This window comes from Actinomadura luteofluorescens (assembly GCF_013409365.1).
In the GTDB taxonomy this organism is placed as follows: domain Bacteria; phylum Actinomycetota; class Actinomycetes; order Streptosporangiales; family Streptosporangiaceae; genus Spirillospora; species Spirillospora luteofluorescens.
Map to the genome: position 1 here is coordinate 2048045 of NZ_JACCBA010000001.1, position 55898 is coordinate 2103942.

A 55898-nucleotide genomic window follows, 5' to 3' on the forward strand; every position below is an offset into this window, starting at 1 on the left:
CTGTCGAACCTGTCGTCGCTCTACGCGCTGTTCCAGATCGAGGGCGAACTGCTCCGCCCGGTCGGGCTCCAGCCTCTGGACCTGTTCGGCAGCGACCTGCTCACCATCCAGAAGTACTCGGGCAAGACGAACGAGTACTTCACCAAGCTGCTGCTGAACGTCACCGCTATGGCGACCGACTCCCCCATGGACCTGATAACCGGGCGCCCCCGCGTGTTCGACCCCATGTGCGGGCGGGGCACGACGCTCAACCAGGCCATGATGTACGGGCTGGACGCCGCGGGGATGGACATCGACGGCAAGGACTTCGACGCCTACACGGCCTTCATCAAGACCTGGCTGAAGAACAACCGCGTCAAGCACCAGGCCGAGGTCACCAACGTGCGCCGCGAGAAGGCCGTCCTCGGACGCCGCCTGCACGTGACGCTCGGCGCGTCCAAGGAGCGCTACAAGAGCGGCGAGACGATGGAGATCACCGTCGTGAACGCCGACTCGCTCGGCGCCGGCCGGTTCTTCCGCCCCGCCTCGTTCGACCTGATCGTGACGGACGCCCCCTACGGCGTCCAGCACGGCAGCCGCCCGAAGGGGGCGCAGCCCGGCCGCAAGGGCGGCCCGCAGCTGTCGCGCAGCCCGGTGGAGCTGCTCACGGCCGCCGTCCCCGAGTGGGCGCGGCTGCTGCGTCCGGGGGGCGCCGTCGGCATCTCCTGGAACACCTTCGTCGGCCGCCGCGAGCAGCTCGCGGAGATCCTGGCCTCCAGCGGCCTGGACGTCCGGGACTCCGACGCCTACCGCGGTTTCCGCCACCGCGTCGACCAGGCCATCTCCCGCGACCTCATCGTGGCGTCCAAGCCGTCAGGCTGAGTGCCACCGCTCCACGTGCGGGAGCAGCTCGTCCAGGTCGTGGATGAGGGCGTCGGGCGGCGTGAGGCCCGGACGGTCGAAGGCGTGGGTGGTCTGGTGCCAGATCTGGACGGCCCGCAGCCCGGCGGCCTTGGCTCCGTGGATGTCGTCGAACGGACGGTCGCCGACGAAGACGCACGAGCCGGGGTCGGTGGCGCCGACGGCGTCCATGGCGGCGCGGAACGCCTCGGCGTGCGGTTTCGTCCAGGGGATCTCGCTGGAGTAGACGGCTCCGTCGAGCATGCCGAGGACGTCGTCGCGGGCGAAGACGCGCTCGTGCCAGTCGCGGGTCCAGATGGTGTTGGACAGTACGCCGATCTTGATGCCGCGCTCGCGGAGGGCGGTGAACAGGCCGGGGACGGCGGGGTCGGTGTGGGTGTGCGGGGTCCACGTCTCGAAGTGGGTGTCCAGGAGGGCCTCGCTCGGCTCCACCCCGGCCATCGCGAACGCCTCGGCGAGCGTGGCGCTCCGGTGCTCCTCGGTGCCGCGGCGCCACAGCTCGTCCTCGGCGGCGACGAGGGCGGCGACGGTCTTCTCGACGGCGTCCGGTGGGAGGTGGGCGGCGCAGACGGTGCGCCAGATGTCGGCGAGTTCGAGGTCGTGCCAGGGGGTCAGCGTGCCGCCCCAGTCGAAGATCACAGCTTGTACGCCCATGCCCCGGATCGTAACCATCGGGGCGCGCCGGACGATCAACCTTTTACGCGGTGGTCGTCCCGGAGGGCGCGACCGGGGCCACCCATGTCCGGTCAAGGGAGCCCTCCATGCGCAGACCCCTGCTCGCCGCCCTCCTGTCCGCCGTCCTGGCGGGCACGGCGGTCCCGGCGGCGGCCGACCCGATCCCCGACGGCCCCGGCAAGGGGCTCGTCCCGGCCTACGTCGGAGCGCCGGCCACCCCTTCGCCGCTCGCGGGGCGGCCCGTCCCGGCCAACCCGCACCAGGGGCCGGTGGGGACGTCGTCCATGCACGCCGACAGCTACGCGTCCGACACCTATCCGTTCATGGGCCCGCTCGGCCGCGATCCGCAGGTGCTCGGCGAAGCCAAGGGCGGCGGCCTGCCGGGGCTGTGCTCGACGGTGACGTTCGCCCGCCGGACGGGTCTGATCGTCGCGCAGTGCACCCGCGGGCAGAACCTCATGCTGCGGCTGATCGATCCGAGGACGCTGGAGGACCTCGCGACCTACGAGCTGCCGCCCAGGCCGTCCACCGTCCAGGCGGTGTTCTCGCTGAGCCTCGACACGGTCTTCACCGACACCTCCGGCGGGGCGTACTACTACCTGGATCCGCAGGACCGCGCCGTGCTCGCGGACTCGGCCTTCCACCTGCGCCGTTTCGCGCACGAGAAGGGCCCGGACGGCGCCTGGCGCTTCACGGTCACCGATGACTGGGACCTCGCCCCGTACCTCCCCCACGACTGCGCCACGTGGACGAACCCGTGGCCGAAGGGGGAATGCGACCCCGTGACCGCGGTCGGGCCCGACTGGACCGGCCTGATCTGGTGGATCACCAGGGGCGGCCGAGTAGGGACGGTGGATCCCGAGTCCGGGGACGTCCGGACGACGCGGCTGGCGGGCGAGGGCATCCAGAACTCGTTCGCGGCGGCCGAGAACGGTGTCTCGGTCGTGTCCGACCACGCGCTCTACCGGATGCGGGCCGGAGCCGACGGGACCCCGGAGGTCGTCTGGCGGCAGCCCTACGACCGGGGCAGCGGGCGCAAGCCCGGGCAGATCGACCAGGGGTCCGGGACGACCCCCACGTTCTTCGGCGACGGCTACGTGGCCGTCACCGACAACGCCGACGACCGCATGCACGTGATCGTCCGGCGCGCGGACGACGGCGGGCTCGTCTGCCAGGTCCCGGTGTTCGGGAGCGGGGCGAGCGCGACGGACAACTCGCTCATCGGCTACGGCCGGAGCCTGTTCGTCGAGAACAACTACGGCTACCGCAACTTCTTCGACCTGCCGCCGGGCGGGTCGAGCGTGGGCGGGGTGAGCCGCGTGGACGTGAGGCCGGACGGGACGGGCTGCGAGACGGTCTGGACGAGCAAGGAGCGCTCCCCGTCCACCGTCTCCAAGGTCTCCGTGCCCGCGGGGCTGCTGTACCTCTACACGAAGGAGCCGCGCAGGGACCTCATCGACGCCTGGTACCTGACCGCGGTGGACGTCCACACGGGCCGGACGGCCTACAAGGTGCTCACCGGGACGGGCAAATGGTTCGACAACAGCTGGGCGCCCGTCACCCTCGGCCCGGACGGGACCGCGTACTTGGGCGTCGTCGGCGGGCTCGTCGCCGTCCGCGACCGGGAGTAGGGCGCCGGTCATCGGGGATACCGGACCGATCAGCGAACCCGATCCGGACCGGGAGGAGTCATGAGGGCACGCGAGCCCGGTGAGTCCCGCGACTTCCGCGAGGACATCGATGACATGGGAGACAACACCCAGGACGAGCAGATCGCCCTGACCGAGGAATATGTGAACGACCCGCCCGAGGAGCTGAGGATCGAGGAGCCCGAGGAGAGCCGCGACGGCGTCGGCATCACCGAGTACGAGCGGCAGACCGCGCGGGAGGGCGACGAGGAGCGCCCCACGCCGATCAGGCCGGCCGAGGAGGACGCGGTCAACCCCACCCGCAGGCCGTGACCGTGACGGCGGCGCCCGCACCGGCACCCGGTGCGGGCGCCGCCGTCGTCCCGGGGCCGGGCGCGCGCGAGGCGGCGCCCGGCCTTCACCCGATCCGGATGGCGTCCTTTCCGCGAGAACGGGCAGAAATCAGGACAGAACAGAAACGCCGGACATCAAACGATCATCCGGCGAGGCACTGCGACAGGTCTTCGATCCGCCCGCCGGCCGCGTCCTCGCGACGGACGTGGCGCAAGTCACTTTGCGGTTTGTTTTCACTCCCGGGGGAATGTCCTACCCGGACCGTAGGTTGCGCATGGCGGGCGAGCTTGCGAGGTGACCGGGACATGAACGACACAGTCACGGCACCGGTCCGTCCCCCGGCCGAAGCCGACCCGCCGTTCCCCCTCCTGAACGAGCCTGACGAGCAGGCCCCGGCGCGCCCGTGGTGGCGGCGCAGAGCCGGTCTGATCGTCCAGTGGGCGCTGGTCCTCGGCGCCCTGGCCGCCCTCCCCCTCTACCGCGACGAACTCCCCGACCTCGGTGCCATCTGGAGGGCCGCCTCGCACGCCGACCCGGGCTGGCTGACCATGGTCGTGCTGGCCGTGGCGGGCTCGATGGGCGCGTTCGCCCGGCTCCAGCGCCGGCTGCTGCGCGTCGGCGGGCTGCGGATGCCGCTGCGCCGCGCGTTCGCGATCACCTACGCGGGCAACGCCCTGTCCACGACGCTGCCGGCGGGCCCGGCGGTGAGCGTGGTCTACACGTTCCGGCAGTTCCGCCGCGCGGGCGCCTCGACCCAGCTCGCCACCGCCGTGATCCTGGCCGGCGGAGTGATCACCACCTCGGCCTACTCCCTGATCGGCCTCCTGGCACTGGTGGCCGACCCGCACGCCCGCGGTTTCGCGCTGCTCGCCCTGGCCGTCCCGCTGGTCCTGGCCGTGCTGCTCGTCCCCGCGCTGCGGTGGCGCCCGCTGCGCGCCCTGTTGACGGCGCCGCTGCGCCGCGCCCACCGGGCCGCGCTCGCCCATCCGAAGATCGCACCGTACGCGGAGCGGCTCGCGGGCGCCCGCGACATCCTGCGGCCGACCCTGCGCGACTGGGCCGCGCTCATCGCGCTGGCCCTGCTGAACTGGGTGTTCGACATCCTGGCGCTGCTGTCGGCGGCGCACGCGGTCGGCGTCGACGTCGCACCGAACGGCGTCGCCCTCACCTACTTCGCCGCCCAGGCGGCGGGCAGCCTGCTCCCGCTCCTGCCCGGCGGCCTCGGCGCCATCGAGGGCAGCATGGCCGCGTCGCTGGTGGCGTTCGGCGCGACGCTGTCACCCGCCGCCGCGGCCGTCGGCCTGTACCGGCTCGTCTCCTACTGGGCCGTCGTCGGGGTCGGCTGGATCGCCTGGGCCGGGCTGCACGAGGGCCCGCGCCTCCCGGCCCGCGCCAGGGCGGCGCTGGCCGGCACCGGACGCCTGATCATGGACGGCATGTCCGCGGTCGTGTTCCTCACCCCCTACACGGCCGTCCCGGCCCAGACTCCCGCCGAGGCGCCGCGCCCGTAGCGGCGGCCTCCGTCCGCGGACCGAACCCGGGCGGGACCTTCGACGGAGATCGCCCCGGAGGGGAATCAGCAAGCCGCGGCGCGGGCTTTAGTGGACATCGACGTACCCCCGCCGACGGAACGGACCCCAATGCACGGATCGCCCGACCGCTCGTCCGGCCCCTCGGCGACCGGCCTCGACCCGGCCGCGTTCCGCTCGGTGCTGGGCAGGTTCCCCACCGGTGTCGTCGCCGTCACCGCCATCGATCCCGCATCGGGGCTCCCCGCGGGCCTGGCCGTGAACTCGTTCACGTCCGTCTCCCTCGACCCGCCCCTGGTGGCGTTCTGCGTGGCGCACACCAGCACCACCTGGCCGATCATGCGCACCGCGGCCCGCCTGTGCGTCAACATCCTGGCCGAGCCGCAACGGGACGTCTCCGACCGGCTCGCCTTCGGAAGCGGCCCGGAGAAGTTCGACGGCGTCCGCTGGACTCGCGGCCCCGGCGGCGCTCCCCTGATCGACGGCGCGCTGGCCTGGATCGAGTGCTCGGTCGAGCAGGAGCACGTCGCCGGCGACCATCTGATCGTCGTCGCCCGCGCCCACGACCTCGCGGAGCACCAGGGCGCGGGCCCCCTGGTCTTCTACGGGAGCGGCTACGGCGCCTTCACGCGCTTCACACCGTCTCAGGGGCTCTGAGCCGCGTCAGGACCTGGACGGGGTCGGCCAGCACCTCGGCGAAGGCGAACTCGGCGGCGCCGACCAGGGTGGTGTCGTCCCCCAGGGTGGCGGTGCGCAGCTTGACCTTCTCGCGGGGGGCGGCGAGGGCGCTGGTCGCCAGGACGCTGCGGATCTGCGCGGCGGCGCCCAGGAAGATGTCGCGGAGCGTGCCGCCGAAGATGACCAGGCCCGGGTTGAAGAGGTTCACGAGGTTGGCGACGCCGAGCCCGAGCCAGTTGCCGACGCGGTGCAGCGCCTCCCGGGCCTTGATGTCGCCGGCGTCGGCCGCGGCGACGACGGCGCGGACCGCGTCGCGCCCGGGCTGGCCCGGGATCTCCTTGCGGCCGGCGAGGTCGAGCAGCGTCCGCTCCCCCACCTCGGCCTCCAGGCAGCCCTTCGAGCCGCAGGCGCAGGGCCGGCCCCCGGGGTTGATCACCATGTGCCCGATCTCGCCGCCGAACCCCTCGTCGCCGCCGAGCAGCCGGCCGTGCGCGATGATGCCGCCGCCGACGCCCACGTCGCCGTGCAGGTAGATGAGGTTGTCGCAGTTCACCCCCGCGCCGCGCTCGTGCTCGGCGACCGCGCCGAGGTTGGCGTCGTTGCACACCGAGACGGGGATGCCGAGGCCGAGCCGGCGGGACAGGGCGTCACCGAGACGCAGCCCGCCCACGTCCAGGTTCGGCCCGAACATGATCGAGTCGTCGGAGCGGCGGACGGTGCCGGGGAAGCCGAGGGCGGCGCCGACGCAGACGGCGTCGCGCTCGGCCTTGCGGACCAGGGAGCGGGCGCCCGCCACGAGCACGCCGAGCAGGTCGGCGGGGTCGGAGTCGCGGGCGCGGACGCCCTCGCGCCGGTCCAGCACGACGCCGCCGAGGCCGACGCGGGCGACGACGAGCCGGTCGACGCCGACCTCGAACGCCAGCACGTAGACGCGGGTCGACTCGGGCCGCACCACGAGCGACGGACGCCCGGCGCGGCGCCCCGGGCCGCGCGGCAGCTCCTCGCGCACCAGCCCGGCGGAGGTGAGGTCGGACGTCAGCGCCATGATCGTGCTGCGGTTGAGGCCGAGGGACTCGGCGAGCACGGCCCGGGACGCGGGGCCGCGCAGGTGCACGAAGCGCAGCAGCGTCCCGAGGTTGTGGCGCCGGATGTCCTCCTGTGACGGGCCCGCCCTCATCATCGGCGCAGCCCCAGCTCTCCGCTGGAGCCGGAGGTGATCAGCTCCACGACCTGCCGGTGGGTGACGTCGGCGGTGCGGACCTGGGCGACCATCCGCCCGAGGTAGAGCGCGGCGATCCGGTCGGAGACCGCGAACACGTCGTTCATGTTGTGGGAGATCAGCACGACCGCGAGGCCCTTGTCGGCGAGCCGCCGGACCATCTCCAGGACCATCTGGGTCTGCGCGACGCCGAGCGCGGCGGCGGGCTCGTCCAGCACGACGACCTTGCTGTCCCACAGCACGGCGCGGGCGATCGCGACGGTCTGCCGCTGGCCGCCCGACAGGTTCGAGACCCGCTGCCGGACCGAGCCCATCGTGCGGACGGCGAGGCCCGACAGAGTGGTGCGCGCCAGCTCTTCCATGAAGGTCTCGTCCAGGGCGAGGCCGCGGCGCTCCTCACGGCCGAGGAACAGGTTCTGGACGATGTCGAGGTTCTCGCAGAGGGCGAGATCCTGGTGGACGATCTCGATGCCGAGGCGGCTGGCGTCGCGGGGGGACCCGACCCGGACCGGCTCGCCCTCGAAGCGGTACTCGCCCTTGTCGAAGGAGTGGATCCCGCCGATGCACCTGACGAGGGTGGTCTTGCCGGCGCCGTTGTCGCCGACGAGCGCGGTGACCTCGCCCGGGTAGGCGGAGAACGCGACGTCCTGCAGCACCTTCACCGAGCCGAAGCTCTTGTCGATGCCGCGCAGGTCCAGAACAGGCGTCACTGACATGCCGAGGGGCTCCCACCGTGCCGCACCGCCGCCGCGCGCCTGGCGGTCGTGGTGAGTGAGCGTAGCAGTCGGATTCTCCGTCCGGGCACCGTCGGAGAGCCTGTCCGACCGGCCTCGCGGCCAGGCCCGGGAGCCGGTGGGGCGGGCCACCGACTCCCGGGCGTTTCCGGCCGCGCTCACGGGGTCGCCGTGTTCACGGGATTACCGCGTCCACCGGGTCATCTGCCCGCGCTGGACCGGCGGCGCCTCGCCAGGGCGTCGATGCTCGCGGCGAACAGCAGCACGACCCCGGTGATGAGGTAGCTGAGGTAGGCCTTGGTGCCGAGCAGCCCCAGCCCGTTCTCGATGAGCGCGATGACGAGGCCGCCGAGCACGGCGTCGCGTGCCTTGCCGCGCCCGCCGAACAGGCTCGTCCCGCCGATGACCGCGGCGCCCACCGCGTACAGCAGCGTGTTGCCGCCGCCCGAGTTGGTCGCGACGGAGCTGAGGCGGGACGCGGCGACGATGCCGCTGACCGCCGCCAGCCCGGAGGCGATCATGAACACCGAGATCTTGATGCGGGTGACGTTGATGCCGGCCCGGCGGGCCGCCTCGGAGTTGCCGCCCACCGCGTAGATGTGCCGCCCGTAGCCGGTGCGGCCGAGCACGAACGTGCAGATCACGAGCAGGCCGCCGACGAGCAGCACCCCCCACGGGATCCCACCGAGGGTGATCAGCGGGCTGGGAGCGCGGTCCAGGCTCAGCACGTAGGTGCTGATCAGCAGCGCGGCGGCGACGACGGCGCACTGCGCGACCACGAGGCCCAGCGGCTTGGAGTGCAGGTTGCGGACGTTCTGGCGGCGCCAGCGCAGCAGCAGCGTCGCGGAGTAGCCGACGACGCAGGCGATGGCGAGCACCCAGCCGAGCCAGATCGGCATGTTCTTGTTGGCGAGCGCCACGACGAAGTCGTCGCGGACGGGCACCGTCCCGCCGTCGCCGATGAGCCACAGCGTGATGCCCTGGAGGCCGAGGAAGAACGCCAGCGTCACCACGAACGATGGGATGCGCAGGAACGCGACCAGCCAGCCGATCACCGTCCCGATGACGACGCCGATCGCCACGGCGCTGAGCACCGCGACGTACCAGGACTGTCCCGAGTCGACCATCAGCTTGGCCATCACCGCGGCGCAGACACCGCTGGCCACACCGGCCGACAGGTCGATCTCGCCCAGCAGCAGGACGAAGACCAGACCCATGGCGAGGATCGTGATGGGCAGCGCCTGGGTGGCCAGGTTCGCGATGTTGCCCTTGCTGAGGAAGGTGTCGGGCTTCAGCGCCGTGAACAGGGCCACCAGCGCGATCAGGCCGAGGATGGCGGGGAGCGCGCCCAGCTCACCGGCCTTGATCTTGTGCCAGTAGTCCAGCAGCGCGGAGTTCATGTCGTGCTTGCGCCGGTCGTTCGAGAAGTCCGAGTCCGCCAGCTTCACGGCGGCCTCCTTGCTTTGGGGGGCGTCAGTGGACATCTGGTCCCCTTTCAGATGCTCTCGGCGGCGGTCTGCGGCGCGAGGCCGAGATCACCGGAACGGCCGGCGGTGATGAGCTCCACGACCTGTCCGTGGGTCACCTCGGAGGTGGCGACGTCCGCGGCGACCCGGCCGAGGTAGAGGGCCGAGACGCGGTCGGCCACCTCGAACACGTCGTTCATGTTGTGCGAGATGAGCACGACGGCGTGCCCGGTGTCGGCGAGACGCCGGACGAGGTCGAGGACCTGCCGGGTCTGGGCGACGCCGAGCGCGGCCGTGGGCTCGTCCAGGATCACGACCTTGGACTCCCACAGCGCCGCCTTGGCGATGGCGACGGTCTGCCGCTGCCCGCCGGACAGGCTCGCCACCTGCTGGCGGACGGACTTGACGGTGCGGACCGAGAGCCGGGCGAGGGTCTCACGGGCCGCCTCCTCCATCGACGGCTCGTCCAGCACGATGCCCTTGCGCCGCTCGCGGCCGAGGAACATGTTCTGCACGATGTCGAGGTTGTCGGCGAGGGCGAGGTCCTGGTAGACGATCTCGATGCCGAGCGCGGAAGCGGTGCGCGGTCCGTCGATCGAGACCGGCTTGCCCTCGAACTCGATCTGTCCCGAGTCGATGGGGTGGATCCCGGCGATGCACTTGATCAGGGTCGACTTGCCGGCTCCGTTGTCGCCGACGAGGGCCATGACCTCGCCCAGGCGCACGGAGAAGTCCACGTCGTGCAGCACATGGACGGGGCCGAAGCTCTTGTTGAGCCCGGTCAGGCGGAGGACGGGGTCTCCTTTTTCAGCCACGAGTTTCCTTCCAGAGGTTCGGGCGTCTAGCCCGTGGCGGGCCCCTGGCGTCCCGAGTTTCCGGGAGGCCGGGACGCCCTCAGCGGGGAGGGGCCCGCCACGGAGTCAGCGTCGGGCTCCTACTGGATGCCCGCGTCCTTGCACTTGGCCGCGTACGCGCCCTTGCACAGGTCTTCCTTCTTGACGAACCCGTCGTCCGTGACCTGCTTGATGTTGTCCTTGAAGACGCCGATCGGGGTCAGGAGCACCGACGGCACGTCCCGCTTGCCCTCCGGGTCGTTCGTGGTGCCGTTCGTCTCGCCCTTCTCGCCCTTGATGAGGGAGACGGCGAGCTTGGCGGCCGCGTCGGCCTCCTGCTTGACCGGCTTGTAGACCGTCATGCACTGGTTGCCGTCGAGGATGTTCTGCAGCCCCTCGAGCGTGGCGTCCTGGCCGGTGACGGCGACCTTGCCGGCCTCCTTGTTCTTCTTCAGGATCGAGATGACCGCACCGCCGATGCCGTCGTTGGCGGCGAGCACACCGTCGATCTTGCCGCCCTTCTCGGTCCACATCTGCTCGAAGATCGTGGCTGCCTGCTCGGCCTTCCAGTCCGGGACGGCCTGCTCGGCGACCTTCTTGTAGTTGGTCGCCTTGTCGAGCACGTTGTGCGCGCCCTTGGCGAACAGCGTCGCGTTGTTGTCGGTCGGAGCGCCGTTCAGGTAGGCGACGTTGGCCGCCTTGTCCCCGAGGCACTTCTGCAGGCCCTTGCCGAGCTCCTCGCCGACCTTCACGTTGTCGAAGGAGACGTAGTAGTCGGAGACGCCGCCGAGGGAGAGCCGGTCGTAGTCGATGGTCTTGACGCCCTGGGCCTGCGCCTTGCGCTGCACGGCGGCCGCGGAGTTGGAGTCGATGCCGTCCAGGACCAGGACCGTGACGCCGCTGGTGAGCATCTGGTCGGCGATCGTCTGGAAGCGCTGGGTCGAACCCTCGGCGTTCTGGATGTCGTAGGCCACGCCGGCGGCCTTGAAGGCCTGCTCCAGGTACGGCCGGTCGAAGCTCTCGTACCGGACGGACGAGGTGGTGTCGGGCAGGATCACGCCGACCTTGCCCTTCGAGCCGCCGCCCGAGTCGTTGGAGTCGCCGTCCCCGCACGCGGTGAGGCTGAGCGCCGCCGCCGTCGTGACGGCCAAGAAGCTGAGGATCCCCTTGCGCATTGCCCGGGTCCTTTCTGGGGGGTGGCCGCCGTGCGGCCGGGGGTGGTAGCCGGTGAGCGAGATCACCCGCTACCGACGGGAATGTTGTGTCCCGCAACTTACGTCGCGCATGTCCGTCGCGCCAGACTTCAGCGAAAGTTCATTTGTTGTCGGCGGTAACAATCATGTAACACGAGATCAACATGGGTGGAACACGAGGCCTGCCGCACGACCCGCGGGAGGGCACCGCCCACCGCTCGCCCACACCCGAACGGACCCCCGTCGGCGTAAATGTTTCGTGGGTCAACATTCACCGCGACCCGCCGTCAACCCGCGCCTCACCCCAGCGGCCCCGCCACGCACGAAACGACGCCCCCCCGCACCCGGCGCACCCAGCCCCAACCGCCGCAGCACCCCAGGTCAGCGCCCCAAACCCAGCCCCTTACCACAAGTCAAACGCCCCCGCGCCAGAAGGACACCGCACCCCCAGCACCACACCCAACCCCCACTCCAACCCACCCCACGCTCCACCCCGACCCACGCCCAAGCCGAGCCCCACACCAACCCGAGCCACACTCCGTCGCGGGCGGCATCCACGACCCGGGCCACACCACAACCCACGCCGCACCACAACCCGCGCCATCTCTCTCAACCCGAGCCGTGCTTCGAGCCGGACCAGGCTCCACCCCGGGAAATCCACAAGCCGGGGCACGCCTCAACCGCGCCGCACCACAACCGACGTCATCTCTCAACCGGCCCACGCTCCATCCGGGGAGCGTCCACAGCCGACGCAGGCCGCAACCGGGCCACGCCACACCCCACGTCGTCTCTCAACCCTGACCGCGCACCAATGGGGGGCATGCGCAAGCTGGGCGCACCTCCACATGGCCGCGCTACAACTCACGCCATCTCAGGCCGGGCACGCTTTGAGTCAGGCTTCGTCTCAGGCTGGGCCACGCTCCGGCGTGGGGGCGTGCGCGCGCCAGGGCACGCCTCAGCACGCGCCGCGTCACACTTCACGTCGTCTCAACCCTGGGCGCGCTCCGGCGTGGGAGCGCGCGGTTTGGGGCCCCGGGTTTCGCCGGGGCCTGGGTCAGGCGGACAGGACGCGGGCCACGCGGTCGGCCGCCGCGGCGGCGTCGGCGGCGGGCGCGATGCGCTCTGCCCACGACCACCAGTACCACCAGCCGTCCGCGCCCTGCTCCGCCAGGATGTTCTCGGTCAGCGCGGCGGCGTCGGGATTCATCACGTGCAGGCTGGGCGACTGGCCGCGGGGCAGGGTGAGGCGCACCCGGAGGCCGCGTTTGACCAGCTCCTCGCCGAGTTCTTCCAGATATTCGATCCGCGTCTTCGACGGCGCGGCTGTTCCCGTATCGTCAGGCGTCATCCTTGTTCCCTCACGGACTCCGTGCGGCCCGACGTGCACCTCAGCCTCCCCCTTCACCCGCCCGGGCGCAAGCACCCCGGCCCGGCGGCCGCGAGCCGAACGGGCGGGGCCGCGAGGGCGCACCGCGTTTCGGAGGTCGTCCGGACCTTATCCGGGATATCTTGCGCTTGGCAGATGAACCGGCACACGGGGGCTGACGATGACGGTGGGAGCGAGTGCCCAGCCAGGTTCGGGGCCGTCCGCGCCGGCCGGCGGCGCCGCACGGACGTGGCACCGGTTCCACTACGCGGTCGGCGTGTTCGTCATCGCCTACGGCGTGGCGGCCCTCGCGAGCGCGGCGGCGCTGTGGGGCGACCGGCTGGACGAGATGGAGGGCTACTTCGGGTCCGGACCGGCCTCGGGGATCCTCGTCCTCGCCAAGGCCGTCGAGGTCCTGCTCGTGGTCACCGCCGTGGCGGGCGTGCTCATGCGCCGCGACCTGCTGCTGGTCCCGCCGGTGGCGGGCTGGATGGCCGGGTTCGCGATGTTCGCCGTCCTGGACGTCTTCACGGGCCGGTGGGGCGGGCTCGTCGAGCACCTGGCCTACCTGGCGGCGTTCGTCGTGCTGCTCTTCCTCTCCTACGGGCTCAGCGCGAAGGCGCAGCTCGCGAAGACCCCGAAGGGCCCCGCGCCGGACGGCTCCCCGCGCGGCCCGAGCGGCCTGACATGGACGCAGGAGTTCGCGCTCCAGGCCATCAACCGGGCCGCCGCGCTCACCGGCCCGCGGACCCGCCCGGACAAGCGCGACTGATCTTGGCAGATGTTGCCCTTGGTGGCGCTCCCGGCGGGTGCCACGTTGTGCCTCATGAGAGCCCGAAAACTGGCGCTGCCTGTGCTGATGGCCGCGTCCCTGGCGGTCCCGGCGTCGCTCGCCGCGCCCGCCGCCGCGCTGCCGGCCGCGCCGGCGTCCGGCTGCGACCCGACACGGACCGCACCGGTCTACCGGGGCAAGGTCCCCTCCCCCGAGCAGGTCCTCGGCTTCGACCTCGGTGAGCGCCCGGTCAGCGCCGCCGAGTCCGACACCTACCTGGAGACGGTCGCCGCCCGGAGCGAGCGCGTCGTGTCCGGGACGCTGGCCACCACCGCGCAGGGACGTCCGCTGAAGTACGCGATCGCCGGACGGCCCGAGCTGATCTCCAAGGCCGGGCTGGCGAAGGTTCGCTGGGAGGCCGGGCGGCTGCGCGACCCCCGCACGCCGGCCGCGCTCGCCAGGCGGATCACCGATCGCGGCGTCCCGATCCTGTGGGTCAGCGGCAACGTCCACGGCGACGAGCCGAGCGGGACGGACGCGGCGCTGCGGGTGCTGCGCGACCTCGGCGACCGCTCCGACTGCGCCGCGACGGGGATCCTCGCCAACGCGCTCGTGATCGTCCTGCCGACGCAGAACCCGGACGGGCGCACGCTGCAGACGCGGCAGAACGCCTACGGCTTCGACATGAACCGCGACTGGTTCGCGCGCACGCAGCCGGAGACCGACGGCAAGCTCGCGATGCTGAACCAGTACCCGCCGGCCCTCTACATCGACGCCCACGAGATGGGCGGGGACTCGTTCTTCTTCCCGCCGAACGCCGACCCGATCTACCACGAGACGCCCGAGCAGGCGATCGGCTGGATCAACGACCTGTACGGCGCGTCGATGGCGGCCGAGTTCACCCGGCAGGGCATCGACTTCTTCAACAGGGACGTCTACGACCTCTTCTACCAGGGCTACGGCGACACGGTGCCGACCAGCGCTTTCCACGCCGCCGGGATGACCTACGAGAAGGGCGACGAGAGCCCGTACCCGGACCGGGTGAAGGAGCAGTACCTCACCCAGTGGGTGTCGCTGTCGGCTGCGGCGCGCAACCGGCACCGGATCCTCACCGAGTGGCGCCAGATGACGGTGGACGCCTACGCGCAGGGCAAGGCCGGGAAGCTGGAGCCCAACCAGATCTACAACCCGCCGAACACGGTCGACCGCCAGGTGCCGGACCGAAAGGTGCGCGGCTACTTCCTGCGCGACGACGACCCGGCCAAGCGCGCCGAGGTCGCGCTCGTCGTGCGGCGGCTGCAGCGCATGGGCGTGCGCGTCGAGAAGCTCACCCGGCCGCTGGCCGTCCCGGACTTCAAGCCGTACGGGCGTCCGGAGGCCGCGACGACGCTGCCCGCGGGCACGTACTGGATCTCGATGGCGCAGGGCCAGAAGCACTGGATCCAGTCCATGCTGAACGAGGACTCCTACACGCCGTTCCCGTACTTCTACGACGTGACGGCGTGGAGCCTGCCCCTGCTGGGCAACGTGGCCGGCGGGTCGTCCGGCGCCGTCCTGCACCCGCGGTCCGTCCCGCTGCGGACGCTCCCGGAGGCGCGTCCGGGCCACGACGGCAAGGCGCCCAAGCTGGGCGTCCTCCAGCTGTCGGGGACGTCCTCGTCCGCGCGGCAGTCGGCCGGATGGCTGAGGCACCGCCTCGACCGCGACTGGAAGCTGCCGTTCACGCTGCTCACTCCGGCGGACGTCGCGGCCGGCAGGCTCAAGGGCGTCGAGGTCCTGGTCACGCCGAACGGCCCGGCCGCGTCGGCCTACACGGCGCTCGGCGACGCCGGGCGCGCCGCGCTCCAGCAGTGGACGCGGGACGGCGGCCGCTACATCGGCTGGCAGGGCGGCACGCAGCTCGCGGCCCGTCTCGGCCTGACGACCGCGACGCTCGCGGAGCCGACGTCCGACATTCCCGGCACGCTGCTCCGCGTGAAGGTGGACGGGGCGAGCCCGCTGTCGAAGGGCGTCGGCGCGACGGCGTGGAACTTCACCTCCTACGACCCGGTCATGAAGGCGTCCAGCGGCGTCGTCGTGTCGTACCCGCAGGCGGATTCGCCCGACTGGTTCGTGTCCGGGTTCGAGCGCGGCGCGTCCGAGCTGGGCGGCACCGCGGCGGTCGTCGACCAGCCCCTCGGAAAGGGACGGTCCGTGCTGTTCGCGGCCGAGCCGAACTTCCGCGCGTTCAGCGACGGGACGGCCAAGCTGCTCCACAACGCGATCCTCGGCCCTGACCCCGCCAAGGCGGCGGCGCCGCAAGCGGCCGCGACGGCGAAGGCGGCCCAGGAGGCGGCGCAGCTGCCGTCCTACGAGTCGCCGATCCGTGTCTCGGTCAAGGCCGCGGACGCCGCGAAGGCCGAGTCCCTGCTGCGGGCCGCCGACGCGACGTGGACGCGGCGCGGCGCCGGCGGCGTCGTCCACTACGTGATCGACAACCCGCGGGGTCTGCCGGCGGACCACCACCCGTTCGCCGGGCGCCTGCCGTCCCTGATCCGCAAGGCCGGGATCACCCCGGTCGCGGTCGTCCTTCCCTGACCCGTCCCGCGCGGCGCGCCGGCCCCTCCGGCGCGCCGTGCCCTATTTCCGCACCAGCCAGGCGATCGCGGTCATCGTGCCGGGCGGGACCTCGGTGAAGCCGCCGTCCCGGACCGCGACCGCCGCCTCCTTCACGCACCGGTCCCACGGCACGTCCCGCGCCAGGTGGACGGGGGCGCCCGCCTCGATCCACGCCGCCACGTGCCGGCGGCGGCCCTGGCGGAGCAGCAGCTGGGCGGCGTGCCCGCACTGGGCGGCGGCCTTCCCCGTCGTCATCGTCACGTCCGGATTGAGCGCGATCACCGCGTACGGGGGTTCGGGCGGCGGCGCCGCCTCCTGCGCGTGTGCGAGATCGAGGCCCGCGACCTGGAGCTTGGCCAGCTGGGGCGGGACGTCCGACACCGGCCCCGGCGGGAACGCCCGCACCTGGGCCCCCGCGTGCCGGACGGTGACGCCGGGCAGCGCCTCCGCCTCCGGCCAGCGGACGCCGCGGGCCCGCCGCGTCACCTTCCGGATCCGGCGCGACTCCCACTCCCGGACGGCCTCCCGCCACTCCCCCTCGGGTTCGGCGGCGCGCGGGTCGCTCAGCAGCAGGACGACCGCCGTCGCCGCCGCCTCGCAGACCGCGTCGTGACTGGGCGGATCGGCCTTCTCGGCGCGTACCACCAGTTGCATCGCCCACGGCGGGTCGTCAAGGGGGTCATAGTCGGGTCGCACCCGTGGAGTATTCCAAACCGCGTTCCGCTTCCCGGGAGCGGTAGTGGGTACTGCAACTCTTGCCGTCCCCCGGACGTCGTTCAGGTACGGGAGGTCGCCGGTGACCCATGGCGCATGGAGTGATTCCATACCGGGAATCGGGACGTTCTTCGTCGGTATCGACGTCGCCCCCGGCCGCTACCGCTGCGAGGACGGCAAGGGCGGCTGGTGGGTGCGCTTCACCGGCCCGGGCGGGGGCGATCCCGTGGGCTCGTGGCCGCTGCCCGCCGGCCCGACCGAGATCGAGATCGCGCAGACGGACTTCGCGTTCGAGACGCATGTCTCCACGTCCTGGCGGCGCATCGCACCGCCCCGCTCCCCCGAGGACGGCGCCCCGGCCGAGCCGCGCCCGGTCGCCGACCCGGCGCTGCGCGCCGAGCTGGACACGATCGTCGCGCGCCGCAGGCCGCTGGTGTGGCTGGCGCCGCTGTCGGTCCTCGCCCTCGGCCTGCTCGGCTCCCCGCTCCTCGGCTCGCTGTGGCTGATCGGCCTCGGCATGCTCGCGGTGCTGGTCGCGCTCGGCACCCCGTCGATCTCGCTGGACCTGCGGCGCGCCCGGGAGTTGGAGCGGCGCCGCGACCGCTACCTCGTCCCCGAGGACTTCGACGACGACGGCCGCGCGCTGCTGGCCCGCGTCCAGGCGGCCGTCGACGCCGTCCGCGACTCGCAGGTCAACCGCGAGGGCCTGCTGGACGCGGTGGACAACGCCGTCACGCTGCCACGTCAGGAATGGGAGATCGCGCAGGTCCTGGCGAAGCAGTCGAGGCTGCGCACGGACCACGCCGACATGGCCGGGACGGAGACGATCCCCGAGGTGCAGGCGGCGCTGCGGCCGCTGCGCGACAAGCTCGACACCTCGGTGGAGGCGGTCACGCGCCGCATCGAGGCCCTGGAGCGGTACGCCGAGCGCGCCAGGTCTGCCGACGAGGTACTGCGCGCCCAGCGCCACCTGGAGTCGATCGCGGAGAAGGCGCACGAGTACGACGAGCTGCTGGCCGACACCGTCCGGGACGACCTCGCGCTCCCCGCCATCGAACGCCTGACCGAGCAGGGCGACGAGCTCCTGCGCACCCTCCGCGAGCGCCTCGCCCAGGCCGCCGAAGCAGGCGGCGAGCTCCCGCCCCCCGCCTAGGTCAGGTGGTGAGGGCGCGGACTTGTGCCGGGGACATGAAGAGTTCGGCGCGCATGCCGGTCTCGCGGGCGGCGAGGACGTTGCGTTCGTTGTCGTCGAAGAACAGGACGTCGGCGGGGTCGACGCCGAGGCGGCCGGCGCAGATCTCGTAGGCGCGGGGGTCGGGCTTGGCGACGCCGATACGGCAGGAGTAGACGCGCTCGTCGAAGCGGGAGAGCCAGGCGCCGTGCCGGGCCTCGAAGCGGGGCACCAGGTCGCCGATGATGTTGGAGAGCAGCCCGAGCGTGCGCCCCTCGTCGGCCAGCTCGCCGACGAGGGCGACCATCTCCCCGTCGACCTCGGTCCAGCTTTCGAGGTCGGCCTCGGTGAGCGCGGGGACGTCGGGGAACGTGGCGCCGAGCAGGCCCGCGACGTCCGCCCAGTAGGAGGCGCTCTCCTGGCCGGCGTCGTAGGCGGGGCGGCAGGCCCAGTAGGCCTCCCAGAACGCGGGGCCCGGCGTCCCGGCGATCTCCTCGATCCGCCGCACCGCCTCGGGCGTCTGGGTGCGGGCGATCACTCCGTACAGGTCGAACACGATCACATCGGGCATGCCACGAGCCTATTCGGCGCGGGCGGCGGCCCGGGAAACCTCTGTAGCAAGCGCTTGGTGCACGTCGTACGCTGGTCCGGCCGCCGAATCGAGCAAGCGGTTGGGCGACACGGCATAATGAGAGGGTGACGACCACGAGCGCCAAGTCCGGACGATCGAGAACCCGCGGCGCCGGCGAGGACGCGCCCCGCCGCCGCGGCCGCGGGTCCCCCGCGCTGGCGTCCGAACGGCGCGCCCACCTGGTCAGGCTCGCGGCCGAACTGTTCGCCGAGAAGGGGTTCCAGGCCACCACCGTCCGCAACATCGCCGACGAGGCGGGCATCCTGTCCGGCAGCCTCTACCACCACTTCGACTCCAAGGAGTCGATCGTGGACGAGATCCTGTCCGGGTTCTTCACCGAGATCATGGCCTCCTACCAGGCGGTGATCGACGAGAACGAGAACCCGCGGGACACGATCGCCGGGCTGGTCCGGGTCGCGTTCGGCACCCTGGAGCCGCACCGCGCCGCGATCACGGTCATGCAGAACGACTGGAACTACCTGCGGGGCATGGACCGGTTCGCCTACCTGACCAAGTCCGAGGACGAGGTCGAGAAGATGTGGGTGACCACGCTCCAGGCGGGCCAGGAGGAAGGGCTGTTCCGTCCCGACCTCGACCCGAAGCTGACCTACCGGATGATCCGCGACACCGTCTGGGTGGCCGTCCGCTGGTTCCGGCCCGGGGGCCGGCTGAACGCCCAGGGGCTCGCCGAGCACTACCTCAAGGTGATGTTCGACGGCATCAACCTGCACTAGCCCGCAGGCTCGCCCGTTCCGGGCCCGCCTCGCGCGCGGGACGGGAGGGCAGGATCCGCCGCAGCGGCCCGGGGAGCCACCAGTTCGCCTCGCCGAACAGCTCCATCAGCGCCGGGACGAGCACCAGCCGGACGACGGTCGCGTCGATCAGGATCGCGACGCCGAGGCCGAGTCCCATCTGCTTGACGGCGACGTCCGCGCCGAGCAGCACCGACAGGAACACCATCACCATGATGGCGGCCGCCGCGCTGATCACGCGGGCGGTGCGCGACAGGCCGAGCGCCACGGCCTCGCGGGTGGGCACGCCCTCCTCGTAGGTCTCGCGGATGCGGGACACGAGGAACACCTCGTAGTCCATGGACAGCCCGAACAGGATCGGGAACATCATCAGCGGCACCCAGGTGGTGACGGGCATGTCCGCCGGGAAGCCGAGCGCGCGTCCCGCCCACCCCCACTGGACGACGGCCGTCAGCACCCCGTACGCGGCCGCGATGGACAGCAGGTTCATCAGGGCGGCCTGGACCGCCACCGTGACCGACCGGACGAGCCCCACGAGCAGCAGCAGCGACAGGCCGACGACCACGGCGATCAGCAGCGGCAGCCGGGTGGAGACGCTCTCGGCGAAGTCGATCGAGGCGGCGTTCGGGCCGCCGACGTAGGCGCGGGCGCCCGTCCCTCCGGCGGCGCCGGGGATGACGTCGTCGCGCAGCGTGTGGACGAGGCGGGGCGTCCGCTCGTCCTGCGGGCCGGTCTTCGGGAACGCCATGACGATGGCGGCCTTCCCGTCCCGGCTGGGACGCGGGGGCTGGACGGCCGCGACGCCCGGCGTCCCGCGGACCGCGTCCGCGATCCGTCCCGCCTCGGCGGGGCCGCCGCCCTCGGTGACGATGACGAGCGGCGCGGCGGTCCCGGGCCCGAAGCCCTCCGCCATGATCCGGCTGGCCTGGTAGCCGCTGTGGTCGTGCGGCTGGGTACTGGAGTCCGGCAGGCTCAGCCGCATCGACAGCGCGGGCACGGCGAGGACCAGCAGGACGGCGGCCGCGCACAGCCCGGCCACGACCGGGTGCGTCTGGACGACCCGCGCCCAGCGCTCGGCGAGCGGGCGGCGGGCCCGGCCGAGTCCGGGGACGCGGAGCCGGTCGATGGCGTGCCCGGCGAAGCCGAGCAGCGCGGGCAGCAGCGTCACGGCGGCGAGCATCGTCATCAGCACGGCGACGCCGGCGGCGACCGCCACGCCGTTCAGCAGCCTCTGCTGCATGATGAACAGGCCCATGAGCGCGATCACGACGGTGGTGCCGGCGAACAGCACGGCCCGTCCGGCGGTGGTGACCGCGGTGACCGCCGCCTCCTCCGGGCCGGCGCCCGCGTGCATCTCCTCCCGGTGGCGGGTGACGATGAACAGCGCGTAGTCGATGCCGACGCCGAGCCCGATGAGCGCCGCGATGATGGGGCTGAAGGACGGCGCGGGCAGCAGGTGCCCGAGCAGCATGATCAGCGCGAGCCCGGTGCCGATGCCGAACAGCGCGGTCACGATGGGAAGTCCCATCGCCAGCACCGACCCGAACGCGACCAGCAGGATGACGATGGCGGCGAGCAGGCCGATGCCCTCGGACGGGCCGCCGCCCGGCGTCTCGGCGGCGTCCACCGCCGACCCTCCGAGCTGCAACCGGACGGGCCCGGAGTCGGTGCGCACGTCGTCCAGGAGCGCGGTCACGTCCGCTCTGGGCATGTCGTCGGAGGGGACGTCGAGGCCGCCCGTGGCGAAGGCGGTCCGGCCGTCCTCGGAGATCTGCCCGGGCGTCTCGTACGGCGATGCCACCGACGTGACGTGCGGCGTCCTGGCGAGCCGGTCGAGCGCCCGCTCCACCCGCGCCTTCACCTGCGGGTCCCGTACGCCGGCGTCGGCCCGCACCGCCAGCGTGATGGAGTCGCCGCTGCGCTCCGGGAAGTGCTCCTCCAGCAGGTCCGACGCCTTCGCCGAGCCGGAGCCGCCGCCGGAGAAGTCGTTCAGCGGTTCGGCGGCGAAGCCGAAGCCGAGCGCCATGACGGCGATCGTGCCGGCGATCCAGCCCGCCAGTGTCAGGCGCCGTCTCCGGTAGCAGAACCGGGCCAGCCTTGCGAGTCTCATGGGTACCGCCTCCGCGGACGCGCCGCGCCTAGGGGATGTTCCTGCGCGCTCAGCGTCCTCTCCGGTTGAGGCTCGGGGCATCCGGCGGACGGTGTCACCCAGGGAAGCCCGCTACATCCACCGGTGTACATCCGGCGCGGTATCCCACGGTCCGGGGGTCGGAAGGCCCATAGTGTGCTTAGTCACGATTTGCGGAGTAGGAGTGACGCTTTGGTCCGTGGGGACGCTGTCAGGGGAGAGATCTACCGGGGGAGGGCGGCATGACGGCTCGGCAGGGGGCCGCGGGCCGCGACGAGCCCATGCCCGCGGCCCTGCGCGCCGCCACCGCGCGTGCCCTCCAGGCCCAGTTCCCGGGCGTGCGGGTCTGGTACGGCGAGGCGACGGGGTCCTGGTGGGCCATGGTGCCGCTGCGCGAGGGCCCGCGGCTGCTGGAGGCGCCGTCCTCGCAGCAGCTCCGGGAGGAGATCATGAGCATCAGGTCGCGGGGGTGAGCGCGCCCGGCCCGCCGTGCGCCGTCGCTCGCGCTCGGTGAACGCCCGCGTTTCGTGACCGCTCGCGGCGGCCGAACTCCCCCGCGTCCCGCGCACGCCCGGCATTCCGCGAGCGCCGCGTCCGCTTCGCCGCCCGCCGGGAACGGGGCGCGATCCGTTCCCAGCGGGCGTCTCTGAGGAAACTAACCCGAAAAGTCTTCGGGCACAAGCGCTTGCTCGGTTTCACTCTCGGGGCGGCGCCGCGGCGCCGCCCCTCCCGTGCCGGTCCGCTAGAGCTCGTACTGGATGGACGCGCGCTCCGCCGTGATCGGCGTGATGTAGTCGTCGACCGCCGCGCGGTGGACCGGATGGTCGCGGTAGACGAGGTAGTCGTCCAGACCGGCGAAGTCCGCGACCACCGCGAAGTCGTACGCGCCGGGGTTCACCCCGGCGTTCACCCCCACGCCGTACTCCCGGATCTCCGGGATCGCGCCGGGCAGCTCGCGCAGCTTCGCCGCGACCTCGTCCTGCTGCCCGGTCGTCGTGCCTTCGATCCATCTGAACAGCGCTATGTGCCGGAAACCACTCATGGCGGCACGCTACAGCCGCCTCACCCGCCCCGGACGTCTCCGAGCTCCGCCGCGGCGATCGCGCCGAGTTCCCAGCACGCCTCCAGGTCGGCCTTGCCGGGCTCGCCCGTCACCACCACGGGCGGCTGGACGGCCTTCCACTTCAGCCCGGTGGTGATGGCGTCCAGGGCGCGCACGGCGCCGGTGGCGTCGTTGTTGCCGTGCAGGAAGGCCCCGAACGGGCGGCGGACCGTCTCCTCCAGGCACGGGTAGTAGATCTGGTCGAAGAAGTGCTTCAGCGCACCGGACAGGTAGCCGAGGTTGACCGGCGAGCCGAGGAGATAGCCGTCGGCCTCCAGGACGTCCACGGCGGTCGCGGACAGCGCCGCGCGGGACACGACCTCCACGCCCTGTACGTCGTCGGTCGAGGCGCCGGCGCGCACCGCCTCGACCATCGCCTGGACGGACGGCGAGGGCGTGTGGTGGACGAGCAGCAGCCTCTTCATCACCACGAGGCTAGCGGTGTCCCGCCCCCGCGGCCGGGTATGCCCGGATCGAAGTGTCCGGCCCGCCGGTGCGGCCGTACGCTGGATCAAGGCCCCATAACAACGACCGATCCCGGGAATGAGTTCCGGAAGATCTTGGTTGGGGGCTCAGCGGAGGTGTGCTTCGTGCTATCGGACGAGTCTTTGCGGAGGGACGGCCTTTCCCGCCCTCCGGCCGCGGGCGGGCCGGCGACGGCGCCCCACGCGCGCCCCGTCTGGCCGCTCGCGCTGACCGCGGCCCTGGTCGCCGCACTGATCGCGGTGCCCGCGTTCGCGGGTTCCCCGCACTGGCTCGGCCGGCTTTCCCAGGTCGTCACCGGCAGCCCGCTGAGGCCGGAGCACGCCGTCGTGCTGGCGCTGGCGCTCGCGCTCGTCGCCCGCGGCGCGCTGCTGCGCCGCCGCGCCGCCTGGTACGGGCTCGTCACGCTGGCGCTCCTCGGCCTGCTCGCCGTGGTGTCCGGCGACGACCCGCCGTGGCGGCTGCCGCTGCTCGCCGCCGCCCTCGGCGGGCTGTGGCTGGAGCGCGGCCGGTTCCCCGTGCGCCCGCACCCCGAGCGCGTCCGCACGGCCGTGAAGACCGGCGCGCTGCTGCTCGCCGCCACGACCCTCCTCTCCCTGGTCCTCGGCGGGGTGTCGGTCCGGTCGGTCGGCGACGTCGCGAGCGGCCTCGGCGCCACCGGCGCGCCCATGGACGGGGCGTCGTGGCTGCCGGGCGTGCTCGGCCTCGCCGGGGCCGCGGGCCTGCTCGTCCTGGTGATCACCCTTCTCGCGCCCGATCCGGCGCCCCCGCCCGGCGACGAGGCGGAGCGCGCCCGCGTCGCGAGCCTCGTCCTGCACCCCGGCTCCGACACCCTCGCCCCGTTCGCGCTGCGCCGCGACAAGGCGTACGTGTTCAGCGCGGACGGCCGCGCCGCGATCGGCTACCGGGTCCTGTTCGGCATGGCCGTGGCGGGCGGCGACCCGGTCGGCGACCCCGCCTCGCACGCCGACGCCGTGCGGGCGTTCCTCGCGATGTGCCGGACGACGGGCTGGCGACCGGCCGTCCTCGGCGCGAGCGGGGCCCTGCTCCCCGCCTGGGGGCCGTGCCGCTCGATCGGCTTCGGCGACGAGGTCGTCATCCGTCCCGCCGAGTTCACGCTGTCCGGCCGGAAGATGCGCAACGTCCGGCAGGCCGTCAAGCGCACCGAGAACTTCGGCGTCTCGTCCGAGATCCTCCCCGAGCGGGAGCTCACGCCCGCGCTGCGCGACAAGCTGCTGGACGTCGCGTCCCACTCCCTCGGCGGCGCCGCCGAGCGCGGCTTCTCCATGAACCTGGACGAGCTGCTCACCGGGTACCACCCGGGGGCGATCGTCGCCATCGCCTACGGCGACGACAAGGAGCCCATCGCGTTCCAGCGCTACGTCACCGCGGGCGAGGGCATCAGCCTGGACGCGATGCGCCGCGACCCCGGCGGGCCGAACGGCGTCAACGAGCGCCTCATCGTCGAGATGGTCGACTACGCCGCCGAGCGCGGGCACGGGGTCGTCTCGCTGAACTTCGCCGCCTTCCGCGAACTGCTGGACTCCGACGAGCGCGGTCTGCTGGAGAAGGCCGGCTACCGGGCGCTGCACCTTCTCGACCCGTGGATCGCGGTGGAGTCGCTCTACCTGTTCGACAAGAAGTTCAGGCCGTCCTACAAGCCGCGCAGCGTGGTCTTCCGGTCCTGGTTCGACATCGCGTGGCTGGCGGCGGCGCTGCTCACGCTGGAGTTCGGCCGGACGCGTCCCGCCCAGCGCGCCGCCGGTCCGGTCACCGAGCCCGTCCACCACCTGGGCCGCTCCTGAGGCGGTCCCGGCTCGGCGGCACGTCCTAGAACGTGATTCTATGGAGGTCCCCGCCTGAGAGGACCGCGCATGAGCAGCACGGTGCAGGGCCACTGCGACCCGGCGTTCGCCCGCGTCCGCGCGGTGTTCGAGGAGCACTTCGCCGAGGGACGCGAACTGGGCGCCGCCGTCGCCGTCTACGCGGGCGACCGCAAGGTCGTCGACCTGTGGGGCGGCGTCGCCGACCGCCGCACCGGGCGCGCGTGGCAGCCCGACACGCCCTGCTTCGGGTTCTCCTGCACCAAGGCGGTGACGGCCGCGGCGGCGCTGCTGCTCGCCGAGCGCGGCGCCTACGACGTCGACGGCCCGGTCACGGACTGGTGGCCGGAGTTCGGCGCCGCGGGCAAGGATGGCGCGACCGCCGAGCACCTGCTGTCGCACCAGGTGGGGCTGCCCGCGTTCGCGCGTCCTGTCTCGGCGGAGGAGGCGGCGGACGCCCCGGCCCGCGCGGCGGAACTGGCCGCGCAGGAACCCGAGTGGACGCCCGGCGAGGGCCACGGCTACCACGCGCTGACCTACGGCTGGCTGGCCGGTGAGATCGTCCGGCGCCATTCAGGCGGCCGGACGGTCGGCGCGTTCGTGAAGGACGAGTTCGCCCGCGACCTGGACCTGTGGGTCGGCGCACCGGACGAGGTGATCGAGCGGGCCGCGAAGCTGTCGGCGGGCCGGCGCACCGGCGGCGGGACCGACGCGCCCAGGACCACCGAGCACGACGTCCTGACCAGGCTCGCCGAGGCCTACACCGACCCGCGGAGCATGATGAACCGGTCGCTGAACAACCCGCACCCGGGCAAGGGCGGCTACAACAACCCGGTCGTCCTGCGCGCGGGATGGCCCGCCGCCGGGATGACCACCACCGCCCCCGCGCTCGCCGGCTTCTACCGCGACCTCACGGCGGGCCGGATCCTGCGTCCGGACACGCTGCGCGAGGCCGTCCGCCCGCGCGTCAGCGGCCCCGACCGCACGCTGCTCGTCCGGAGCTCCTTCGGCCTCGGCTTCATGCGCCCCTCGCAGACCTTCTTCACCCCGAGGGCGGGACGGGAGTCGGCGTTCGGCCACACCGGCGCGGGCGGCTCGGTCGGGCTCGGCGACCCCGAGGCCGGGCTCGCGCTCGCCTACCTGCCGAACCTGATGGGCGACCAGGCGTCCGGCGACCTGCGCGCCTACAGGCTGACGCAGGCGGCGTACGCGTCGCTGTCGTGAGGACCGCGCCGAGCGAGCGGTAGCGTCCTGTCCATGGACGTACGCGATCTGCATCCCTGGCCGTCCACACCGCGGGAGGCCGAGGAGATCCAGGACCGGCTGCGTCCGATGCTCGAACTCGATGTCCCGGGCCCGGCCGCGCCGCGTACCGTCGCGGGCCTCGACGTCTCCTACGCGGGCGACGGCGGCGGCGCGGGCGACCGGCTGGCCGCCGCCGTGGTCGTTCTTGACGCGGCGACGCTGGAGGTCGTGGAGGAGTCGGTCGCCGTAGGAACGGCGGCGTTCCCCTATGTCCCGGGTCTGTTCGCGTTCCGGGAGCTGCCCACGTTGCTCGAAGCCCTCCGCGCCCTGGAGACCACGCCCGACCTGCTCGTCTGCGACGGCTTCGGCATCGCGCACCCACGCCGCTTCGGGCTCGCGTGCCACCTCGGGGTGCTGACCGGGCTGCCGTCCATCGGCGTCGGCAAGACCGCGTTCGTCGGGACGTACGAGCAGCCGGGCCCTCGGCGCGGCGACGCGAGCCCGCTGCTGGACGGCGGCGAGACCGTCGGACGGGTCCTGCGGACCAGGGACGGCGTGAAGCCGGTGTTCGTGTCCGTCGGCCATCGCACCGGCCTCGACGCCGCCTGCCGTACCGTCCTCGCCCTGACGCCCGAGTACCGGCTGCCGGAGACGACGCGCAGGTCCGACCGGCTGTCGCGAGACGCACTCGCCGCGCGCTCCGGGTAGCGCGCCCGCCCCGGAAGATGGCAGGCTCGTCCGAAGAAGCAGGCCGGGGGCCCATCAGGCCACCCGCGACCGCTGGACGGTACCCATGGAGACCCGGCCGATGCGGGCCGACGCCCGCCGCAACTACGAGCGACTCGTCACGACGGCTCGCACCGCCTTCACCGAGCACGGCACGGGCGCGTCCCTCGACGAGATCGCCAAACGGGCGGGCGTCGGATCGGGCACGCTCTACCGGCACTTCCCCACCCGGGACGCGCTGCTGCACGCCGTCCTGCGCGAGCGGATCGACGGCCTGCTCGGGCACGCCGACGCGCTGCTGGCCGAACCGGACGCCGAGGCCGCGCTCGACCGCTGGCTGCGCACCTACCTGGCCGGCGCGTCGAGCCCGCGCGGCACCTGCACCGTGATCATCGAGGCGATGGGGCCGGAGTGGGCGGCCACCGGGCTCGGCGCCGCGGCCGGCGCCATCCGCGCCGCGCTCGGCCGGCTGCTGGAGCGGGCGCAGCGGACCGGCGCGGTCCGCGCCGAGGTCGACCCCGGCGACCTGCTGCGGCTCGCGAACGCGATCGGCGTGGCGTCCGAGCGCACCGCCGACCCCGGCGCGTACGCCGACCGGATGCTCACGCTGCTGTTCGGCGGGCTCCGCGCGGGCTAGGGGCCGCCTTGTTCACTTGACCAAGCGTTCGCTAGGTTGACCGGGAGGCAACGGGCGACGAGGAGCGTTGATGGGGCAGCTTGACGGCAAGGTGGCGCTGATCACCGGCGGCGCGCGCGGCATGGGCAAGGCGCACGTCCGCCGGTTCCTGGACGAGGGCGCCAGAGTGGTCTTCGGCGACGTCCTGGAGGAGGAGGGCGCCAAGCTGGCCGCCGACCTCGGGGACGGTGCCCGCTTCGTCCGGATGGACGTGTCGCGGGAGGAGGACTGGCAGCGGGCCGTCCAGACCGCGACGGAGACGTTCGGGGCGCTGAACGTCCTGGTCAACAATGCCGGGATCCTCCGGCACAAGACCATCGAGGAGATGGCCGTCGAGGAGTTCCGCCAGATCCTGGAGGTGAACCTCGTCGGCCAGTGGCTCGGCGTGAAGACGGTCACCGCCCCGATGCGCGCGGCCGGCGGCGGCTCGATCGTCAACGTGTCCTCGACCGAGGGCTTCATCGGCGCGGCCGGCCTGGCCGCCTACAGCGCCAGCAAATTCGGCGTCCGCGGGCTGACCAAGTCCGCCGCCCGCGAGCTCGGCCGGTACGGCATCCGCGTGAACTCCATCCACCCCGGCGGGGTGCTGACGCCCCTGACCATGCAGGACGACATCGTCTCGGCCACGGCCGCCAGCGCCGACGCGTTCATGAAGGCGCTCCCCCTCGGCCGCATGGGCAAGGCGAAGGAGATCACCGGGCTGGTCGTCTTCCTCGCCTCGGACGACTCGACCTACTGCACCGGCAGCGAGGTCCTCGTCGACGGCGGCATGCTCACGGGCGCCGGCTACTGAACGGGACGGGCCGCCGGTACCGGCTGGACCCCCGCACCGGCGGCCCGTCACGCGTCTAGGGGCGCCGCTCGTGCCATCGTTCGACCGACTCCAGTTGCGCCGCGAGCGAGATGAGCGTCGCCTCGTCGGAGTCGTGGCCGAGCAACTGCGCGCCGACGGGCAGCCCGTCCCTGGTGAACCCCGCCGGGACGTTCACTCCGGGCCATCCCAGCACGTTCCACGTCCACGCATAGGGGCACGCGGCCGCGACCCCCGACTGCGTCCGGTGGTAGCCGGCCCCGTCGAAGGCCCCGACCCGCAACGGCGTCTGCGCCGTCGTGGGCGTCATCACCACGTCCGCGATCTGGAAGATGCGCCCGACCCGCCGCCGTAGATACGGGTCCAGCCGCTTGGCCAGAGGCAGCAGCCGCTTGCCGAGGACCCTCCCCAGTCGCGCTTCGGCCTCCGTCCGGGGATCGGGCCGCGGGTTCGGCAGGGAGTCCAGCCAGTCGGCGACCCCGGCCGTGCCGCGCGGGACGAGCCCGAGCGCCGTCGGCCCGTAGTCGGGGTCCGCGGGGAACACCTTGTGCCCGAGGTCGGTCAGCCTCCGCGCCAGCCGCTCGACCGCCCCTCGGATCTGCGGGTCGAGCCTCCCGCTGACCCCGAGGGCCGTCCGGTAGGAGACGGCGATCCGCAGCCTGCCGGGCTCCCGCCTCGCGGCCTCGGCGAACGGGGTGATCGGCGGGTCGAGCCGGTGGACGTCCTCGTCATGGCTGCCGGTCAGCACGTCGAGCAGCAGGGCCGCGTCCCCCACCGTGCGCGCGAGCGGCCCCCACACCGTGATCCCGTTGAACGGATCGGTGTGCGGATACCCGGAGACCCGTCCGCGCTGGGGCTTGATGCCCACCAGGCCCGTCCACGCCGCCGGGATGCGGATCGACCCGGCCCCGTCGGAACCGACCGCCGCCGCGACCATGCCCGCCGCCACGGCCGCCGCGGACCCGCCCGACGACCCGCCAGGCGAGTACTCGGGATTCCACGGGTTCCTCGCGATTCCGTACTCGCGCGACTCGCTGAACGGCCACAACCCGAGCTCGCACGTCGTCGTCTTCCCCACGATGACGGCCCCGGCCGCCCGCAGCTTGCGCACGACCTCCCCGTCCCGCCTCGCCGGCCGGTGGTCCCCCGCCACCGCGAAGGGCGTGGTCTCCCCCACGATGTCCGTGTCGTCCTTGATGGCGACGGGCACCCCGAGCAGCGGCAGCCGCTCCCCCTCCGCCAGCCGCTTGTCTGGCCTCCAGCGCCTCCTGCGCGGCCGCCTCGGCCCGCACCACCCGGAACGCCCCGAGCGACTCCCGCCGGCCGATGGCCTCCAGGCTCTCCTCCACCAGATCACTCGAGGAGATCTCCCCCCTCGCCAGCGCCTCCGCCTGCCCGGCCAGCCCCAGCTCCACGCCGCCTCCCGCTATCGTTCGTTCGAACGAACGATACTGAAGTCCCGCGTTCTGGGGAAGACTGTGCATCGATGAGCGCCCGCGAGCAGATCCTCCACGCCACCCTCCGCCTGATCGGCGAGCAGGGCATCGGCGCCGTGACGAACCGGGCCGTCGCCCGCTCCGCCGGCGTCTCCCTCGGCTCCCTGACCTACCACTTCCCCAGCCAGGAGGATCTGCTGCGCGAGGCGCTGCACGCCTTCGTGGAGCAGGAGATCGCCCGCATCACGGCCTACGTCACGTCCCTCGCCGAGTCCGGCATCGCCCCCGTCCAGGCCGCCGACCAGGTCGAGAAGGCCGTCGTCGAGTTCGCCTACGGCCCCGAGCAGATCGCGAACCTCGAACTGCACCTGCACGCCGCCCGCGACCCGGCCCTCCGCGAGACGTCCACGCGCTCCATCGAGGCCTACGACCGCCTCGCCACCGCCATCCTGAAGGCCCTCGACATCCCGGACGCCGAAACCCACGCCCCGGCGATCGTCGCGATGCTCTACGGCCTGGCCCTCCGCCGCCTCGCCACCGGCGACACCACCGCCACCGGCACCGCCGACGCCTTCCGCCTGCTCCTCCTCGGCGCCCTCCCCCGCCCCTGAAAAGACTTCTGGCCCGCACGGCCCCAGAGCGGGGTTAGGGGGCCGTGCAGGCCAGAAGTCTGTCTCAATCAGGAACCTCAGTCGGAACCTCAGCCGACGATCGCTCTGCTCTCCGCCTGTGCACCTCCGCCGTGTCTCCGATCTGACACCCCAAACGCTAAGCCGCCCCACCCCCCAACAGAACGCCTTTAAGCCTCACTTAGGGAACCCCTGAGCCACCCTTATTCACACCTCGTCCGGGCCCGTCCGGGGATGTCGGTGGGGGAGGCGCTCAGCTGTGAAAACACGGGGAGGAGCTTGTGGGCGTCGGGCGGGGCAGGGTGGTGTTGTCGAACTTGAGCGGCTGGCATTGGCTGTCTGAAGTGGCTGGGCGCGTGACCGGGGTGCGGCTTCGTCGCGCCTTGGGCTCGGAGCTTGGGTGTGGGTGGATCTGGCGCGCGACGGCTACCGCGTCAAGCGGTGTGGTGTGCCGCTGCATCACCTCGGGTTTTCAGGGTGCTGTGAGGATGTGGAGGACTTGGTCTAGGTAGAGGCGGCGTTCTTCTTTGCCGCTCGGGAGCAGGTCCGGGGTGGAGTGGGCGATCTGCGTGTGGCCGAGGTAGGCGCTGTAGGCGAGAAGTGCTCTTGCTCTCGCCTCGTCGGTGGGGAAGCCCAGTTCTGCGAAGAGGGCGATGACGGCGTCCAGGCGCGTACGTGTGACATCTCGGAGGACGGGTGCGACGGCGGGGTGTGTGGCCGTCGCCAGCAGTGCCGGGCCGACCGGGTCCTCCTCGGCCATGGCCACCACCCGGGTGATCAGTAGCTTGAGCTGGCCCCGCGGGTCGTAGGAGGCGCTCTTCACCTCGCGCAGGATCGCGGTCGTCGTTCGCTCCGCCCAGTGCGCGAGTGCCGCCTCCAGGAGCGCTCCGCGGTTGGGGAAGTGCCAGTAGAAGCTGCCCTTGGTGGTCCCGAGCCGTGCGGCGAGCGGCTCGACGGCGACCGCCGCGACGCCGCCCTCCGCGATCGCCGTCAGGGCCACGTCCACCCAGTCCTGCCGGGTCTTCCTTCGCTGAGGTCTTGCCGCGCGCTCGGACACGACCGTACTGTACCGTACGGAGAACATACGGTTGCGTATGGCTTGAGGAGATGCGATGGACTACGACGTGATCGTGGTGGGCGCGCGCGTGGCCGGTGCGACGACGGCGATGCTGCTGGCGCGACGCGGTCTGCGCGTTCTGGTGGTCGACAGGGTGGCCTTCCCGAGCGACACGATCTCCTCCCACCAGATCCAGGTGCCCGGGGTCGCCAGGCTGCGGCGATGGGGGCTGCTGGAGGCGGTGCGCGCCGCGGGCACCCCGCCGACCCGCCGGCTCCGGTTCGATGCGGGCGAGGTAGTGCTCGACGGCTCGTTCCCCCCGTTCGAAGGTGCGGACGCCCTCTACAGTCCCCGCCGGACCCTGCTGGACGCCGCCCTGGTCGATGCCGCCCGGTCGGCGGGCGCCGACGTCCGCGAGAACTTCCGGGTGGAGGAACTGGTGTGGAGCGAGGGGCGGGTGGTCGGAGTTCGAGGGAGGGAGCGACTTGGCTCCTCGGTCGCACTGCGAGCCCGGATCGTCGTGGGTGCAGACGGGAAGAACTCCTTCGTCGCCTCGGCCGTGGGAGCGCGTACCTATCGGCAGCGGCCGGTGCGGGCTTTCGCCTGCTACACCTACTTTTCGGGGCTCCCCGTCACCGCGGGCGAGGTCTACCGGCGGCGGGGCCGATTGGTAGCGGTCTTTCCGACCAACGACGACCTGACCATGGTGTACCTGTCCGAACCGCTCTCCGGGTTCGAGGTCTTCCGCCGCGACATCGAGAAGCACTACCTCGCCGCCCTGGACGGCTGCGGGGACCTCGGCGGGCGGGCGCGGGAGGCGCGGCGTGAGGAGCGGCTGCGCACCACCCCCGACCAGCCGAACCGGTTCCGCCTGCCCCACGGCCCCGGCTGGGCGCTGGTCGGGGACGCCGGCGTCGTGATGGACTCCGTGTCGGCCCAGGGGATCACCAACGCGCTGCGGGACGCCGACCTCCTCGCCGAAGCGCTCTCCGCCGAACTGGACGGCGTTCCGTCCCTCGCCGCCTACCACCGCCGGCGCGACCGCGCCGTCCGGCCGATGTACGACCACACCGTCGGGCTGGCCGGGCACTCGCCCGGCATCACCGAACGGCTGCTGTACACCGCAGTCGCCGACCGTCCCGCCGAGGTCACGCGCTTCCTCGGTGTCTTCTCGGGCGCCCTCCCGCCCGACTCCTATCTCAACCCCGCGGCCATGCTGCGAGTCTTCGGCGCCGCCGGGCGGACAAGAGGCGCTCGCCGGCGCCGGGCCCGCGCGGCGTAGGCGGCAGGGTGGTGACCGGCCGCTGCGGCCAATGACCCGTTCGGGCGGACGTCATTCGGACGGCAGTAAAGGGAAGTGGAACTCGCCCATTTCTGCGCCACAAAGATGTGTCTGCACAACTCTCTGCACTCGCACGATGACTATGAGTAACATGAGGTTGTAAGTCCGCCGCCTCAGTCGGGAGGTACAGATGCAGATAGGCACGAAGCTCGGCGTCGTTCTGGTCGCCACGACGCTGGCCGGCAGCGCACTCGGTGCGGGCGCGGTAGCCGGGGCCGCACCGCCGCCGGCGCCGGGCCCGGACGGGTCGGCCGCGGTCCAGCCCGGCCCTCCGGAGGAGGAAGGGCACGGGCCGGGCGCCATCGAGGTCGGGCCGGAGGGCGCCGCCGCGGCGATGAACCGGCTCCTCGTCCGCGACGAGCAGCGCGTTCGCCTGTGCGACGGGGTCGTCCTGCCGGCGGACGGGCTCAACGTCCGCACGGGGCCGGGCACCGGCTACGCGAAGGTCGGCGTCCTGGCGAAGGGCTCCAAGGTCCGGACGGACTGGGACTCCATCCAGCGCAGGGACGGGTACCTGTGGGTCCGGCTGAACTCCACCCAGTGGATCGCCGACTACATGCTCGGCGCTGACGACGGGGCCATCCGCGGCAAGTGGTACGTCAACTACTCCAACTGCTGAGCGGGCTTCCCGCCGGGTCGGCGCCCTCGGGCGTCGACCCGGTTCCGTCGTGTTGCTAACGTCCTCGCATGGAAGAAGTGCCGTACACCGGTGGTGAGAAGGAAAGTCTGCAGGCCGCCCTCGACCGGCATCGGGACGTCGTCCTGTGGAAGCTGAACGGGCTGGACGAAGAGCAGGCGCGGCGTCCCATGACGCCGTCCGGGACGAGCCTGCTCGGCCTCACAAAGCACCTGGCCGCCGTCGAGTACAACTGGTTCTGCGAGACGTTCGGACGCGAGACAGAGCCGCTTCCGTTCAGTGACGACGACCCGGAGGCCGACCTCAGGGTCGAGCCCGGCGAGACCATCGAGGGCATCGTCGCGTTCTACGAGCGGGCGCGTGCCGCGTCCGACAAGGTCGTCGGGGAGCTGGCCCTCACGGACACCGGCACCGCCTGGCACGGCGCGACCGTGAGCCTGCGGTGGGTGCTGATCCACATGCTCGAGGAGACGGCGCGGCACGCCGGGCACATGGACATCATCCGCGAAATGCTCGACGGCGCGACCGGCGACCACGTCCGCGACGACGGCTAGGGCCTGGCTCGCGGATACGGCAGGGGCCGGTCGCCGCGTTCATGCCGGTCTCGGAGGAGCGGCGGTGTCCGTTGCCGCGAGGCCCAGGACCTTGTACGAGGTGGGCGCGGTGGGGAGGTTGCCACTGGCGGCCAGGCCGGCGACGGCGATGAGGGCGGCGACCACGAGGCCGACGACGCCGATGAGGCCGGCGGCGACGTACTGGGGGCGGGGGCGTCTCACGAGATCACGTTAGGGCGGTGCCGCGCCCGGCGGCAGCGTGGTTAAGGCGGATTTAAGGCGGCGCTATACCGGGCGTTTGCTGCGGGAGTGGCGGCGGCGGACGAGGCGGCGGGAGCGGCGGGCCGGGGGCAGCCATCTCGTGCGGAACCACATCTGCACCTGGGCCCCGCCGAGGACGCTGCGGTGGATGCGCAGGTAGCCCCCCGTCGACTCGGCGGCGCGGCGGGCGATGTCCAGGCCGAGGCCGGTGGAGCCGCCGCCGCTGCTGCCCCGCTTCAGCGCCGCGTCCGGGTCGGCGATGCCGGGGCCGCCGTCGGCGACGAGGATGCCGGTGACGCCCTGCCCCTGGTGGAGGGTGACGACGAAGCCGGTGCCCTCGGCCGTGTGCCGGAAGATGTTGCCGAGCAGCGCGTCCACGGCGGCGGCCAGCTCGGTGCCGGGGATCGGCAGCGGCGCGGGGCCCTCGGCGCCGATCAGCTCGCAGGAGCGCCCCTCGTCCTCGGCGAGGACGGACCAGAACGCGACCCGGTCGCGCAGCACCTTGGACGCGTCGCAGTTGCCCCGGCCGGTGGGCCGCCGGACCGTCCGGATGATCTGGTCGACCTCGCGCTCGATCCGGTCGACGGCCTCGCGGGTCTGGTCGGCGACGTGCCCGTCCCCGAGCGCCTCGACGTTGAGGCGGAGCGCGGCGAGGGGGGTGCGGAGCCGGTGCGACAGGTCGGCCGCCATCTCCCGCTCGGCCGACAGCAGCTGGACGACGTGGTCGGCCATCGCGTTGAACGCCAGCCCCGCCTCGACGAGCTCGGGCGGCCCGTCCGGCTCGATCCGCACCGACAGCTCCCCGTCGCCGAACGCGCCCGCGGCCTCGGCCAGGCGGCGGGTGGAGCGGATCATGCGGGCGCCCAGCCGGTCGGCGACGGCGACGGACCCGGCGACGAGCGCGGCGGCGACCGTGGTCATGACGAGCCACGCCTTCCACACCCCGCGCGAAAGGTCCTCGTCGGGCAGGAACACCTCGACGACGGCGGTGCGGCCCGCGTCCAGCGACACCGGCTGGAGCAGCGCGTACCCGCCGTCGACGCGGGCGGTGTAGGAGCGGCCGCGGCGCCCCGCCTCGGTGAGCTGCTCGGGACGGGCGCCGTCGTCCTCGCGGGGGTTCTTCGGGACGAGGCCGCCGTCCGGCATGTGCACGGTCATCCGCCCGGCGGCGCCCGCCTGGGTGCTGGCGACGGCGCGTTCGAGGGCGGCCGGGTCCTCGGTGACGACGAGGACGGGGCCGAGCGCGCTGGCCTGCCGCTCGGCGGTGGTCAGGGCGCGGTCGCGGGCGATCTCCCGGACGGTGAGGGCGAGCGGGATCAGAAACGCCAGCGCGACCATCGAGGTGACCGCCAGCGACACCAGGACGAGGGTCCGCCTCATGCGCGCGGGTCGGCCAGGCGGACCCCGACGCCGCGGACCGTGTGCAGGTAGCGGGGGGCGGCGGCGGTCTCGCCGAGCTTGCGCCGCAGCCAGGACAGGTGGACGTCGATGGTCTGGTCGTCGCCGTAGGCCTGCCGCCACACCTCGGCGAGCAGCTCGCGCCGCGCGACGACCCGGCCGGGGCGGGCGGCGAGGTAGGCCAGCAGGTCGAACTCGCGGCGGGTCAGCTCCAGCGGTTCGCCGTCGAGCAGCGCCTCCCGGCGGTCGAGGTCGATGTGCAGCCCGCCCACGCTGAGCTCCGCGGTGGGCCCGGACCGCGCCGACCTGCGCAGCACCGCGGCGAGCCGGGCGCTGAGGTGCTCGATGGAGAACGGCTTGATGAGGTAGTCGTCGGCGCCGGCGTTCAGTAACCGGACGATCTCGGGCTCGTCGTCGCGCGCGGTCGCGATGATGACAGGCACGTCGGAGATGCCGCGCAGCATCTTCAGCACCTCGGCGCCGTCGAGGTCGGGCAGCCCGAGGTCGAGCACGACGACGTCGGGCGGGGATTGCGTGACCTCGCGCAACGCGTCCATCGCGGTCGGGGCGCTGCGCACGACGTGCGATCGGACGCTCAGCTCCCTGATCAAGGCGGTCCGGACGTTCGCGTCGTCCTCGACCACCAACACACTCGCCATGGCGGAACCGTATGCCACCATGTGCCCATGCGTCGCGCGATGTCGTATGTTGCCCCGTGGGCCGGGGTGACCGCGCTCGCGGTGGCGCTCTCCTGGCTCGGCGTGCGGGGCGTCGTGCGCAGCGCGGTGTCGGACCGGTCGGCGCCGCCGCCGATCGCGGGACCGGTGATCCATTCCAGCCCGTCCACGCCGCCGGGGCCGACGACCGTGAAGTCGCCCACCGTGCGGTCGAGCCCGCCGACCGGCCAGGACGAGGCACCCGCGCCGTCCAGGACCCCGAAGGCGACGCACGGCGGACCGGGCGGCGGCAGCCCGTCCGCCAGGCCGACGAACCACGTGCGCAGCTACGCGACGCGCGGCGGGAGCGCCGCGATGTCCATCGAGGAGAACCGGGTGCGGCTGGTGTCGGCGACGCCGAACCCCGGATACGAGACGCGCGTGACGCAGACCGAGGGCTGGCTGCGGGTCGACTTCCTCTCCGACGAGCACACCTCGTCGGTCGTCGCGTCCTGGTACGGGCACGCTCCGGCGGTCAAGGTCTACGAGTACTGAGCGGGCGACCACCTGATTGTCGACCGTTTCGCGCCGCCACGGTTTCGGCGGTCAACCCAGCGGGAAACAGTGGGTCAAATCGCTGGGACCGGCGGGGGCGGTCGGAAGGGCAACGGCTCCCATGGTTCTGGATCCCGGAGAGGCCGGCCGCGCCGGCGCCGCGGACGCCGAGGAGCGCCGCGCGCAGGTCCGCAAGGCCGCCGCCGCGAGCGTGATCGGCACCTCGATCGAGTGGTACGACTTCTTCCTCTACAACACCGCCGCGGCGATCGTCTTCAAGGACGTCTTCTTCCCCGAGTCGAGCGACTACGCGGGCACCCTGTCGGCGTTCGCGACGTACGCGGTGGGCTTCGCGGCCCGCCCGGTGGGCGCGGCGATCTTCGGGCACTGGGGCGACCGGCTCGGCCGGAAGGCGACGCTGATCGTCACGCTGGTGCTGATGGGCGTGTCGAGCGCGCTGATCGGTGTGCTGCCGGGCACCGAGACGATCGGCTGGGCCGCGCCCGTGCTGCTCGTGCTGCTGAGGATCCTGCAGGGCATCGCGGTCGGCGGCGAGTGGAGCGGCTCCGTGCTGCTGTCGATGGAGTGGGGCGACCAGAGGCGGCGGGGGCTGATGGCGAGCCTGCCGCAGCTCGGCGTGCCGATCGGGCTCATCCTCGGCACCGGCATGATGACCGCCATCGCGCTGTCGGCGGACGAGGCGTTCAGGAGCTGGGCGTGGCGCGTCCCGTTCCTGTTCAGCCTCGTCCTCGTCGGCATCGGACTGTGGGTGCGGATCCGGGTGATGGAGACGCCGCTGTTCGCCGAGGTCGTCAAGCGGGACGAGGTCGCCCGGGTACCGGTCGTCGAGGTCGTCAAGCGGCATCCCAAGGAGATCATCCTGAGCGCGCTGCTGCGCTGCTCGGAGCAGATGCCGTTCTACCTGTTCACCTCGTTCGCGCTCACCTACGTGCACAAGCATCTCGGCATGGCGCAGGGGCTCGCGCTGAGCGCGGTGACGGTGGCGGCCGCGCTGGAGCTGGTCACGATCCCCGCCGCCGGGCATCTCGGGGACCGCATCGGCCCGCGGCGGGTGTACGCGGCCGGCTCGATCTGCGTGGCGCTGTTCGCGTTCCCGTACTTCGCGCTGCTCAACACCGAGGTCGCGGCGCTGGTCGTCGTCGCGGTGGTGGTGGCGCAGATCCCGCACGCCGTGCAGTACGGGCCGCAGGCGTCACTGATCGCCTCGACGTTCCCGACGCGGCTGCGCTACGGAGGGGCGGGCATCGGCTACCAGCTCGCGTCGGTGTTCGCCGGCGGCCCCGCGCCGCTGCTGGCGACGTGGCTGCTGCACGACTACGGCTGGCAGGCGATCTCGATCAGCATGATCGTGGCCTCGGTGCTGACGCTGGGCGCGCTCGCGCTGCTGCCCGCCCCGGCGGAGGAGCGCGCGGCGGTCAGTACTCCGACGTGACGAACCGCTGCGGCATGATGAACATCGCGGTCGCCTCGACCGTGACCCGCCCGTCCGGGGCGCTGATCGTCCCGGACGCGTAGACCTTGCGCCCCTCCACGCGGCTCGCCTTCGCCTCCACCTTGAGCGGGACGCCGAGCGGGGTGGGACGCCGGTAGCGCGTCTCCAGGGTCGCGGTCATGCCGGGCGTGCCGGTGGCGGCCGCCGCCATGCCGAGGGCCTGGTCGAGCACCATCGCGGAGACGCCGCCGTGCACGTAGGACGGCGGGCCCTCGTAGACGGCGCCGAGCGTGAACTCGCCGCGGACGACGCCGTCCGAGGTCACGTCCAGGCCGATCGGCGGCGCGAAGGGGTTGAGCGGCCCGCTGACGGGATTGGCGATCTGGCGGTCCATTCGGCGTTCGCCGGGCGTGACGAACGGCGGGGCGCCGCGGCGCTCGGCGGTGAGCCGGGCCGTCAGCGCCGCGATCTCGTCCGCCACCGCGGCGGCCTCGGCGGCGCCGGCGCCGGTGAGGACGGTGGCCTCGGCCAGTTCGCGCACGCGGGCCGCCAGGCCCGTCAGCGCCGCCGCCTCGTCGTCCCCCAGCACGGGCCGCTCCATCGGGATCGCGCTCAAGTCCAGCCTCCTCGCGGGGCATGCCCCCATCGCCCCATTGGCCGAACGAAATTCTAAAATATGTCGGAGAGCGGTCCGGACGCAGGTCCCGCTCAGCGGTCGACCGGGGGCGCTCAGAAGCGCGCCGGTGAGCCCGGTTCCTATAGATTCCTGCAGTATCCCGCAGAGGGACGCCCGAAGAGGACATGAGGACGACACCGTGACGGACCAGCCCCCGCCACCCTCCGACCAGCCGCCGCCCGACCAGCCGCCTCCTCCGCATCAGCCGCCGCCATATCACGGTGCCTACGGCCAGCCCCCGGGCCAGCCGCCAGGCCAGCCGCCGCCCGGCCAGCCGTTCGGCCAGCCCGGCGCCGGTCCGTACGACCCGCGCTACGGGTACGGCCCTCCCGGCGTCCCGTACGGCCCGGGCGCGCACCCGGGCGAGGAGACCACCTGGGCGATCTTCGCCTACGTCGGGAACCTCCTGATCGGCTTCCTGCCGCCGCTGGTCATCTACCTGGTGAAGAAGAACACCTCGCCGTTCACCCGCTTCCACGCGGCGCAGTCGATGAACTACCAGCTCACCATGCTGATCCACCTCGTGGCCGTGGCGGCGGTCTGCGTCCCGCCGGCCATCGCGCTGGAAGAGCCCGCCTTCCTCGCGCTGTTCGCCCTCCCGTACCTGGAGCTCCTGATCGGCGGGTGGGTGTTCCTCATCCTCGGCGCGGTGAAGGCCGGCAAGGGCCAGTACTACCGGTTCCCGACCTTCTTCTGCTTCCGCATGATCCGCTAGCTCACAGGTGGGAGCGGGCGTAGCCGTCCAGCACCGGAAGGACCGCGTCGCGGTCGCCCGCCGGCACGCGCAGCACGACCTCCTCGATGCCGAGCGAGGCGTAGTGGTCGAGCTTGCCGGGGGTGGGCAGCGTCCCGAAGGGGATCACGGGCACCGTGGCGCGCCCGGCGTCCTCGCAGGCGCGGCGGAGGGCGGGCAGAGCCTCGCGGACGCCCGCGCCGCCGATCGGCAGCCACCCGTCCCCGTACTCGGCGATGTGCGCGAACAGCGTCGGGCCGGGGGCGCCGCCGAGCAGCACGGGGACGCGGCGGGACGGCTTGGGCCATGCCCGGCTCGGCGCGAAGCCCGCGAACTCCCCTTCGAAGGAGGCCTCCTCGTCCGTCCAGAGGGCCCGCATGGCGAGGACGTGCTCGCGCGCCACGGCCCGCCGCCGCTTCCACGGGACGCCGTGGTCGGCGCCCTCCTCGGCGTTCCACCCGTAGCCGATGCCGAGCGCGACCCGTCCGGGCGCCAGCCGGTCGAGGGTGGCGACGGCCTTGGCGGTGACGATCGGCTCGCGCTGGGCGGGCAGCAGGACGCCGGTGCCGAGGACGATCCGCTCGGTCGTCACGGCCGCCGCGGCGAGCGACACGAGCGGGTCGAGCGTGCGGGAGTACTCCTCGGGCAGGGACGCGGCGCCCGTCGGCGGCGGGGTGGCGCGGGACACGGGGATGTGGGTGTGCTCGGGGAGGTAGAGCGAGGCGAACCCGCGCGCCTCCGCCTCCCGGGCCAGCTCGTGCGGCGCCATGGTCAGGTCGGTCGCGAACATCGTGATGCCGAGGCGCATGCCGTGTCCCTTCCCCGCGGCCAATTCCCCGCGGTCCCCGCACGATACCGGCGCCGACCAAGCGATTGCTCGATCGACCGGGTCAGTCGCCGAAGTCGCAGAAGGCCGCGGTCGCGTCGTCGTGGACCTTGTGCCGCGGGAAGCGGACGGCCGCGGGGTCGGTGCCCTCGACCTCCCGCGTCCACTTGATCAGCCCTGCCGGGTCCGCCGCCAGCGAGACCATCCCCGGCCAGTCGGTGACGCCGAACATGTCGGCCAGCCGGGTCGCCCCGTCCGTCAGCAGGGCGGCGCGCCGCAGTTCGGCGGCCCGCACCGTCCCGGTGATCGCGGCGTCGGCCACGGCGGGGTCCGCGGCGGCGTAGACCCGGCCGCCGGTGATCTCCCGCACGTCGTCGAGGAGGTGCAGCAGGACGGTCGAGTCGCCCAGCACCAGGAAGTCGACCAGTTCGCCGCGCCGCCGCAGGGCGAGCACGGTCGCCGCCGGCGTCGTCGGAACCCGCAGGTCGCAGGTCGCCCGGTGCGCGGTCGCCACGTCCGCGATCGCGCCGGCGAGCCGCGCGACCAGCGGCCGGTCCCCCGGCCGGTGCGCGCCCTCGGGCGGCGCGATCGGCGGGCCGGCGTGCGGGCCCAGCCCCTCCAGCATGCGCGCGAGCATCCGGGTGCCGAGCGAGCGCGCGTACCAGGCGGTCCCGTGCGCGCAGCCGAGGTCGGTGCCGAGCGGCAGCCCGCATCCGTCGAGCACCACGACCGCCCCGGCGGCCGCCGCCACGAAGTCCTCGTTGGGCCGGTCGGGGCTCCCCTGGTCCGTCGCCCACGTCACGCGCATCTGTGTATGCCTTCCTGTTGGTCGGTCCCAGTATGAAGGCGTACGGCTCGTTTCAGACGAGGACCGCGCGGTCGTCCACGCGCGCGACGGCGCGGACGGGGGCGCCGTCCGCTCCCGCCAGGGCCAGCGGAAAGAGGGAGACCTCGATCGCGCAGCCCGCCGCCTGGGCCTCGGCGAGGCGGCCGAGGCCGGTCAGGTTCTCGGCGATCACCGCCTCGGCGCCGCAGAGGACGCGGTGGGCCGCGAGCGAGAAGTCGTCCGACCCTGGCGGCGGGGTCCGGTCGACGCTGAGCGCGTCGATGCCCACCGTCCGCACGCCCGCGGCGACGATGGCCTCCGCGGTCTCGGGCGCCGGATACGGATGGGCCAGGTAGGCGTCCGTCCCCCAGTGCCCCGACCAGCCCGTCGCGATGAGCAGGACGTCGCCCGGCGCGAGACCCGGCGGGACGGCGTCCGGCGGTATCGGCGCGCGGGGCGGCAGGCCCCGCACGTCCATCACCACGGCCGGACCGGTGAAGCGTGCCAGCGGCAGCTCGTCCAGCCTCGGCAGCGCGTCGTCGATGTGGAACGGGGCGTCCACGTGCGTCCCGGTCTGCGACCCCAGATGCAGCCGCAGCACGTTCACCCCGGCCTCGGCGACCGTGAGGGCCGGGACGGCCTCCACCTCGGGGTCGCCCGGATAGACCGGCATGCCCGTGACGATCGGCACGGACAGGTCGAGCAGCTCAACGCCCATGGAATCGATTATCCCGGCCGCCGCCCCAGCCGATAGCGTTGCGACGTGTTGCCACATGTGACCGCCATCCGCTACGTGACGCCGCTCCGCGAGGGCGGATCGCTCCCGGGCGTCGTCGAGGCCGACGACCTCGGTACCTACGTCATGAAGTTCCACGGGGCCGGGCAGGGCCGCAAGGCGCTGATCGCCGAGGTGATCGCCGGTGAGCTGGCCCGCCGGCTCGGCCTGCGGGTGCCCGAGCAGGTGCTCATCGACCTGGACCCGGCGATCGGACGGCACGAGCCCGACCCCGACGTGCAGGACCTGCTGAAGGCCAGCCCCGGCTGGAACCTCGGCGTCGACTTCCTGCCCGGGTCGCTCGGCTTCGACCCGCTCGGCTGGAGCCCCGACCCCGGCTTCGCCTCGCGGGTGCTGTGGTTCGACGCGTTCATCGGCAACGTCGACCGCAGCTGGCGCAACCCCAACATGCTCGTGTGGCACGGCGACGTGTGGCTCATCGACCACGGCGCGAGCCTGATCTTCCACCACGCGTGGTCGAACGCGGCCCGGCTGTTCTCCGGCCCCTACGACGTGGACGACCACGTGCTGACCCCGTACGCGACGCAGCTGGAGGAGGCCGAGGCCGAGCTCGCCCCGAAGATCACCGAGGGGCTGCTGCGCGAGGTCGCCGGCCTCGTCCCGGACCGCTGGCTGGAGGGCGAGCCCGGCTTCGCCGGCCCGCAGGCCGTCCGCGACGCCTACCTCGACATCCTGCTGCCGCGTGCCGGGAAGCCGCGGGAGTGGCTGCCCGGCCTCGACCTCAGCGGCCACCGCCCTGACACCTCCGCCCGGCGCGGCCAGAACCGTCCCGGCTGGCTCGGGGGCGCGTCGTGACCGCCGGCAGGACGACCAACATCAGGACGGCGGCCGAGCCGACGGTGTTCGAGTACGCCGCGCTGCGCGTCGTCCCGCGCGTCGAGCGCGGCGAGTCCATGAACGTCGGCGTGGTCGTGTACTGCCGCGCTCTCGACTACCTCGGATGCCGCACGCATCTGGACGAGCGGCGCCTGCTCGCCCTGGACCCCTCGCTCGACCTGGCGGGCGTCCGGTCCGCCCTCACCGCGGTGGACGCGGTGTGCTGCGGCGGCGAGCGCGCGGGCCAGGCCGCGCGGGAGGCCCCGGGCGCGCGGTTCCGGTGGCTGACCGCGCCGCGCAGCACGATCGTGCAGCCGGGGCCCGGTGCACGCCGGGCTCACCGGGGACCCGGCCGCCGAGCTCGACCGCCTCCTCGACCTGCTCGTGCGGTAGCGGCCGCGCGCCGGTCGGCGTCCGGCTCAGGTCCATTCCCAGCGGATGCCGTGGTAGCCGGCGGCCATCCCGAACTCGATGAAGTGGACGCTCTGGTAGCTGGACAACCGCAGGTCGGCGGAGTCCTTGAGCGCGGTGTGCCCGTCGGGCCGCCACGTCCGGTAGCAGCGGGCGGGCAGCGCCGCCGGATGGAACCGGACCTCGATGAGGTACTCGTGCTGCGGGGTCCGGAAGCCGCGCCCCTCCTCGGTGACGGGCGGGCCGGTCTCCTCGAACCCGAAGCCGTACTCCAGCAGGTAGGTCTCGCCGCGCCCGAGCGCCCGGTCGAACAGCAGCTCGGCGGCGATGAGGCCGCTCGTCTCGTCCATCCGGACGCGGCCGAACCGGCAGCCGCGCACGGTCCGGGACGAGGGCAGCACGCCCTGCGGATGGTGGTAGACGGCGATCCAGCGGTCCACGCCGCGCTGCTGCGCCTGGAACACCGCGCGGACGCGGACCTCGCGCAGCTCCCGGCGCCGCCCGATGAGGTACTGGTCGTGCAGGCTGAGCCCGGTGAGCTGCCGCTCGCCGCGGTCGCCGATCTCGTCCAGCAGGTCGCGGACGCCGGGTTCGGGGCACAGCTCCTCGACCGGCAGCCAGGGCCCGGCGGGACGGTCGGTGGTCGGCCTGAGCAGCGTCAGCAGGGAGTGCCGCGGCAGTTCGAGGATGGTCTCCAGGCCGCGGACGGCGCGCAGCGAGTCGGCGCGCTCGGGCCGGGTCCGGCCGCGCTGCCAGTAGCTCAGCGTGGACAGGCTGACCGCGATGCCCTGCTCCTCCAGGCGGCGCCGCAGGGAGTCCAGGCTCAGGCCGCGCGCCTGGATGGCCGCGTGCAGGGCGACGTTGAACGGCCCGTACTGGAGGACCTGAAGAAGATCGTCCTCTGCGACACTCTGCATGCTCGGCCTCCGGATCGGCTCCGGCCGGCCCCCGCAAAACGGCCTTGACTACCGCAATTGCAACTTCCGCGCTCACTGTAAGGCTCCGCGGCCCCGATGCCAACAGGCAAAGTGTCACAACCGTCGGCCCCGGCCTTCGCCGAATCGGGTACCAATTCACGGCCGCGCCGCGGCCCGCGGTTCCGGGCCCGCCGGCGCGGGGCGGGCCCGGAGGCCGGGTCAGAGACCGCGCTTGTCGAGCAGGCGGTTCGGCGTACCGGCGGGGTTGCCGCTGATCACGCCGCTGACGGCGTTGGAGACGAGCCAGTTGCGGACGGTGCCGAAGGAGGCGTCGCCGTTGGCGGCCTTGTAGAGGGCGGCGACTCCGGTGACGTGCGGGGTGGCCATCGAGGTGCCGCTGATGGTGTTCGTCCCGCCGTTCAGCCAGGTCGAGGTGATGGACGACCCCGGGGCGTACAGGTCGACGCAGGCCCCGTAGTTGCTGTAGGAGGCCCTGGCGTCTCTGATCGTGCTCGCCGCGACCGTGGTGGTGTTCGCCGCGCTCCCCGGCGAGTAGTCGCAGGCGTTGCGGCCGTCGTTGCCCGCGGCGACGGCGAGGAACACGCCGGAGCTCGCGAGGTTGTCGGCGGCGGAGTTCATCGAGGACGAGAAGCCGCCGCCGAGCGACATGTTGGCCACCGCCGGCCTGGAGCGGTGGCCCGCCACCCAGTTCATGCCCGCGATGACGCCGGAGCTGGTGCCGCTCCCCTGGCAGTTCAGCACGCGGACACCGCGCAGGTAGACGCTCTTGGCGACGCCGTAGGAGGTGGAGCCGACCGTCCCCGCGACGTGCGTCCCGTGGCCGTTGCAGTCGGCGCCGTTGCCGCCGAGGGCGTCGTACACGTTGGACGCGCGCCCGCCGAACTGCGGATGTGCGGCGTAGATGCCGGTGTCGATGATGTAGGCGTACACGCCCGCGCCGGTCGCGTTGTAGGTGAAGCTGTGCGACAGCGGGAGTGCGGTCTGGTCGATGCGATCCAGGCCCCACGAGGGCGGGTTCTGCTGCGTGCCGTCGGCGCGGACGACCGCGTCCTGCTCGATGCGGACGACGCCGGGGGCGCCGCGCAGCTTCGCGAGTTTCCGGGAGTCGAGCTTCGCGGCGAATCCGTTCAGCACCCGGCCGTAGCGGTACATGGTCTTGATGCCGTGCTCGGAAACGGTGGCGACGATCGACACACCTGGCTTCAGCGTCACGATGTACTGGCCGGCGATCCCCTGCCCCGAGGCGGCGAGGGTCAGCGGCGCGCGAAAGGTCACGGCTGGGGCGGGGGCGGCGGAAACTGCGATCAGGCACGCCGCCGCGACGGCCGTGAACAGGGGTTTCTTCATCGGAATTCCGTCCGTGGAGTTACCCCGACCCCCGCTTTCCGATGTTAATGCCATTCCCACTCGATGCCCACTATCCCGCGGCGCACGGTTCCGACCGCGAGGTTCGCACTTCCCGAAGTGCCGATCCACAATTCGCCGAGCCGCCGGCGCGGGGACGCGGAGCTCTCGGCCGTGAAGCCGTAGCAGCGGGCGGGCAGCCGGTCGCCGTCGAACTGGACGAGCGCCACGTAGTCGTGGACGGGATGGGAGAAGCGCCGGTCGTAGCCGTCGGGCGCGGGCAGCCCGATCGGCCCCAGCTCGTACTCGATGACCGCGGTGTCGCCCGTCGCCAGCACCCTGTCGAAGACCAGCTCGAACGCCACCAGCCCGCCCTCGGCGCGGATCCGGCCAGGGCGGCAGTACCGCACGTCCAGCAGCCCGGCCACGCCGCCAGCGCCACCGGCGCCACCGTCCGCGACGCCGGCGAGGTCTCCGTCGCCCGTCTGGTGGACGCAGACCACGCGGTCGATGTCGTCGCCGGCGGCCCGCAGGACGGTGCGCACCGAGAGCGTCCAGGACCGGCGCGCCTCGTCCAGCCGGTAGACGTCGTGGACGCTGAGCCGTTCGAGCCGGTGGTCGCCCGAGCGGTCGAGCTGCCCGACGAGGCAGGCGTAGCGCTCGGGGTCGGGCCACAGGTCGCGGACGCCGCGCCCCCGCTCCGCCCCGTTCGGCGGGCCGGCGGCCCCGCGCACGGCCGCGCCCCGGACGGGCACGGCGTTCGGCGCGGGGTCCTCCAGCAACTCGATGAGGGTGCCGGACGGCACCTGCAGGATCTCCTCCAGCGCGACGACCACGGTGCGCGAGCGCGGCCGGCTGCGGCCGCGCTGCCAGTAGCTGAGGGTGGCCACGCTGACCGTGAGCCCGCGCCGGCCGAGCCGGTGGCGGATCCGCTCCAGGGTCAGCCCGCTCGCCTGGATCGCCTGCCGCAGTGCCCCGGCGAACTCCACGGCGGGATGGTACCCGGCCCAGAAGATCGATTCAGGTACCGGGGCAGATCAGGCACGCAATAACAATCAGAAAAGAACGGACATAAAGGAGCCCAGTTCGGTGAACCCGACCCGGCGGTAGGCCGCCCGGGCCCGGGTGTTGTAGTCGTTGACGTACAACGACACGGTCGGCGCGATGCCGTGCAGCGCCTCCCGCACCACCGCGGCCATCCCCGTCTCCGACCGGCCCTGCCCCCGCAGGTCGGGAGGCACCCACACGCCCTGCACCTGGCAGGCCCGCGGGGTGACGGCGCCGACCTCGGCCTTGAACATGACGCGGCCGTCCTCGATGCGCGCGAAGGCGCGGCCGTCGCGGATCAGCTCGGCGACGCGGGCCCGGTAGAGCACGCCCCCGTCACCGGCGTTGGGCGACACCCCGACCTCTTCGGTGAACATCGCCACGCAGGCCGGGTAGACGATGTCGAACTCCTCCATCCGGACCCGGCGCACACCGGGGTCGGCCGGCACGTCGGGGACGGTCGAGGTCGCCATCACCGGCTGGGCGGCGCGGACGGCCCGGGGCGGCCCCCAGTACGGCGCGAGGATCTCCCACAGCTCCCCGACCGCGCCGACGGGCCCGACGATGGACGAGCAGCGCCGCCCCTGCGCCTGGGCCCGCTCGGCGAACGCCCGGACGGCCTCCGGCCCGGCCGCGACCGGGATGAGGTTGGCGCCCGAGTAGCACAGCGAGACGAGCCTGCCGTCGCGCAGGTAGCCCCACATCTGGGCGCCGAGGCGGCGCGGGTCGAGCCCCGCGGCGTGCACGCGGGAACTCACGAACACGTTGGACACCGGGTCGGCGTCCAGGATCGCGAGGGCTTCCGCACGGTACCGGTCGTCCAGCACGCGCACCGGCATCGAGCCCAGCATCCGCACGGCTACCGGCCCCCAGCCCTCACCACTGAAAGCTCCACGTGGCCAAGACTATGCCGTCCGGGGGCCGCGCACCTCCGCGGCCTCCGTCACGGCCCCATCCGGGCGGGATTCACCGGTGCGCGGCCGCCTGCTCCGCCCTGCCCGCCTTGGCCGCGACCGGTTCGGGCCCGGCCGCGCACTTCTGGTCGGGCCCCGGCCGGTTCGCGGGCAGCCTCCCGTCGCCGAGATAGGCGGCCACGGACCCGTCGACGCACCGGTCACCGGAGAGCGAGACGCCGTGGTTGCGCCCGCCGACCTGGACGAGCAGCCTCGACGTCGGGAACCTGCGGTGCATCTCCAGCACGCCCGGATACGGGGTCGCCGCGTCCTCGGTGGCCTGCACCATCAGGATCGGCGGCAGCGCGGAGCCGCCCCCCACCCGCGGCGGCGGGCCTCCCGGCACCCCCCAGAAGGCGCAGGGCGCGTTGTACCAGGTGTTGCTCCAGGTCTCGAAACGGTAGCCCCGGCGGTAGAGGCGCTCGCTGTCGGCGTGCCAGCGTCCCCAGGCGCGCGGCCAGGCCGCGTCCCGGCACTGGACCGCGTTGTAGACCGTGTAGTTGTTCTGGTCGAGCCGCGACGGCGGCTGCCACACCTTGCGCAGCGGACCCGGGTCGCGCCGGACGGCGTAGGCCGACAGCGCCCTCGCGTGCGCGGCCCAGGTGTAGTCGCCGTAGCCGTCGGCGAGGAACCCCTCGTCGAGTTCGGTGGGGCCGACGCGCCCGTCGATCGGCTTGGCCTTGAGCGCGGCCCGCACCCTGGCGTAGGCGGCGGCCACCTTCCGGCCGGAGTCGCCGAGCCGGTAGGTCTTGTGGTGGCGGGCGATCCAGGCGAAGTACGCGCGGATGCGCTTCTCGAAGGCGACGTTCTGGTCGAGGTTGTCGCCGTACCAGACCCCGCTCGGCCTGACGACGCTGTCGAGCACCATGCGGCGGACCCGCTGCGGGTACATCGTGGCGTACACCGCGCCGAGGTACGTCCCGTACGAGTACCCGAAGTAGCTGATCTTCTGCTGGCCGAGGGCGGCGCGCACGGCGTCCATGTCGCGGGCCGAGTCGGCGGTGCCCATGTGCGGGAGGATCGCGCCGTACCGGCGGGCGCAGTCGCCCGCGTAGTGCCGCGCCCTGGCCTTCCACGCCTCCTCCTCCGCCGCGCTCGCGGGGACGGAGTCGGGGCGGGCGCGGCCGGGGCTCTGGTAGGCGGGGTCGCAGACGAGTTCGGGCCTGCTGGCGCCGACGCCGCGGGGGTCGAAGCCGATCCAGTCGTAGGACGCGGCGACCCGCTTGGGCAGCGACTCGGCGAAGAAGCCGGACAGGTCGCGCCCGTGCGCGCCGGGCCCGCCCCGGTTGAGCAGCACCACGCCCTTGGATCTGGGCGCGGTGTGGCGGGCGCGGCTGAGTTCGAGGGTGATCTGCCTGCCGGCCGGGTCGGCGTAGTCGAGCGGCACCCGGAGGGACGCGCACTGCAGGCCCTTGAGCCGGGCGCCCTCCACCGGGTCCTTGGCGGGGCAGGACCTCCAGGCGAGGCCGGCGGGCCTCGGCTCGGGGCGGAGGGCGGGGGCGGCGTCCGCGGGCGTCCCCAGCGCGGCGGCCCCGGCGACGGCGAGCGTGATCGCGGCGGCCGCCGTCCCGGCGGCGGCCCTCTTTCCAGCGTCGTTCAGCACGTTCGCTTTCTACCGGCGGGACGGCCGGGAACCGCGTACCCCAGAGGATCGCGCGATTCCGCCCCCAAACGGGAGCACCACCGAAAACCAACCGCCCGTAAAGCGAAACGCGGTGTGCCAGACTCGCCCCGCGAGGGGGCGGGCCCGGCACACCGCGAACCGGCGTGCGGTACCGACCAGCTGCTGTATTACCCCCGTATCAGGGGCGCCCGACCGGCAGGTCCTTGCCCGCGGAGGCGCGCGCGGCCTTCGCGGTCATGGCCGTCGGGTCGGGGTCGTTCAGCGCCGGGACGGCCTTGCAGTAGGCGTCCGGGCCGCGGTGGCTCTGCGGCAGCGCCCCGGTGTCGAGGTACGCCGCGACCTTGTCGTCCAGGCACACGTTGCCGTTGAGCGTGTTGGCGTGGGTCTTGCCGCCGACCTCGAACACCAGGCGCGAGGACGGGAAGAGCTTGTGCATCTCCAGGCCGCCCGCGACCGGGGTCGCCGCGTCCTGGGTGGACTGCACGAGCAGCATGCCCGCCAGGCCCTTGGCGCCCTTCAGCCTGAACTCCGGCCCGCCCTGGAACGGCCAGAAGGCGATCGGGGCGTTGAACCAGACGTTGCTCCAGGTGTTGAACCTGTAGCCCTGCCGGTAGAGCTTCGCGGCGTCGTGGTGCCACTTGCTCCAGTTGCGCGGCCAGCGGGCGTCGGCGGCCTGGACGGCGTTGTAGACGGCGAAGCCGTTGTCGTCACCGCCGGGGCTCATCCAGTCGAGGAGCCCGGAGGCGTCCTTGTCGTTGACCCACGCCGAGAGCGCCTGGGCGAACGGGATGTAGTAGCCGGTGTTGTAGCCGGCGGACAGCACGGTGTCGTCCAGCTCGTCCGGCCCCATCTTGCCGCCGATCGGCGCCTTCTTCGCGGCGGCGCGGACGGCGTAGTACTTGGCCTCGACGGCCTTCTCGCTCTTGCCGAGGTGGTAGAGCGAGTCGTACTTGGCGATCCAGGCCCACCAGGCCTTCATGTTGTGCTCGAAGGCCTTGTCCTGCTCCAGCTGGGCGTCGTACCAGACCGTCTTCGGGTTGACGTTGCCGTCGAGCACCATCCGGTTCACGCGCTTGGGGAAGAGCGTGGCGTAGGTGGCGCCGAAGTAGGTGCCGTAGGAGAAGCCGTACCAGCTGATCTTGTCCTGGCCGAGCGCGGCGCGGATCGCGTCGACGTCGCGCGCGGCGTCGGTGGTGCGCATGTGCGGCAGCAGCCAGCCGAACTTCTTCGCGCAGTCCTGCGCGTACTTCCTCGACTTGGCGATCCAGGCCTTCTCCTCCTTGGCGGAGGAGGGGACGTAGTCCGGCCGGATCGGGTCGGAGAAGTTCGGGTCGCAGGTCAGCGCGGGCTTGCTGGAGCCGACACCGCGCGGGTCGAAGCCGATGATGTCGTACTTGGCGGCGACGTCGGCGTGCCCGGTGCCGCCGATCCAGCGGGCGAGGGCGGGCGCGTACTGGAGGCCGCTGCCGCCCGGGCCGCCCGGATTCACGAACAGGGTGCCCTGGTAGTTCTTCTCGTCGGTGTGCCGGAAGCGCGACACCGCGATGGAGATCTTGCGGCCGTTGGGCCGGGCGTAGTCGAGCGGAACCTCGACCTGGGCGCACTGCGCCTTGTTCATCGGGTCGCTGGGGCCGCTGACCTCGCAGGCGCCCCAGTTGATGCCCTTGGCCGCGACCGTCGCACCGGAGTGCCCGGTGTCAGCGCTCGCGGAGACGGCGACCCCTGCGCCGCCCGCCGCCACGACCGCCGCGGTCGCGACGAGAACGATCCTTTTCACTTGACCCCCTCAGATCGGCGACTCCGGGCCGGCGCCGTGCCGGAGGGGGGTGTCGCCGATGCGTGGCTGATGCGTACCTACTGCGTGTCGCTGGGTGTGCCGGCGGGTGCCGGACCCCGGGGACGGGTCCCCGGGGTCCGGACCGCATGTGCTGCTACCGGCGTCAGCGGATGACGTCGGCCTTGAGCCGCGCGGCCTTCTGCGCGCCGCCGCTCAGCGTCCTGGCGGTCGCCGTCGACGGCGGCTTCGGGTCACCGAGCTGCGGGACGTGGACGGTGCTCCGCTCCGGACGCTCTCCCCGCAGGAAGTAGGCGTCGAAGTAGGCGTCCACCTGGGCGGAGCCGCGGTGCACGATGCAGTGCGTGCGGTCGCCGTCCTGGACGACCAGGCGCGAGCCCTTGAGCCTGCGGTGCATCTCCAGCGCGCCCGCGTACGGCGTGGCCGCGTCCGCGGTCGACTGGAACATGAGGATGTTGCGCGGCAGGTCGCGGGTGTGACCGATGTTCACCGGCTTGCCGGCCTTGGCGGGCCAGTACAGGCACGGGGCGTTGTACCAGGCGTTGCCCCAGGTCTCGAACGGGTGCTTCCTGTTGACCCGCTCGTTGTCGCGCTGCCACTTGTTCCAGCTCAGCGGCCACTGGACGTCGGTGCACTGCACGCCGAGGTAGACGGCGTAGCCGTTGTCGTCGGAGCCGCCGGTGGTCGGCGCGCCGAACGTCCCCGCGAACGTGGCGGTGTCGCCCGACTTGTACGCCGACAGGCCGGACGCGTACCCGTGCCAGATGGCCTGGCTGCGCCGGTACCCGGCGTTCAGGATCACGTCGGTCAGCTCGTCCGGCCCGACGGCGAGGGTCTGCCCGCTGTCAGGGTCGGTGTAGTAGACCGGCTTGTTCTTGAGCTTCGCGCGCAGGTCGTAGAAGAAGCTCCGGACCTGCTTCTGCGTGGTACCGAGGTGGTACACCGAGTCGTACTTGGCGACCCAGCCGAAGTAGTAGTCGATGTTGATGTCGAACTGGGCGTCCTGGTTGAGGTTGGCCTCGTACCAGGCGTCGGAGGGGCCGACGTTGCCGTCCAGCACCATCTTCCCGACGTTCTTGGGGTAGACGGTGGCGTAGGTGGAGCCGAGGTAGGTGCCGTAGGAGGCGCCGTAGTAGTCGAGCTTCTTGTTGCCGAGCGCCCGGCGGATCGACTCCACGTCGTTGACCGAGTCGATCGTCTTGATGTGGTTGAGCAGCCCGGTCGTGTCGGCCTTGCCGCACGCCTCGGCGTAGCCCTTGGACAGCTTCAGCCAGGTGGCGACCGACTTGCGGTCACCGGTGCCGTAGTCCGGGCGCGGGGCGTTGGTGTAGTTCGGGTCGCAGCTCAGGGCCGGGACGCTCATACCGACGCCGCGCGGGTCGAAGCCGATGACGTTGTAGGCCTCGCGCATCGGGGCGGAGTTCTGCGCGAACACCCGCGGCCCGAACAGCGCGCCGCCGCCGCCCGGTCCGCCGGGGTTGACCACGATGTCGCCCTTGGCCGCACCGGAGCCGGTGTGCGGCGTCCTGGTGAGCTGGATCGTGATCTTCTTGCCCTGCGGCTTGGCGTAGTCCATCGGCACCGACAGCTCGGCGCACTGGACGATCTTGGAGACGGGGTACAGCCCGTCGTACAGGTCGTGCACCGTCTGGACGAAGTCCGCGGGGCAGGCGTGCCACTGGGCCGCCGAGGGGTTGAATCCTCCGGCCGTTCCGGCGGAGGGGCTCGCGGCCTGTGCGCTTGTGGCGCCGAGACCGGTGAGACCGAGCCCGGCCACCGCGGCCACGACAACAGTCCTCTTCACATATCCCCCTATCGTGCCGACTCCGGTTGAGTCAGACATACGGGTAAATGAGTGAAGATTGTGGCGGTTCTGGCATACCGCCCGACAGGGGGCCATCAGAGTGGATGCGGAATCGTGACAAGATCAGCGGAACTCTGTGACAACTCCGGACGTTCCGGTCGCGGATGCCCAGCTCCGGGAGGGGTTCCGGGCACACGAAAAGGCCCCGGGTCGCGGGACCCGGGGCCTCGAAGGCGCGCTACGGCGCCGGCCGGAGCACCGGCCGGAGCGCGGGTGTCAGCCGACCACCACTTCGGCGCCCGGTCCGGAGACCGTGCCGTCCTCGGCGATCTCGATGCCCATCTCGTCGGCGATGCGCATCGCCTCCTCGATCAGGGTCTCGACGATCTGCGCCTCGGGGACGGTCTTGACGACCTCGCCCTTGACGAAGATCTGGCCCTTGCCGTTGCCCGACGCGACGCCGAGGTCGGCCTCGCGGGCCTCGCCGGGCCCGTTCACCACGCAGCCCATCACGGCGACGCGCAGCGGCACCGGGAAGTCCTTCAGCCCGGCGGTGACCTGCTCGGCCAGCGTGTACACGTCCACCTGCGCGCGGCCGCAGGAGGGGCAGGAGACGATCTCCAGGCCGCGCTTGCGCAGCCCGAGCGACTCCAGGATCGCCGTGCCGACCTTGACCTCCTCGACCGGCGGCGCGGACAGCGACACCCGGATCGTGTCGCCGATGCCCTCCGCCAGCAGCGCGCCGAACGCGACCGCCGACTTGATCGTGCCCTGGAACGCCGGCCCCGCCTCGGTGACGCCGAGGTGCAGCGGGTACTCGCAGGCCGCCGCCAGCTTCCGGTACGCCTCGATCATCACGACCGGGTCGTTGTGCTTGACCGAGATCTTGATGTCACGGAAGTCGTGCTCCTCGAACAGCGAGCACTCCCACAGCGCCGACTCCACCAGCGCGTCGGGGGTGGCCCTGCCGTACTTCTCCAGCAGGCGCTTGTCGAGGGAGCCGGCGTTGACCCCGATGCGGATCGGCACGCCCGCGTCCTTGGCGGCGCGGGCGATCTCGCCGATCCGGTCGTCGAACTTCTTGATGTTGCCCGGGTTGACGCGGACCGCCGCGCAGCCGGCGTCGATCGCCGCGAACACGTACTTGGGCTGGAAGTGGATGTCGGCGATGACGGGGATCGGCGACTTGCGCGCGATCGCCGGCAGCGCCTCGGCGTCGTCCTGCGACGGCACGGCGACGCGGACGATCTGGCACCCCGACGCGGTCAGCTCCGCGATCTGCTGGAGCGTGGCGTTCACGTCGGCGGTGAGGGTCGTGGTCATCGACTGCACCGACACGGGGGCGTCGCCGCCCACCGGGACGCCGCCGACCATGATCTGCCGGGATCTGCGGCGGGGCGCGATCGGACCCGGCGCCCCCTGCCCGTCGCCTTCGCCGCGGACGCTCGGTATACCCAGTGAAACGCTCATCCCTCTCCTCAATTTTCGGCCCCGTACAAAGCCTAGGTGCCCCGCGCGGCTGAGTTGACGGCACCCGGCTTCCACCAGTGTGACCATTTGAGCACACTCGGTAAACGTTTCACGTCATTACGGTAGTCGGAGGGGGTTGAGCACGTCGGCGAGGATCAGCAGCACCCCGAAACCCACCAGCAACAGGACGGCCAGGTATGTCAAGGGCAGGAGCCGGGTCATGTCCACGGTGCCCGGATCCGGCCGCCCCCTGATCCGGTTGACGCCGGCCCGCGCCCGCTCGTAGGCGACGACCGCGAGGTGCCCGCCGTCCAGCGGGAGCAGGGGCAGCACGTTGAGCGCGCCGAGGAAGACGTTCACCGAGACGACCAGCGAGAGGTAGAGGGCGATCTTGTCGCGGGCGGAGGCCCGGGCGGAGAAGATCTGCCCGGACACCTCGGTGGCGCCGACCACGCTGCCGACCTGGCCGCCGGGCGTGCTCCCCCGCTCGGGCGAGAACAGCTTCGGAAGCGCGGAGGGAAGGTCGGCCGCGGCGTGCCCGATGCCGGCGACGATGCGGCCGATGCCCTGCCCGGCGAACACGGCGGCGTTGAGCGGCCCGGTCCGCTCGTACCCGGCCCCGACGACCTTCGGCGAGATGCCGACGAACGGCCGCCCGTCCACGTCCGCGAGCGTGATCGGCAGTGTCACCGGCCGCGGCGCTCCCGGCCGCGCGACCACCGCCGTCACCGTCTGGCCGGGCTTCGCCGCGTCGATCGCCCTGGTGAGCGCGGCCCAGTCGGAGACTGGAGCGCCGTCGAACGAGACGACGCGGTCGCCCGCGCGCAGCCCGGCCCGCGCGGCGGGGGACGGCGGCCGGTCCCCGCCGCAGCCGCCGGACAGCGAGGCGGGCACGCAGGTCGTGATCTGGTCGACGGTGCTGGTCACCGTGCCGGCCTCGCGCACGCCGATCGTCATGGCCATCACCATGAGCAGCAGGAACGCGAACGCGAAGTTGGCGGCCACCCCGGCGGAGATGACGACCGCGCGGCGGCCGGCGGGCTGCCGGTAGAACGCGCGCGGGCGGTCGGCCGCGGGGATCTCCTCCAGCGGCGTGTAGCCGACGATCTTGACGAAGCCGCCGAGCGGGACCGCCTTCACGCCGTACTCGGTCTCGCCCCGGCGGGTGGACCACAGGGTCGGGCCGAAACCCACGAAGTACTGCGTGGCCTTCATCCCGTAGCGCTTGGCGGTGAGCAGGTGCCCGCCCTCGTGGAGCATCACCGAGACCAGCAGTGCCACCACGAACGCCGCCGCGCCGAGGAAGAAGGCCATCGGGTCCCCTCCGAGATTCCTCCCGAGGCGGGTCCCCGGGTCAGGCGGTCGCGGTCAGCTCCCTGGCCCTGGTCCGCGCCCAGGCGTCCGCGGCGAGGACGTCGTCGAGCGTCAGGCCTCCGGTGGTGCCCGAACCGTGCTCCTCCATTACCCGCGCGACAGTGTCGACTATCCCGAGGAACGGGAGCCGTTCCGCGCGGAAGGCGTCCACACACTCCTCGTTGGCGGCGTTGTAGACGGCGGGGACCGTCCCGCCCAGCTCACCGGCGCGGCGCGCCAGCGCGACGGCGGGGAACGCCTCGTCGTCGAGGGGGAACAGCTCCCAGGTGTGCGCCCTGGT

General features: G+C 72.6%; 54 protein-coding genes and 1 pseudogene (2 of these 55 running past the window's edge). 24 read left to right on the forward strand and 31 right to left on the reverse strand.

The genetic code is table 11. From position 1 onward, the window contains the following. Window positions 1-861: the 3' portion of a TRM11 family SAM-dependent methyltransferase gene (locus tag BJY14_RS09315; RefSeq protein ID WP_179843237.1), read on the forward strand. It extends 204 nt beyond the left edge of the window; only the last 861 of its 1065 coding nucleotides appear in the window; its start codon lies off the left edge, out of view; its stop codon occupies window positions 859-861. Here BJY14_RS09315 and BJY14_RS09320 read toward each other — a convergent pair. Then, window positions 853-1554 carry an HAD family hydrolase gene (locus BJY14_RS09320; protein WP_179843238.1) on the reverse strand — a complete coding sequence of 234 codons (702 nt, stop codon included), beginning with the start codon at window positions 1552-1554 and terminating at the stop codon, window positions 853-855. The genes BJY14_RS09315 and BJY14_RS09320 overlap by 9 nt on opposite strands. A gap of 107 nt (window positions 1555-1661) precedes the next feature. Between BJY14_RS09320 and BJY14_RS09325 the strand changes: the two genes are divergently transcribed. The 4 genes from BJY14_RS09325 (at window position 1662) to BJY14_RS09340 (ending at window position 5743) form a co-directional block, all read left to right on the forward strand. Then, the gene (locus BJY14_RS09325) at window positions 1662-3206 is read left to right on the forward strand and encodes a PQQ-binding-like beta-propeller repeat protein (protein WP_179843239.1); all 1545 of its coding nucleotides are present in this window, start codon (window positions 1662-1664) and stop codon (window positions 3204-3206) included. Between the two features lie 60 nt (window positions 3207-3266). Further along, a complete protein-coding gene (locus tag BJY14_RS09330; protein WP_179843240.1) occupies window positions 3267-3536 on the forward strand; it encodes a hypothetical protein in 270 nt (89 codons plus the stop codon). Between the two features lie 326 nt (window positions 3537-3862). After that, window positions 3863-5068: a lysylphosphatidylglycerol synthase transmembrane domain-containing protein gene (locus BJY14_RS09335; RefSeq protein WP_179843241.1), complete on the forward strand. Its 1206-nt coding sequence runs from the start codon at window positions 3863-3865 to the stop codon at window positions 5066-5068. 129 nt (window positions 5069-5197) lie between these two features. Next, the gene (locus tag BJY14_RS09340; protein ID WP_179843242.1) at window positions 5198-5743 is read left to right on the forward strand and encodes a flavin reductase family protein; all 546 of its coding nucleotides are present in this window, start codon (window positions 5198-5200) and stop codon (window positions 5741-5743) included. Here BJY14_RS09340 and BJY14_RS09345 read toward each other — a convergent pair. From BJY14_RS09345 to BJY14_RS09370, 6 genes are all read right to left on the reverse strand, one after another. Next, window positions 5721-6941 carry an ROK family transcriptional regulator gene (locus BJY14_RS09345; RefSeq protein WP_179849266.1) on the reverse strand — a complete coding sequence of 407 codons (1221 nt, stop codon included), beginning with the start codon at window positions 6939-6941 and terminating at the stop codon, window positions 5721-5723. The two genes, BJY14_RS09340 and BJY14_RS09345, sit on opposite strands and share 23 nt — an antisense overlap. Further along, on the reverse strand, window positions 6941-7699 hold the full coding sequence (locus BJY14_RS09350; RefSeq protein ID WP_179843243.1) for an ATP-binding cassette domain-containing protein: 759 nt from the start codon (window positions 7697-7699) through the stop codon (window positions 6941-6943). Before BJY14_RS09350 ends, BJY14_RS09345 begins: the two co-directional genes overlap by 1 nt. Before the next feature lie 218 nt (window positions 7700-7917). Then, window positions 7918-9201, reverse strand: a complete 1284-nt coding sequence (locus BJY14_RS09355) for a sugar ABC transporter permease (RefSeq protein ID WP_179843244.1) — start codon at window positions 9199-9201, stop codon at window positions 7918-7920. An 11-nt stretch (window positions 9202-9212) separates the two neighbouring features. After that, window positions 9213-9998 carry an ATP-binding cassette domain-containing protein gene (locus BJY14_RS09360; RefSeq protein ID WP_179843245.1) on the reverse strand — a complete coding sequence of 262 codons (786 nt, stop codon included), beginning with the start codon at window positions 9996-9998 and terminating at the stop codon, window positions 9213-9215. Window positions 9999-10117: 119 nt separating this feature from the next. Next, window positions 10118-11191 carry a sugar ABC transporter substrate-binding protein gene (locus BJY14_RS09365; RefSeq protein ID WP_179843246.1) on the reverse strand — a complete coding sequence of 358 codons (1074 nt, stop codon included), beginning with the start codon at window positions 11189-11191 and terminating at the stop codon, window positions 10118-10120. A 1072-nt stretch (window positions 11192-12263) separates the two neighbouring features. Continuing rightward, window positions 12264-12557 carry a hypothetical protein gene (locus BJY14_RS09370; protein ID WP_179278877.1) on the reverse strand — a complete coding sequence of 98 codons (294 nt, stop codon included), beginning with the start codon at window positions 12555-12557 and terminating at the stop codon, window positions 12264-12266. Between the two features lie 199 nt (window positions 12558-12756). Here BJY14_RS09370 and BJY14_RS09375 point away from each other — a divergent pair, with 199 nt between their 5' ends. Continuing rightward, complete coding sequence (locus BJY14_RS09375; protein WP_179843247.1) at window positions 12757-13347, forward strand: hypothetical protein; 591 nt, start codon at window positions 12757-12759, stop codon at window positions 13345-13347. Between the two features lie 54 nt (window positions 13348-13401). Beyond that, the gene (locus BJY14_RS09380) at window positions 13402-15924 is read left to right on the forward strand and encodes a M14 family zinc carboxypeptidase (RefSeq protein WP_179843248.1); all 2523 of its coding nucleotides are present in this window, start codon (window positions 13402-13404) and stop codon (window positions 15922-15924) included. Window positions 15925-15966: 42 nt separating this feature from the next. Here BJY14_RS09380 and BJY14_RS09385 read toward each other — a convergent pair whose 3' ends face one another. Then, the gene (locus BJY14_RS09385; protein ID WP_312879091.1) at window positions 15967-16641 is read right to left on the reverse strand and encodes a peptidyl-tRNA hydrolase; all 675 of its coding nucleotides are present in this window, start codon (window positions 16639-16641) and stop codon (window positions 15967-15969) included. A gap of 100 nt (window positions 16642-16741) precedes the next feature. On the opposite strand from BJY14_RS09385, the gene BJY14_RS09390 reads away from it, so the two are divergent. Continuing rightward, the gene (locus tag BJY14_RS09390) at window positions 16742-17812 is read left to right on the forward strand and encodes an Rv1352/Rv1906c domain-containing protein (protein ID WP_179843249.1); all 1071 of its coding nucleotides are present in this window, start codon (window positions 16742-16744) and stop codon (window positions 17810-17812) included. Between the two features lies 1 nt (window position 17813). On the opposite strand, the gene BJY14_RS09395 is transcribed toward BJY14_RS09390, so the two are convergent. Continuing rightward, the gene (locus BJY14_RS09395) at window positions 17814-18401 is read right to left on the reverse strand and encodes an HAD family hydrolase (RefSeq protein WP_179843250.1); all 588 of its coding nucleotides are present in this window, start codon (window positions 18399-18401) and stop codon (window positions 17814-17816) included. A 125-nt stretch (window positions 18402-18526) separates the two neighbouring features. On the opposite strand from BJY14_RS09395, the gene BJY14_RS09400 reads away from it, so the two are divergent. Continuing rightward, window positions 18527-19195 (forward strand): TetR/AcrR family transcriptional regulator, encoded by a 669-nt coding sequence (locus tag BJY14_RS09400; protein ID WP_179843251.1) that lies wholly within the window; start codon window positions 18527-18529, stop codon window positions 19193-19195. On the opposite strand, the gene BJY14_RS09405 is transcribed toward BJY14_RS09400, so the two are convergent. Next, on the reverse strand, window positions 19182-21323 hold the full coding sequence (locus BJY14_RS09405; RefSeq protein WP_179843252.1) for an MMPL family transporter: 2142 nt from the start codon (window positions 21321-21323) through the stop codon (window positions 19182-19184). The genes BJY14_RS09400 and BJY14_RS09405 overlap by 14 nt on opposite strands. 260 nt (window positions 21324-21583) lie before the next feature. Here BJY14_RS09405 and BJY14_RS09410 point away from each other — a divergent pair, with 260 nt between their 5' ends. Continuing rightward, window positions 21584-21814, forward strand: a complete 231-nt coding sequence (locus BJY14_RS09410) for a hypothetical protein (protein WP_179843253.1) — start codon at window positions 21584-21586, stop codon at window positions 21812-21814. A gap of 269 nt (window positions 21815-22083) precedes the next feature. Here the strand turns inward: BJY14_RS09410 and BJY14_RS09415 are convergent, their stop codons facing one another. Both BJY14_RS09415 and BJY14_RS09420 read right to left on the reverse strand, forming a co-directional pair. Continuing rightward, window positions 22084-22383, reverse strand: coding sequence for a Dabb family protein (locus BJY14_RS09415; RefSeq protein ID WP_179843254.1), 300 nt, complete (start codon window positions 22381-22383; stop codon window positions 22084-22086). 20 nt (window positions 22384-22403) lie between these two features. Further along, on the reverse strand, window positions 22404-22868 hold the full coding sequence (locus tag BJY14_RS09420) for a flavodoxin family protein (protein ID WP_179843255.1): 465 nt from the start codon (window positions 22866-22868) through the stop codon (window positions 22404-22406). Window positions 22869-23033: 165 nt separating this feature from the next. Between BJY14_RS09420 and BJY14_RS09425 the strand changes: the two genes are divergently transcribed. From BJY14_RS09425 to BJY14_RS09445, 5 genes are all read left to right on the forward strand, one after another. Then, window positions 23034-24731, forward strand: a complete 1698-nt coding sequence (locus BJY14_RS09425) for an MprF family protein (RefSeq protein ID WP_179843256.1) — start codon at window positions 23034-23036, stop codon at window positions 24729-24731. A gap of 69 nt (window positions 24732-24800) precedes the next feature. Next, entirely contained in the window at window positions 24801-25973 is a 1173-nt protein-coding gene (locus tag BJY14_RS09430; RefSeq protein WP_179843257.1) for a serine hydrolase domain-containing protein, read from the forward strand. 33 nt (window positions 25974-26006) lie between these two features. Continuing rightward, a complete protein-coding gene (locus BJY14_RS09435; RefSeq protein ID WP_179843258.1) occupies window positions 26007-26702 on the forward strand; it encodes an endonuclease V in 696 nt (231 codons plus the stop codon). 85 nt (window positions 26703-26787) lie between these two features. After that, on the forward strand, window positions 26788-27357 hold the full coding sequence (locus BJY14_RS09440) for a TetR/AcrR family transcriptional regulator (RefSeq protein ID WP_218905237.1): 570 nt from the start codon (window positions 26788-26790) through the stop codon (window positions 27355-27357). Window positions 27358-27427: 70 nt separating this feature from the next. Beyond that, window positions 27428-28189, forward strand: coding sequence for a glucose 1-dehydrogenase (locus tag BJY14_RS09445; protein ID WP_179843259.1), 762 nt, complete (start codon window positions 27428-27430; stop codon window positions 28187-28189). 55 nt (window positions 28190-28244) lie between these two features. Here BJY14_RS09445 and BJY14_RS09450 read toward each other — a convergent pair whose 3' ends face one another. Continuing rightward, window positions 28245-29417, reverse strand: a complete 1173-nt coding sequence (locus tag BJY14_RS09450) for an amidase (protein WP_312879092.1) — start codon at window positions 29415-29417, stop codon at window positions 28245-28247. Window positions 29418-29693: 276 nt separating this feature from the next. Between BJY14_RS09450 and BJY14_RS09455 the strand changes: the two genes are divergently transcribed. Next, window positions 29694-30254 carry a TetR/AcrR family transcriptional regulator gene (locus tag BJY14_RS09455; protein WP_179843260.1) on the forward strand — a complete coding sequence of 187 codons (561 nt, stop codon included), beginning with the start codon at window positions 29694-29696 and terminating at the stop codon, window positions 30252-30254. Window positions 30255-30744: 490 nt separating this feature from the next. Here the strand turns inward: BJY14_RS09455 and BJY14_RS09460 are convergent, their stop codons facing one another. Continuing rightward, on the reverse strand, window positions 30745-31329 hold the full coding sequence (locus tag BJY14_RS09460) for a TetR/AcrR family transcriptional regulator (RefSeq protein ID WP_312879093.1): 585 nt from the start codon (window positions 31327-31329) through the stop codon (window positions 30745-30747). Window positions 31330-31384: 55 nt separating this feature from the next. Between BJY14_RS09460 and BJY14_RS09465 the strand changes: the two genes are divergently transcribed. The 3 genes from BJY14_RS09465 (at window position 31385) to BJY14_RS09475 (ending at window position 33862) form a co-directional block, all read left to right on the forward strand. Further along, a complete protein-coding gene (locus tag BJY14_RS09465) occupies window positions 31385-32611 on the forward strand; it encodes an NAD(P)/FAD-dependent oxidoreductase (RefSeq protein WP_179843262.1) in 1227 nt (408 codons plus the stop codon). A gap of 190 nt (window positions 32612-32801) precedes the next feature. Then, on the forward strand, window positions 32802-33290 hold the full coding sequence (locus BJY14_RS09470; RefSeq protein ID WP_179843263.1) for an SH3 domain-containing protein: 489 nt from the start codon (window positions 32802-32804) through the stop codon (window positions 33288-33290). Between the two features lie 68 nt (window positions 33291-33358). Beyond that, on the forward strand, window positions 33359-33862 hold the full coding sequence (locus tag BJY14_RS09475; RefSeq protein WP_179843264.1) for a DinB family protein: 504 nt from the start codon (window positions 33359-33361) through the stop codon (window positions 33860-33862). A 39-nt stretch (window positions 33863-33901) separates the two neighbouring features. Here BJY14_RS09475 and BJY14_RS09480 read toward each other — a convergent pair whose 3' ends face one another. The 3 genes from BJY14_RS09480 to BJY14_RS09490 form a co-directional block, all read right to left on the reverse strand. Continuing rightward, a complete protein-coding gene (locus BJY14_RS09480; RefSeq protein WP_179843265.1) occupies window positions 33902-34084 on the reverse strand; it encodes a hypothetical protein in 183 nt (60 codons plus the stop codon). A 63-nt stretch (window positions 34085-34147) separates the two neighbouring features. Beyond that, the gene (locus BJY14_RS09485) at window positions 34148-35503 is read right to left on the reverse strand and encodes a sensor histidine kinase (protein ID WP_179843266.1); all 1356 of its coding nucleotides are present in this window, start codon (window positions 35501-35503) and stop codon (window positions 34148-34150) included. Beyond that, window positions 35500-36180: a response regulator transcription factor gene (locus BJY14_RS09490; protein WP_179843267.1), complete on the reverse strand. Its 681-nt coding sequence runs from the start codon at window positions 36178-36180 to the stop codon at window positions 35500-35502. Before BJY14_RS09490 ends, BJY14_RS09485 begins: the two co-directional genes overlap by 4 nt. Window positions 36181-36207: 27 nt before the next feature. On the opposite strand from BJY14_RS09490, the gene BJY14_RS09495 reads away from it, so the two are divergent. Continuing rightward, a complete protein-coding gene (locus BJY14_RS09495; RefSeq protein WP_179843268.1) occupies window positions 36208-36732 on the forward strand; it encodes a hypothetical protein in 525 nt (174 codons plus the stop codon). Window positions 36733-36853: 121 nt separating this feature from the next. After that, complete coding sequence (locus BJY14_RS09500; RefSeq protein ID WP_179843269.1) at window positions 36854-38185, forward strand: MFS transporter; 1332 nt, start codon at window positions 36854-36856, stop codon at window positions 38183-38185. Here BJY14_RS09500 and BJY14_RS09505 read toward each other — a convergent pair. Further along, entirely contained in the window at window positions 38169-38801 is a 633-nt protein-coding gene (locus tag BJY14_RS09505; protein WP_179843270.1) for a PaaI family thioesterase, read from the reverse strand. The genes BJY14_RS09500 and BJY14_RS09505 overlap by 17 nt on opposite strands. 199 nt (window positions 38802-39000) lie before the next feature. Here BJY14_RS09505 and BJY14_RS09510 point away from each other — a divergent pair, with 199 nt between their 5' ends. Further along, window positions 39001-39576, forward strand: a complete 576-nt coding sequence (locus BJY14_RS09510) for a DUF4870 domain-containing protein (RefSeq protein WP_179843271.1) — start codon at window positions 39001-39003, stop codon at window positions 39574-39576. A gap of 1 nt (window position 39577) precedes the next feature. Here BJY14_RS09510 and BJY14_RS09515 read toward each other — a convergent pair whose 3' ends face one another. The 3 genes from BJY14_RS09515 to BJY14_RS09525 all read right to left on the reverse strand — a co-directional run bounded on the left by BJY14_RS09515 (window position 39578) and on the right by BJY14_RS09525 (window position 41964). After that, on the reverse strand, window positions 39578-40402 hold the full coding sequence (locus BJY14_RS09515) for a TIGR03619 family F420-dependent LLM class oxidoreductase (RefSeq protein ID WP_179843272.1): 825 nt from the start codon (window positions 40400-40402) through the stop codon (window positions 39578-39580). Window positions 40403-40484: 82 nt separating this feature from the next. After that, window positions 40485-41222, reverse strand: a complete 738-nt coding sequence (locus BJY14_RS09520) for a protein phosphatase 2C domain-containing protein (RefSeq protein WP_218905241.1) — start codon at window positions 41220-41222, stop codon at window positions 40485-40487. A gap of 58 nt (window positions 41223-41280) precedes the next feature. After that, on the reverse strand, window positions 41281-41964 hold the full coding sequence (locus BJY14_RS09525) for a cyclase family protein (protein ID WP_179843274.1): 684 nt from the start codon (window positions 41962-41964) through the stop codon (window positions 41281-41283). Between the two features lie 45 nt (window positions 41965-42009). Between BJY14_RS09525 and BJY14_RS09530 the strand changes: the two genes are divergently transcribed. Further along, window positions 42010-42837: a HipA family kinase gene (locus tag BJY14_RS09530; protein WP_179843275.1), complete on the forward strand. Its 828-nt coding sequence runs from the start codon at window positions 42010-42012 to the stop codon at window positions 42835-42837. A gap of 98 nt (window positions 42838-42935) precedes the next feature. Continuing rightward, a pseudogene (locus tag BJY14_RS09535) lies at window positions 42936-43251 on the forward strand (DUF3037 domain-containing protein). A gap of 26 nt (window positions 43252-43277) precedes the next feature. Here BJY14_RS09535 and BJY14_RS09540 read toward each other — a convergent pair. From BJY14_RS09540 to dxr, 10 genes are all read right to left on the reverse strand, one after another. Continuing rightward, window positions 43278-44186, reverse strand: coding sequence for a hypothetical protein (locus BJY14_RS09540; protein WP_089312821.1), 909 nt, complete (start codon window positions 44184-44186; stop codon window positions 43278-43280). Between the two features lie 219 nt (window positions 44187-44405). Beyond that, window positions 44406-45554, reverse strand: coding sequence for a S8 family peptidase (locus BJY14_RS09545; RefSeq protein ID WP_179843276.1), 1149 nt, complete (start codon window positions 45552-45554; stop codon window positions 44406-44408). Between the two features lie 44 nt (window positions 45555-45598). Beyond that, on the reverse strand, window positions 45599-46540 hold the full coding sequence (locus tag BJY14_RS09550; protein ID WP_179843277.1) for a helix-turn-helix domain-containing protein: 942 nt from the start codon (window positions 46538-46540) through the stop codon (window positions 45599-45601). Window positions 46541-46606: 66 nt separating this feature from the next. After that, on the reverse strand, window positions 46607-47449 hold the full coding sequence (locus tag BJY14_RS09555; RefSeq protein WP_179849269.1) for a GNAT family N-acetyltransferase: 843 nt from the start codon (window positions 47447-47449) through the stop codon (window positions 46607-46609). Window positions 47450-47564: 115 nt separating this feature from the next. Continuing rightward, window positions 47565-49154, reverse strand: a complete 1590-nt coding sequence (locus BJY14_RS09560) for an alpha/beta hydrolase (protein ID WP_179843278.1) — start codon at window positions 49152-49154, stop codon at window positions 47565-47567. 199 nt (window positions 49155-49353) lie between these two features. Further along, window positions 49354-50952, reverse strand: coding sequence for an alpha/beta hydrolase (locus tag BJY14_RS09565; protein WP_312879095.1), 1599 nt, complete (start codon window positions 50950-50952; stop codon window positions 49354-49356). 163 nt (window positions 50953-51115) lie between these two features. Continuing rightward, on the reverse strand, window positions 51116-52774 hold the full coding sequence (locus BJY14_RS09570) for an alpha/beta hydrolase (protein WP_179843279.1): 1659 nt from the start codon (window positions 52772-52774) through the stop codon (window positions 51116-51118). 276 nt (window positions 52775-53050) lie between these two features. Then, window positions 53051-54244 carry a flavodoxin-dependent (E)-4-hydroxy-3-methylbut-2-enyl-diphosphate synthase gene (gene ispG, locus BJY14_RS09575; protein ID WP_179843280.1) on the reverse strand — a complete coding sequence of 398 codons (1194 nt, stop codon included), beginning with the start codon at window positions 54242-54244 and terminating at the stop codon, window positions 53051-53053. Between the two features lie 117 nt (window positions 54245-54361). Continuing rightward, window positions 54362-55558 (reverse strand): M50 family metallopeptidase, encoded by a 1197-nt coding sequence (locus BJY14_RS09580; RefSeq protein WP_179843281.1) that lies wholly within the window; start codon window positions 55556-55558, stop codon window positions 54362-54364. A 40-nt stretch (window positions 55559-55598) separates the two neighbouring features. Beyond that, window positions 55599-55898: the 3' portion of a 1-deoxy-D-xylulose-5-phosphate reductoisomerase gene (dxr, locus tag BJY14_RS09585; RefSeq protein ID WP_218905243.1), read on the reverse strand. 939 nt of this gene lie beyond the right edge of the window; 300 of the gene's 1239 nt are visible here — the last part of the coding sequence; its start codon lies off the right edge, out of view; its stop codon occupies window positions 55599-55601.

Bases quoted from the DNA above. Each gene is read 5' to 3' on its own strand.
- BJY14_RS09320 (WP_179843238.1), bottom strand. From the start codon at position 1,554: ATGGGCGTACAAGCTGTGATCTTCGACTGGGGCGGCACGCTGACCCCC.
- BJY14_RS09325 (WP_179843239.1), top strand. From the start codon at position 1,662: ATGCGCAGACCCCTGCTCGCCGCCCTCCTGTCCGCCGTCCTGGCGGGC.
- BJY14_RS09330 (WP_179843240.1), top strand. From the start codon at position 3,267: ATGAGGGCACGCGAGCCCGGTGAGTCCCGCGACTTCCGCGAGGACATC.
- BJY14_RS09335 (WP_179843241.1), top strand. From the start codon at position 3,863: ATGAACGACACAGTCACGGCACCGGTCCGTCCCCCGGCCGAAGCCGAC.
- BJY14_RS09340 (WP_179843242.1), top strand. From the start codon at position 5,198: ATGCACGGATCGCCCGACCGCTCGTCCGGCCCCTCGGCGACCGGCCTC.
- BJY14_RS09345 (WP_179849266.1), bottom strand. From the start codon at position 6,941: ATGAGGGCGGGCCCGTCACAGGAGGACATCCGGCGCCACAACCTCGGG.
- BJY14_RS09350 (WP_179843243.1), bottom strand. From the start codon at position 7,699: ATGTCAGTGACGCCTGTTCTGGACCTGCGCGGCATCGACAAGAGCTTC.
- BJY14_RS09355 (WP_179843244.1), bottom strand. From the start codon at position 9,201: ATGTCCACTGACGCCCCCCAAAGCAAGGAGGCCGCCGTGAAGCTGGCG.
- BJY14_RS09365 (WP_179843246.1), bottom strand. From the start codon at position 11,191: ATGCGCAAGGGGATCCTCAGCTTCTTGGCCGTCACGACGGCGGCGGCG.
- BJY14_RS09370 (WP_179278877.1), bottom strand. From the start codon at position 12,557: ATGACGCCTGACGATACGGGAACAGCCGCGCCGTCGAAGACGCGGATC.
- BJY14_RS09375 (WP_179843247.1), top strand. From the start codon at position 12,757: ATGACGGTGGGAGCGAGTGCCCAGCCAGGTTCGGGGCCGTCCGCGCCG.
- BJY14_RS09380 (WP_179843248.1), top strand. From the start codon at position 13,402: ATGAGAGCCCGAAAACTGGCGCTGCCTGTGCTGATGGCCGCGTCCCTG.
- BJY14_RS09395 (WP_179843250.1), bottom strand. From the start codon at position 18,401: ATGCCCGATGTGATCGTGTTCGACCTGTACGGAGTGATCGCCCGCACC.
- BJY14_RS09405 (WP_179843252.1), bottom strand. From the start codon at position 21,323: ATGAGACTCGCAAGGCTGGCCCGGTTCTGCTACCGGAGACGGCGCCTG.
- BJY14_RS09410 (WP_179843253.1), top strand. From the start codon at position 21,584: ATGACGGCTCGGCAGGGGGCCGCGGGCCGCGACGAGCCCATGCCCGCG.
- BJY14_RS09415 (WP_179843254.1), bottom strand. From the start codon at position 22,383: ATGAGTGGTTTCCGGCACATAGCGCTGTTCAGATGGATCGAAGGCACG.
- BJY14_RS09420 (WP_179843255.1), bottom strand. From the start codon at position 22,868: ATGAAGAGGCTGCTGCTCGTCCACCACACGCCCTCGCCGTCCGTCCAG.
- BJY14_RS09430 (WP_179843257.1), top strand. From the start codon at position 24,801: ATGAGCAGCACGGTGCAGGGCCACTGCGACCCGGCGTTCGCCCGCGTC.
- BJY14_RS09435 (WP_179843258.1), top strand. From the start codon at position 26,007: ATGGACGTACGCGATCTGCATCCCTGGCCGTCCACACCGCGGGAGGCC.
- BJY14_RS09440 (WP_218905237.1), top strand. From the start codon at position 26,788: ATGGAGACCCGGCCGATGCGGGCCGACGCCCGCCGCAACTACGAGCGA.
- BJY14_RS09445 (WP_179843259.1), top strand. From the start codon at position 27,428: ATGGGGCAGCTTGACGGCAAGGTGGCGCTGATCACCGGCGGCGCGCGC.
- BJY14_RS09455 (WP_179843260.1), top strand. From the start codon at position 29,694: ATGAGCGCCCGCGAGCAGATCCTCCACGCCACCCTCCGCCTGATCGGC.
- BJY14_RS09465 (WP_179843262.1), top strand. From the start codon at position 31,385: ATGGACTACGACGTGATCGTGGTGGGCGCGCGCGTGGCCGGTGCGACG.
- BJY14_RS09470 (WP_179843263.1), top strand. From the start codon at position 32,802: ATGCAGATAGGCACGAAGCTCGGCGTCGTTCTGGTCGCCACGACGCTG.
- BJY14_RS09475 (WP_179843264.1), top strand. From the start codon at position 33,359: ATGGAAGAAGTGCCGTACACCGGTGGTGAGAAGGAAAGTCTGCAGGCC.
- BJY14_RS09485 (WP_179843266.1), bottom strand. From the start codon at position 35,503: ATGAGGCGGACCCTCGTCCTGGTGTCGCTGGCGGTCACCTCGATGGTC.
- BJY14_RS09490 (WP_179843267.1), bottom strand. From the start codon at position 36,180: ATGGCGAGTGTGTTGGTGGTCGAGGACGACGCGAACGTCCGGACCGCC.
- BJY14_RS09495 (WP_179843268.1), top strand. From the start codon at position 36,208: ATGCGTCGCGCGATGTCGTATGTTGCCCCGTGGGCCGGGGTGACCGCG.
- BJY14_RS09500 (WP_179843269.1), top strand. From the start codon at position 36,854: ATGGTTCTGGATCCCGGAGAGGCCGGCCGCGCCGGCGCCGCGGACGCC.
- BJY14_RS09515 (WP_179843272.1), bottom strand. From the start codon at position 40,402: ATGCGCCTCGGCATCACGATGTTCGCGACCGACCTGACCATGGCGCCG.
- BJY14_RS09525 (WP_179843274.1), bottom strand. From the start codon at position 41,964: ATGGGCGTTGAGCTGCTCGACCTGTCCGTGCCGATCGTCACGGGCATG.
- BJY14_RS09540 (WP_089312821.1), bottom strand. From the start codon at position 44,186: ATGCAGAGTGTCGCAGAGGACGATCTTCTTCAGGTCCTCCAGTACGGG.
- BJY14_RS09545 (WP_179843276.1), bottom strand. From the start codon at position 45,554: ATGAAGAAACCCCTGTTCACGGCCGTCGCGGCGGCGTGCCTGATCGCA.
- BJY14_RS09555 (WP_179849269.1), bottom strand. From the start codon at position 47,449: ATGCTGGGCTCGATGCCGGTGCGCGTGCTGGACGACCGGTACCGTGCG.
- ispG (WP_179843280.1), bottom strand. From the start codon at position 54,244: ATGAGCGTTTCACTGGGTATACCGAGCGTCCGCGGCGAAGGCGACGGG.
- BJY14_RS09580 (WP_179843281.1), bottom strand. From the start codon at position 55,558: ATGGCCTTCTTCCTCGGCGCGGCGGCGTTCGTGGTGGCACTGCTGGTC.